Below are 57,671 nucleotides of genomic sequence, written 5' to 3'. Positions count from 1 at the left end.
CATATCGCTGTAGCAACTTCGATGTTTATCGTATTTCTATCAGCCATTGTAAGTTCTGCAACGCACATCTCCCTTGGAAATGTCAGCTGGATTTATGCGTTAATTCTTATTCCTGGTGCATGGATTGGCGGAAAAATCGGGGCTTATATCAATACAAAATTAAGTGGTAAAGCCGTAATTAATTTATTACGTATCACATTAATTATTCTCGGGACTAGATTAATTATTACTTCTTTTTTATAACGTGTTCTTTTTAGAATACGTTTTTTTTTATACACATGAATATAAAAATCCTCCTAAGAGAACAAATAAAATTAAACAAACACATAATAGCATATAATTTGAAATATGTACTTTCTTCAAGTTGACCACTCCTATAACTGCGACTGTTATCTTTATGATAGCGAAAAAATAGTTTACTTGCAGTTACAAAGTGCTAACAATGCAAAATCATTTATTACAAATTTTATCCTTATATTTCATTTCTTTGTATATTCTATCGGTTTAATAAAAAAAGATGTCATATTGACATCTTTTTTAATGAAGAAGTGACCATCCCATAAAATCCTCATGTACTTGGCACGCCCTCTTATCGTTTCGATCATATAATTCGGCATAACTATCGGTTTCTTCATCATAAGCCATCGTATAAATAATTTGGCCATCTACTTCAACGGATAATACGACTCCACCTTTCATCTCTTCTACATGAATGGTAGCATTCGCCGGAATTCTCATATCCGTCATTTTTATCGCATCTAACAATATACTAAACCCCCTACAGCGTATTCATTGCTAGTACTATTACACACTAAATAGTATACTACTGTAATAGCATACATTTCGTCAATGAAATTGCTGTCTAAATAGCATATTGTCTTTATACATATACGCTACAATAAAAGAAATAGAAATGTTTAAATGGGGGGCTAACATTGATTCTACACAAAGGAGATGTACTATTCCGTCAAGGCGAGGACGGTCCTTTATATTTTATAAAAACAGGCTTATTAAAAGTAGTAAGGATCGAAGAAGATGGAACACCATTTTTATTCAACATTATTGTTCCAGGTGAAACGATACCTCACCATTCTTTAATTTCACCGAAGGAGTATCACGGTACAGCAATCGCTTTAATGAAAACAGAAGTTGAACCTATCATTAGTAGTGAATGGTACGATCAACTTCAGGCAAATCCCGCATCATACGCAAATATTGCTATGCAATTACAATCAAAATTAAGAATGATGCAGCAGCGTATCGATCAATTGACAACCGTCTCTCCGAAAGAACGTCTTCATCGTTTACAAGAATGGTTCACACTATATTTAGGTGACATTCCTATATATGAAATCTTAACGCAAACTGAAATCGGCCAACTGATTGGTATACGCCGTGAAACGGTAAATCGACTATTACGAGAACAAATAAAAAACGAGGTAAAATAATACCTCGTTTTTCGCTTATTCAAATCCACCTTATTGTAAGCTTGCTGCTGGACCGAAAAATTCATAATGAATATGCTCTTGTTTCACACCTAAATCAGTTAGTGCAGCATTTATATGTTTCATAAATGGTACGGGACCACAGAAATAAAATTCTGCTTCTGTTGTCGGGATAATAGTTTTTAACCATTCAGCTTCAATGAAGCCTTCTTTATCAAAATTCTTCATTTCCAAATCTTTTTCAGTTGGTGCAGAATAGCAAGTGTATGCTTTAACTTGTTCATATTCATTATCTACTGCCTCAACGTGTTCTTTCATTGCATGTGTATTACTATTTATCGCCGCATGAACAAAACATACATTACGTTTTGAGTCTTGTTCAATTAACGTATTTAGCATACTCATCATCGGAGTAATACCTACTCCACCACTAATTAGTACAACTGGTAAAGTTGAATCCATATTTAATACGAAATCTCCTGCTGGTGCACTTACCGGTAACATATCGCCTTCTTTTACATGATCATGTAAGTAGTTAGATACTTTACCATCCGGTGTATCTACACCTTTTTCTTTCTTTACACTAATACGATAATATTCTTTTCCAGGAGCATCTGATAAGCTATATTGACGATTATGTGTATATGTTTCACCTTCGATATTTATTTGAATCGTTACATATTGTCCTGGGATGAATGCAGAAACTTTCCCGCCATCTTCAGGTTTTAAATAAAATGACGTAATAACATCGCTTTCCTTTACTTTTTTAACAACTACAAAGTTACGGAAATCTTTCCATCCACCTTCTTTATGTGCCGCTTCTTCATACATCTCTGCTTCAATGCTAATGAATGCATCAGCAATGACACCATAAGCTTCTCCCCATGCATTTAAAACTTCATCAGGTGCACCTGCAACCTCTTTAATTGCGCGTAGTAAACATGTACCTACAATCGGGTAATGCTCCGCTTTAATACCTAAACTTCTATGCTTATGACCAATTTGTTTTACAACTGGAATAATAGCTTCTAAATTATCAATGTACGTTGCAGCTGCATAAACAGCATTTGCTAGCGCTTGTTGTTGTCTTCCCTTTTTCTGATTTGTATGATTGAAAATATTCAATAACTCCGGATGTTCCGAAAATAAAATTTCATAAAATCTCGTTGTAATTTCAACGCCTTTTTCTTGTAATAATGGTACTGTTGACTTTACGATTTCAATTGTTTTTGCACTTAACATTGTATCCCACTCCTCTATTTCCTTAACTGTTTTTAGTTTAACTGAATTGTATAGTACATATTGTGATTTTAATCACTATTCACACGGTGTTTTTGTGAAAAATATATGAACATTGCACTTACAAAAGAAAATAAGCCAACTAGAATGCTAGCTAGCTTATTATTATTTGGACTGTATCGCTTGTTCAATTACCCTTATATCTTTCCCATATCCAAACTCTGTATACCCCCAGATATTCGTTTCACCTCTATATTTATTTACGATAATATCCAAGTCATGGTATACACGATGTGCATAAACTACATACTCAATATTTTGAAGTTCCACACCTTTTTTTACAATTTCATAACTTCTATTTACATCGCGTTTTAATTTTCCATTCTTTATTTCCGTATGTATATTTTTTAAAGATGGTTCTTGTTGTTGAAACCATTGTTTCAATTGGTTCCAGTCCCCTTCTGTATAATTCTCTGCTTTACCATAATTTAAGAAATTATTATAACTTTCATGTGTCATACGAATAAAATCCAGTACTTTTGTCTCTTCTTGTACATCTTCTATTTGAGCTATCGTCTTTACCTCAGCAGGCTTATTCGCATAATGTAACAGAACTTTCATAAGACTATAACTCGCAATGATCATCACGATAATAATCCCAAAAATACTTAACAATTTTTTCATATACAGAACCCCTTCTCTACTAGAGATATTACAATGTAGTACTATACTTGTAGCATTCTCTCGTAGAAATCTAATTCCTGTATAAATTCTTCCTATCATTTCGACAATATTTTTCTAGACATTCCTCGTTGGCAAATGTTCTTGTAAAACCATATACCCTTCATAAGCTGTGTAACCGAGTATAGCCATTAATCCGATATAACAAGCAAATACCGTCCATTTCGTTTTCATATCCACTTTATAATAGTTTTCCTGTTGACTCTTTTCTGTATTCCATTCCTGTAATTTTCTTTCTGACATTTCAAATGCTTCTCTTATATGAATTGTATGTGTTTCTTTTTCCTCTTCATATGGAACATAATCAAGTGGCTCAAACTTTGGTAAAAGGTACTCTAACACTTCAATTTTTTGAAGTTCTCCTGTTTTTAATTCTTTCTCTCTTTCTTTTTGTCTTAATACATTTATTTCATGTTGCATCATATATATATTCCGATGCACTGCACCCGTTTCTTTTAACTCCTCTTCAAGCCTTGCAACATATTCTTTCATTCCATCAATTCTATATCCTAATTCCTTAATCGGCTCATCTCGCTTTATTACTCTATATAATTCCATACAGCCGATAATAACAATAAATCCTCCCAAAATACTTTTAAAGTAAATGGAATAACCGAGCAATACAATAAGACCTGCTCCCCAAATCTTTGTACTTACAACTGAGATAATTCGTCCACCATCTAATGGAGAAACTGGGATCAAGTTAAAAAAGTTAATCATACTTCCAAGCAAAATAATTAATGCCCAAAATGGCTCTTTCGTTATTATATAAAGTGGAATTGCAGGTAAAAATGATACCAATCCGAAAAGGGGCCCCATATAGGCGATGTAAGCTTCATCTTTCGCATTTTTCGGCATCTCTTTCATCCCAATAAGAGCACCCATAAATGGAATAAATATTGCTGGTGATGTTGGTATACCTTTTCTTTTCGCAGCCCATAAATGGCCCATTTCATGGATAAACAACAAATAAATGAGCGCTACTCCAAATTTCCAACCATATATAACTGCGTATGCACCAAGTGATAGAAACATACTAAATACTGTTGAAAACTTTGCTAATTTAAAAATTGCAAATACCCACTTTAACTTAGAAAGTAAAAATAAACCTATGGCAACAATAATTCCCCATAATCCTTTTTTATTATTTTTCATATTCCTCTCCTTTATCTCTCATTAATGAATCATATTTATTCATTAAAGCTGGTTCTTTCTCTATTATGACATATTTTTTTCTATCGTTAGAAATAATGTTTATTTAATCCATTTTTAGCCAAAAATATAAATAAAAGGAGGTGTATACAAATGAATTTACAATCTCTCATAATAGGCGCTCTATCGTTTTTAGCTTCAACTCTTATTTTTTATACCGTTAGCTACGTATTATTATTAGATTTGTTGCCAAATCACGTATTTATTGCTTTAATCATCCTCTCCGCTCTTATGATTTCTTTTCTTATTACACGAAAATCAATGAATGAGCCATCTGCAAAAGCAAAGTAATAGAGAGGGGACTCCCCCTCTCTATTATCATTTCCTAGGAAAGGCCGTATAGACTTTACATTCATCCCGTAATTAAAGTTTCACTTTATCTTTGTAAATTCATTTTTTCACCATACTCTTTAACAATTTGAATGATATTTTGAAAAACACCTATTTTCTCTTTTTTACTATTTAATATTTTCAAATCGTAATTTTCATAATATGTTTCTAATGCCTTTAATTGTGATTCTGAAGCATCTTTTACCTGCACAGTAGCATGCAATTCATACTGTTTATACCCTTCCTTTACCTTTTCTCCTAAAATTTTTTCACTCTCTTTTGCTCCAATTAATTTTTGAACTTTTTCTGGGAAAATGACTTGCAAATAATATTCTTGTTCCTTCTCTAACTTGTTGTATAGTGATTGTGAAATCGTATACCGTACCGTATAATTCACTTTTTGATCACCTGCTTTAATATGAAACGCGGTTATCTGCAAATCTTTTTTTGTTACTTCCGTTAAAGTACCTGCCTGCATCTCATCTTCTTTTTGTTCTGAAACATTTGGAAATATAGCTAACAGCTTTTCCGTATCTTGTTTATTTAGCATGTACATAGCGTTCTTATATTGTAGCCATCCTCGTCTATCTTCTCCTCTTAGCCATGCATAATAGATTTCTTTTTTTCCATCTCTACTAATTTGCAGTTCATATTCCGGCTCACCAAAACTACCTGTTACGTCTTGTTTTTCCGCTTTATCTATAATATCTATTACTAACTTAGCTTCTGATTCCTGTAACTTTTTCTCTTTACCTTTTTTTTGTATAACGGTTACCCCTATTGTTTCTCTCACTTCATTCACCGTCTCTTCTACTTTTTTTGTTTCTTTTTTTTGCTCAACTTGACTACAAGATGCTAGTAACATAGCAAACAACAACATTACATATTTCCTTTTCAACTTAATCCTGGTTTAAAATTCTTATAAAAATCTATAAATTGTTGGCGAACCAAGTCAAATGCCAACTACCGAAAAGGAATCTCACCTTTTTCCTGTCCGTAAGCGTTGTGACCTTTTCATCCACCTATTGTGAAAGAATGACGGCAGGTTCCTGTTAGGAACGATCTGTCCTTGCATACTACCATTCATCCAAGTCAGTAGTATGCAAGAGGTTATAAGAAATAAACCAGTACCCCCCTTCTCATTTAAATTTTAAATACGAATTGTTGATTGCTCATATAAACAGTTTTGTGAAGAATGCTCCACAATTTCCAATTGTGATATTCTTTCCACGTTTGAATTGTTTGTAACCATTTTTTATATACTTTTTGCGTATTCTTTTTACTTTCTTCCATGGAAGCAACAAGAATACGCAGTTTTGTTGTAATTTGTTTTTTTAATAATAATATAATCTCTTTTGGTAATTGTTCTTGCAATTCTAATCCACGTCTTGCGATCGTGAAGGCGGCTGCTTCATGAACGCTAATACCGAAATTTTTACTGTATTTTAATTTTCCAATCACACTTGTATAAGCGGGGTTTACTGTTTTAACAGAAAATCCGTTACAAAGAGACATACGAATTAAACTGTTCAACATCTTTTTATACGTAAATTGATGCAAATTACGATTACTGTATTTATCAGTATCATGAGATTGTTGAAACTTTAAATCTTCTAAAACAATTCCACCTACATTGTTTTCCAACAACCATGTTTTAATTTGTTGTACGATTTGTCCAATTATCGTGGCGCGTTTATTTGTTGAAAACGCATTCAGATTGTGTAGATAAAAATTTTTTGACCCTTTAAAATTACCTTGTTTTGTACATAAACTAACTGCAATGCGGTCCGGATTTACATCAATTCCTGCAATTACATCTGATTGTGGTGTTTCCTTGAAATCTAGTACACGACCTATTTCTGTTTCATCAAACGAAATATTTACATAAAATTCATTTTGTTTACGAATGATTTCTACACTATATTTTTGATGCTCTATAATCGGTTTTCCTTTTGGATTTACACCGAGTTGCTTTCCCATAACGACATTTGTGATTTGATGATAAAAATGATATGGAATGATAATCGGAACTTTGATTCGTGGGCTTTTTGTTTTTCCATTTGTTCGTCCTAATGGATTTGCAATTTCTAACCATCCTTGCCCACAGTCATCAACTGTAATGCGCATGTTCAAATTCCCTTTTTTGCTTTTATCTCCACGAGAATATAATTGTCGTGTCCGCAAATCTTTCCATTCTTGATTGGATATCTTGTTTTTCATTCTTTCATAGAAATTTTTCCGCCCACCAAAAATAATAGGAGGTAATGTTTTATTTTTAATATGTTTTGCATACATTTCAATTTTTTGTTCTAATTTTTGTTTTCGTTTTCTTAAGCCAATTAAACAAGTTTCTAATGCAACTTGTTTAGGTCTTTTTTTGCCGCGCTCATAATCATCTATTTTTTGTAACGTCTTTTCTAACTTTTTTTGATTGTTTTCTAGGTAAACAGGAAGAAGTTCTTTTTGAGAGAAAAGGATCGTTTGCGCTTGTAAAATCGCATCTTCACAAAAACGTTTATTTAACAAATATTTAGGTTGTAGTTTTTTTATCAATTCTTTCTCGTTTTCGCCCTCAATCAAACGATTAAAACTATATCGTTTTGCACTTTCGAACGTACGGATCAAAGTAATTAAAGCTTCCGTTTGTTCTTTTGTAATAGAATTGATTTTACAAGTACGTGTTGTTTTCATCCTTTCCCCCCCCTTTTCATCACCTGAAAATATTATAGGTTGAATTCTGTAAAATATAAAACCTGTAATTGTAAATTTTTATAGATTCTTATTTACTGTTATTACCTCCCTTTACAATAAGAAATCCTTATACTCTTCATACAAAAAACAAAAACGTGACACACTATAAAATACGCTATACTAAGCATTGAAAGGAGGTCTTTTTCATGTCCATTAATTTTCACGATGCAAATAATAAATACACATACGCACAGCGAAACGCCCATATTTCTTGGGGTGAAATGATCAAAAGTATTACAAATATACAAAACAAGCAAATAATCGATATCGGCTGTGGTGGCGGTATTTATACGAAAGAACTCGCCTTTATGGGAGCAAAAAGTGTTGTTGGGCTTGATTTTTCAAAAGAAATATTACAGGCAGCAAAAGAAAATTGTAGCGGTTTTCCAAACATTTCTTTCATTCATGGTGATGCACATAGCGTCCCATATCCTAATGAAACATTCGACATTGTGATTTCGCGCGCAGTGATTCATCATTTACAAGACATTCCTACATTTCTAAGTGAAGCTTCTCGTATATTAAAGAAAAACGGTGTACTCATTGTACAAGACCGCACCATTGAAGATTGTACAATTCCAGGAAGCCCCGAACACATTCGTGGGTATTTTTTCTCCATCTTTCCAAAACTTATTGAAATAGAAGCAAAAAGGAGACCAAAAACCACCACGATACAACAAGAATTACAAAAATATTTTCTTCACGTGTTTCCCACTCAAACACAATGGGAAGTACGCAAAATACATGATTCTGTAGAAGCATTGTTACAAGATTTATCACCTCGAACAGGTCGATCCATTCTATACGAATTAACAGATCATGAGCTTTCTCAACTTCTACAACAGGTCCAGACCGCCTTACAAAACACCTCTCCTATCATTGAAAGAGATCGGTGGACAATTTGGAGTGCCATGAAATTGTAAGGAAGGAAGCCTCACAAAATAATGTGAGGCTTCCTTCTTTCATAATCTAATTTTGCAACACTCTTGATACCCTCCACTTCTGGCCTGTGCACTTCCACACTTCGGACATACTAAATATCTAGACTGACTTGTCAACAAACTACCTTTTTGAAAGAGTAAAACTTCTGCTTGTTTAAACGAACGCGAATAATATAACCACATAAAACCAATTATAGCAATAATGCCAAATAATACTCCCATCGCAAGCATTTCAGTCACCTCTTTTGGTTTGTTCTTTCCAGCAAGTGGATTGTTGTATTATTCTCTGTAAATTTAAACAATACCTTCTTTACTCCTATAAATATCAACTTTCTCTACAATTTTTACAATTCTCTACAAATTTTTACTCCCGTTTTACAATCCAACATTCCCTTCACATCAACGAATATCACATTGAATACTTCCGTATGTAAATATGCCTTTCAAAAAATATATTGACTTTCAAAAAAAAACATGCAACAATACTGTCAGAATACTTGAATAAAAATTCATTGACGAGAACGAGTACGTTATAGGACTGTCCCCCAGAGAGTTGGCGAATTGCTGAAAGCCAACGTTCAGTGCGTAGCCGAAAATCATCTCCGAGAAGTAGAACCGAATGTTACAGTAAGTTCTTACCGGCTGTCCACCGTTACAAGGAACACGTATCATGTTGTACGTTGTAAAGCCGTATACATATAGACTCATTTCTACATGTATAAATTAGGGTGGTATCGCGGGTAAATATAACTCGTCCCTTTCTTTAGGGACGAGTTTTTTGTGTTCTTACAAATGAATTTAAAAAAGGAGGAAAAACAATGAACACTGTATCAAAAAAACACATTTTTTTCACGGGTCTTATGCTATTTTCTTTATTTTTTGGGGCAGGTAATTTAATTTTCCCTCCCATGCTTGGACAAAATGCAGGTGAAAATTTTTGGCCGGCAATGATTGGATTTTTACTAACAGGAGTTGGTTTACCCTTATTAACTGTTATTGCAATTTCTTTATCAGGAAACGGTATGCAACAACTCGCAAGTCATGTTCACCCATTATTCGGAATTTTCTTTACTGTAGTTGTATACATCGCAATCGGTCCTTCTATGGGAATTCCACGTGTTGCGAATGTCGCTTATGAAATGGGCGTTAGTTCCTTCTTACCAGAAACAATTCGCTCTAGTAACCTAGCACTATTTTTATATACGGTCGTCTTCTTCGCTATCGTATTTTGGCTTAGTTTAAATCCATCCAAACTTGTCGATCACATCGGAAATATATTAACACCTATTTTATTACTTTCTATTTTCTTATTATTTGTTAAAAGTGTATTTACACCACTCGGGCAATCTGGACCAGCAATGCAAGAGTATCAAACTTCTCCAATCTTCAAAGGCTTTATGGAAGGATACTTAACGATGGATACCATTTCTGCGCTTGCATTTGGAATTATCGTTGTAAATGCCATTCGCTCTAAAGGTGTAAAAGATCGTAAATCCATTGCCATCGCAACAGCGAAAGCAGGATTTATTGCCGCTACTGGTCTCGTACTTGTATATGGTGCACTTGGCTGGCTCGGTGCAACTAGCGTCTCTCTCGGATATGCAAAAAACGGAGGACAATTACTTACTGTTATCGTACAACAATTATTCGGTCCATACGGTTTACTGCTATTATCTCTTATCGTTACACTCGCTTGCTTAACGACATGCGTTGGACTTGTATCTGCATGTAGTCAGTATTTCTCAACCTTATTAACTACATTTTCATACAAAATGTTCGCGAGCATCATTTGTGCATTAGGATTATTAGTTGCCAACTTAGGATTAACAAAAATTATCGCCATCTCTGTTCCAATTCTACTTGTTGTATATCCAATTGCAATTGTTCTTGTTCTACTATCATTACTTCATAAATATTTCGGTGGATATCGCTCTGTTTATGTAGGTGCTTTAATTGGAGCAGCATTCGTAAGCGTATTTGATGGATTAAAACAAGGTGGTATTTCAGTTTCATTTATCACTCCATATTTTGAATTCATCCCTTTATATAATGAAGGAATCGGCTGGCTCATACCAGCATTAGCCGGAGCTCTTATCGGCCTTATAATCGCTAAGTTAAGCGGTGCGAAAAAAGTGCCCTTACTAAACGAATCTCATGAAGTAAAAGCATCCTAAAAAAACTCCCTTTCGGGAGTTTTTTACATTTGAAAAGCAGTATGGTTAAAACTACTTATTTTATAAGCTTTCGTATAATAGTCGATATTTGTATCCACTGTTTCTACTTTGACAACATCGTAGCAATCTTCTTGTTTCACTAAAAATAAATAGTACTCTTCTGTCGCCTCAACAATTGCAATTTTATCTGTTTCCACATTATATTTTTCACAAAGCGCTTGCAATGCGTTCACATAATCCCCTAATTTTTTAGACTTATCCATGCCAAATATAGTTTGAACTAACATATACATTCTCCCCTTTGTATGTACTGTTAACAACTTAATGATAACGCTTACATTAATTAACGTCAATAAAAAGATTTGGCACAAACTAATAAGCAGTGGAGATAACCCCCACTGCCTAAAGTTTCACTTTATCATTTCGTCAATTGATGTCTAAACGCATAAATAACCGCCTGCGTACGATCACTTACATTTAATTTATTTAATATATTACTTACATGTGTCTTTACCGTTTTAAGTGCAATAAATAGCTCATCCGCAATCTCTTGATTACTTTTCCCCTCTGCAATTAATAACAAAATTTCAGACTCTCTTTCTGTTAACTCCTCATGCAAAGGTTGTTCTTTCTTCTGACGCATACGAGACATCATTTTACCAGTAACTTTTGGCTCTAATACCGTTTCTCCATCATAAGTAGCTCGTACAGCGTCTGCTATATCACTCGCTCTTGATGTTTTTAATAAATAACTAGTCGCTCCCGCCTCAATAACAGGATACAATTTCTCATCATCTAAAAAGCTCGTTACAACTACAATTTTCGCTTCTGGCCATTCCTGAATAATAGCACGTGTTGCTTCAACCCCATCCATCTCGTCCATGACAAGGTCCATCAAAATAATATCTGGTCTTAATTGCAAAGCTAACTCTGAACCTTTTCTTCCATTTTCAGCTTCTCCAACTACTTCAATATCTGGTTGCGTTGATAAATATGCTGATACACCCATTCGAACCATTTCATGATCATCAACTAATAATACTTTTATCATGACTCTCCCCCTCTCTCAATCATAATCGGTACTTTCACTTCTATTTGTGTACCTTTATTTGGAAAACTAAGTACTTTTAATGTACCACCAATTTCATGAACTCGCTCTTGCATTGATCTTAAGCCATACGAACCAGCTTTATTAACCCCTACTTTAAAACCGACACCATCATCAATAATTTTCAATATTGCATATTGCTCAATTTTGCGTAGACGTACTTCCGTTTTCTTTGCTTTCGCATGCCTTAAAGTATTAGACAGCGCCTCTTGTACAATACGGAATAAATGATCTTCTACACCCTTTTTTAATTGAATTGGTTCAATTAACCATTCAATTTTCATATGTTGCTTTCTAGACAGTTCTGTTAATAATTCTTCTATACCCTCTGTTAGTTTCTTGCCTTCTAACTGCACTGGGCGTAGATGAAGAAGCAATGCTCTCATTTCTGACTGTGCATTTACAACCATATTTTCAACAAGCTGCAACTGCTTTTTCGTCATTTCTGGAATTTCAGCTACTTGTTCATTAATAGCCGACATCATCATTGACATTGCAAAAAGCTGCTGACTTACAGAATCATGCAGCTCCCTCGCTAATCGATGCCTTTCCTGGGAAATCGCTTCTTGTCTCATCTCTTCATTCCAATGAGCTCGTTCATTCGTTACTTTTTGAAAGAGTCCAGCTTGCTCCTCTAATCGACGAGCCAAAACGATTACTTTTCGTTCCACTTCATGAAATTCATCATCTGCCGTAAACGAAACATCGCTCGGAAAATTCCCTCGCTCTACTTCAAATAGAAACGTATTTAATCCTTGTATACGCTGCTCTATATAGTAACCGATTGCATATCCTACAATTCCCCCAATAAGTAAACTTGTAGTCATAATAAACAAGCCAATTGGAACAGAAGCGATGGATTCCTTCCATAATAAATCATACACTTGTTGCTCGCTTTTCCATACATATACAATTGTACAAATAAGTGCGATACTCACAGAGGACAACATAGAATAACGAATATACATCCACGAAATATTTTTTTGTTTTTTCATTATACTTTCCTCACTTCCGTATCGCCTACGACAAGCGAAGAAATAATTTTAATACGACGAGGAGCCTCTTTATACTGCTCTGTTCTAAATGTAACATTGCGGTTAAATCCTGTTTCTTCATGACCTGGCAGAAGCACACGTCCGACAAGAACAGAATGATTTAAAGACAGTTCAATATCATATGGCACATATAAACGGATATTACCAACGACACCGCGAATAACAATTACCGTCTCCCCTTCTGGGATCATAGCAGTTGTTAAATCTATTTCCACATCACAAGCACCATATTGAACATTAATATCCTCAAGTTCATAAATATGATCCATCATTCGTATATTCCCTACAAACATATTTTTTAAATACGGTTCTGTACGATATATTTGCTTCTCTTCGTCTATAATCCCTTTTTCTTTAATTTCAACCTTCATTGCTTTTTGCTGATGTCCTTGTTGAATCAGTTGATAACCAATTAAAGCTAAACAAGCAAATACGACAAGAACAAATGCTGCTGAAGAAAATAAGAAGAATAAAAATACGATACCACCAACAAATAAAAATACATTTCCCCGTACGTAACGATTCTTTTTACGATAATGCCTTCCAAACATAAGCATAATAAATGCAAAAATGAGACCACCTGGTTCAAAATGTCCAAGTATCATATCAAGAAAAAGACCGAATCCAAATATGATGAGGAGCATCCCCATTAATTGTGTTTTTGAAAAATGCTTCTTCATTTCAGCTCCCCCCTTCTTTTCACATATACATAGAAGAAAAGGCATTGCTTTCCAACACCTTTTCTCCTATCACTATATCATAAGCCTGTTTTATAATATACTACTATTATTTTGTTAACTCTTTCGTTAACGATACATCATTCTTTTCTTTCATTTCACGCTCAAGCTTTGCAATCTTCATATCAAATGTGTCACGTTCATGCTCCTCATTTATACGAGTTTCTAAGTCACGAATATGATCATCAATTTCTTCAAAACGTAAGAACGGATTGTTTTCATCCATTTTATGCATCGCTGTATTCATACGACGATTTGCATGTGCCATATTTTCACGCGCCATTAGTTCCATACGCTTTGCGTGCATTTCTTTTAATTTGTTTTTCATTTCAGAAAGACGACGCTCTAATTCATCGATTTGCTCTACAACACCTGCATACATTTCTTCTAAACGAGTTACTTGCCCTTCATAATAAGCTACTTCTTCTAATGCACGTTCGTGTAACTGTAATTCGCCTGCTTCTTGAGCGATGATAGCCTGTTTTGATCTTTTATTAACGAAATAACGTGCTTGCTCAAGCTCACGAGCGAAATTAGATTTTAATGTTTTATGACGCTGAATTAACTTCTCAATTTTTGTTGTTTCACGCTCACTATCGCGTAAATATTGGTTTAACATAGCGATTGGATTTTTTCTTTCTTTCTCATCTAACACATTATGAAAATCTGCTAAAATTGCATCGCGTACACGTCCGAATAAAGATTGTTTCATTATAATCTTCCTCTCTTCTACTTTATAAATTTAATTTGATTTTTATTATTTTTTTATTAGTTTTTCATTAACTTGTTCCACTCATCTTCAAAGTTGCTATATGGTTTAGAACTTTCTGGTGCAGAATTAACAACTACATTTTTTTCTTTTTTCCACTCACGGTATCCGTAGTATAAAACTACTAATGCTGCGATACCGATTAGTGCTGGGGAATGAGAAAGGGCGATGGACAAGCCGATCAAACCAACAATACCCCAAGCTAACTTTCCAAAAAATGATTGTGCTCGCACAAATGATTTATAGCTCCAGTACACAACTCCTGCTCCAATTGCGAACCCTATAATACCAGCAAGACTGCCAAGAGCAATTAAAGCTAAAATACCAGCCGCGATAAACGCTAGAAATTGTTTCATCTTGTGCTTGCCTCCCTTCGATTTGATACTCTTATCTTAACTATTTTTTCATCTTTCCATAACGAGCTTAAGAACCGTTTTTAACTCAGACTTAAGACCGAGTCGCGTTCAGCCTTTTGTAAAAACTACGATTGGATAAGCTGATTCACTTTTTTATCGCACATAAAAAGCCGTACAGAGAATATTCTCTGTACGGCTTTCGTTACGATTCATAAACTTCATTTTTCATTATGCTGTTTTATGATACTCTTTCTTTCCCGTCACTTTAGAAAACCTCGGGAAACCAATTAATATAGAAATGACTCCACATACTCCAACTAAGATTGGATAAAACGCATATGGTAACAATTCAACCGGAGATAACGCCGCAAATCCTGCTGCTGTTAACATTTGGGCACCATACGGAATTAATCCTTGCACACAACATGAGAAAAGATCTAATACACTCGCTGATTTACGAGGATCAATTTCATATTGATCTGCAATGTTTTTCGCAAGTGGGCCTGTAAAGATAATAGAAATCGTATTATTCGCTGTACACATATTCGTCATCCCCACTAAGCCAGCGATACCGAACTCTGCTCCTTTTTTCGAACGAATGTTACGCGTTAAAATATTCATTAAATATTGAATGCCACCATTATATTGAATCAGTTCGACCATACCGCCAATTAAAATAGCAAGTAATACTAACTCCATCATACCGCCCATTCCAGTCGTTACACTTTTAAAGAAACTCTCTAACGTGTAACTTCCATCTAAAAGACCGATAACGCCGGATAATACAGTCCCACCAGTTAACACAATAAGTACATTCCAACCAAGTAGCGCTGTAATAAGTACTCCTGCATACGGTAAAATCTTTATCCAGTCAAAGCTATGTGCTTTAACCTGCGTATCGCTTCCTAAAGTAATGATTACTAATAATACAATTGTAATAATCGCTGCTGGCAATACAATTAAAAAGTTCGTTTTAAACTTATCTTTCATTTCTGTTCCTTGTGAACGTACAGCTGCGATTGTTGTATCTGAAATAAATGATAAATTATCACCAAACATCGCTCCGCCAACAACTGTCGCCATCGTAAGTGCAATTGAGATATCAGTTTGCCCACTAATACCTACAGCAATTGGTGCTAATGCCGCAATTGTTCCCATTGAAGTTCCCATCGCTAATGAAATAAATGCCCCTATAACAAAAATTCCAGCTACGATAAATCCTTGCGGTAAAATGGATAACGCTAAGTTAACTGTAGAATCAACGCCACCCATCCCTTTTGCTGTTTCAGAAAACGCTCCTGCAAGCACAAAAATTAGAACCATAATCATAATATCTGGGTTCCCTGCACCTTTAGCAAATCGTTCTACTTTTACATTAAAACTTTCTTTACGATTCATTGCTAAAGCGACTCCTACAGCAATTGAAATCGCTACAAGTATCGGCAATTTATAGAAATCACCTGTAATAATTCCAGAACCAATAAATAGCGCCAAAAATATCCCAAGTGGTAATAAAGCCAAACCATTTCCTCTCGTTTCTTTCAAAGTACCATCTCTCCCTAGTTTCAACCTTTTTTTAATGAATAACAAAAGACCTCTTCCAATGAGAAGAGGTCTTATACATCTATAAGAAACGCTCTTCTCATCTTTCAAGCACATGCTTGCTGGATTTGGCACAGCACTCTGAAATCGAGTCCGCTGCCGAGGCATCGTAGGGCCAGTCCCTCCGCCTCTCTTTATAAGAAGGTTTCATATTTATTTTTTAATAATAATTTCTTCCCTAACTTTACTCGCTTACAAAACAAAAGTCAATTATTTTTTGTATAGATTTTTTTGGTAATTATGCAAAAATTTGAATACAATAATCATTTTAACTTTTTGATTTCTTCTTCCAATATTGAAATCCAATAAAATTCACTATTTTTTATTTCATCTATGATCCATTTCGTAGTGTACCAAGCTAACTCATACTCTTCTTTTGTAACATCGCCAATTTGATAAGCATCCTCTAGCTCATCTTCATCCAATATATACATTTTACCGTTTGGTAATAACACTACATCTAAATATAAATCATCAAAATAAGGTAAACCACGATCGTCTATTTCATATTCTTTCGCCACATCAATATAATATTGCACTAATTTTTTCTGATCATCTAACATAGCTGTAATCGCAAAGTTTTTCCCGTCTACGAAATATTGAATCCACGTATACTGATTCCCCGCAATACAAAGTTCTTTACCATCATATTCTTTACAACTAGGTTCTCTCACCTTTTTTATTTCCAGTATTCCTAGCATTCCCTCTTCTATTTGCTTAACTGTATAATCTTTCTCTATTAGTCGCTTCCACGAAGAACCGTCACCATATTTACGTTTCATTACGTCCGCTTCCCTTCTATATAGAAAAGCCCCCACATATTATGTGAGAGCTTGTTCAAATTATAATTAAGCTGCTTGCTTATTAGAAATCTCTTTCAAATAGGCCTGTCCTTTTTCAGCGTCATACTGACCTTCCCACTTAGACATAACTACAGCCGCTAAAGAGTTACCTACAACGTTAACTGCTGTACGAGCCATATCTAAAATACGGTCAATACCAGCGATGAAGGCTAAACCTTCAGCTGGAATACCTACTGTACCAAGTGTCGCTAATAATACAACGAATGATACGCCAGGTACACCCGCAATACCTTTTGATGTAAGCATTAATACAAGTAATAATGTAATTTGTTGTGTAATGGATAAATCAATACCGTACATTTGCGCTAAGAAAATAGCTGCAATTGCTTGATATAAAGTTGATCCATCTAAGTTAAATGAATAACCTGTCGGAATAACGAAAGATGTAATTGCCTTCGGACAACCGAACTTCTCCATTTTCTCCATGATTTTCGGTAAAACTGTTTCTGAACTCGCTGTAGAGTATGCTAAGATCAATTCGTCTTTTAAAATCTTAAAGAATTGGAAAATGTTAATTCCAAATATTTTCGCTGTAATCCCTAATACGACTACAACGAAGAAAATCATTGCTCCGTATACTACAATTAATAATTTCCCTAATGGAATTAATGAAGAAAGACCAAATGTAGAAACTGTGACTCCAATTAGTGCAAACACACCAAATGGTGCAAATTTCATAACTTGGTTTGTTACGTAAAACATTGCATCAGCTACACCTTGGAAAAATTGAAGAACCGGTCTTCCTCTTTCACCAATTGCCGCTACACCTAAACCAAATAATACAGAGAAGAAGATAATAGCAAGCATATCTCCGTCAGCTAATGACTTCATAATGTTCGTTGGAACAATATTTACAAATGTATCTGCAAATGAATGACTTTGTACTTGCTCTGTCGTATGTGTATATTTTGAAATATCTGTCTTTGTTAACTGCTCCATATTTACGCCTTTTCCTGGTTGGAAAATATTCGCAATCAATAGACCGACAATAATTGCAATTGTTGTAATAATTTCAAAGTAAATAATTGTTTTTCCGCCTAGTCGGCCTAATTTTTTAACATCGCCAACACCAGCAACCCCAACAACAATACTTGCTACAACAATCGGTACAACGATCATTTTAATTAATCGGATGAAAATATCACCAATTGGTTGTAAGTAACTCACCACTGCCGGATTGCCAAAGAAAATCGCCCCAACTGCAATACCTAGCGCAAGTCCTATTAATATTTGCCATGCAAGTCCTATTCTTTTCATATTTGTTGTAACCCCCTCTTCGATGTGTCACTCTATCTCTCATTCTATCTCTATAAAACTTGAAATTAAGAGTATTACATATTATTCGACAATTCACTACATTTTGTCCCTGTTAAAAATCATAAATCAAAATTTAAAATCTGACAACAAAATAAGTTTGCCCGAACGCAAATAATTTTCTTGACAAAAACAAAACACATGTCAGAAAACCTCACATGAGAACGATTCCTTATCAGTGTTTTATTGGATTTCTATCTACTAATTAATTATATAAAACAAATATTTTTTCCCTTTATTTTACAACAAAAACCAAAAAATACATCCTTGTTACACGAACAAAAAAGTGCATCCAACATGACAATTATCATTAAAAGATGATAAATTCCGACAAAACTTAGCAATTTTATAAAATTTTCTTTACATTATGATTACAACGATAGACACTCTTCTTCTTATGATATATAACATTCATAGGGAAAGGAGCCAGACAACCATGAAAAAGAAATTTGCAGCGTTTAGTGTTTTAGCAGCAGGAACGATTTTTGTTTCTCCGCTACTTTCACCCGTATACGCTGAAACGAATCAAGATAAATTATCTAATATTCAATCTGAATTAGAAGGAAAACAAAATGACTTACAAAATAAATCAGCTGAGAAAGACCAAATAGAAAAAGAAATTCAAGAATTACAAAAGAAAATTGACGATTTAACTACTTCTATTAATAAAAACGAAGCTGAATTAAACGATACAAAAAAAGAAATTAGTAAAACACAACAAGTAATTGCTGAAAAAAAGAAACATATAGAGCAATTACAAACAAACATAGATACGCGTCAGGAAGTTATTAAGCAACGTTTACAATCTATGCAAGAAAAACCTCGTACAAATATTATTACAGAGGTAATAACAACTTCTACAAATATCGCTGATCTTGTTGATAATATGTACTCTGTAAGCTTAATTTTAAACAACGATACTGATATTGTGAAAAAACAAACAACTGATCAAAATGCTGTAACGAAAGAAAAAGAGGCTGTTGAGAAAAAAGAGCAGCAACTAAAAGAAGCTGAACAAAAATTAGTTCAAAAACAACAAGAGTTGCAAACGAATCAACAACAGCAGCAAACATTTATTAGCGATCTACATACGAAAGTAGCAAAAGTAGATTCAGAGATTGAAGGGTTAGAAGAATCTAAAGGTATTTTAGAAAATCAGCGTCAAGCCGTTCAAAAAGCAATTGAAGAAGAAAAACGTGCGGAAGAAGCTCGTAAGGCTGAAGAGGCACGTAAGGCAGAGGAAGCTCGCAAACAAGCTAATACATCTGCTCAAACAGCTCAAGCAGCTCCAACACCACACGATACAAATATTGGCGGTTTTATTAAACCAGCAGCCGGATCAAAAACTTCTGGATTTGGTGTGCGCTCTATAGATAACCATAAAGGAATCGATATCGCAGCTTCAGGAACTGTTCCAATTATAGCCGCTGCAGATGGCGTCGTTATTCGCTCAGAATTATCATCTAGTTATGGAAATGTTGTGTACTTATCTCACCGTATAAACGGAAAAACATACACAACAGTATATGCTCATATGAGTAGCCGTTCTGTATCAAATGGACAAACTGTAAAACAAGGTACTCAACTCGGATTTATGGGGAACACTGGCCAATCATACGGACAACATTTACACTTCGAGCTTCACCTTGGAGAATGGAATGTCGGCAAAACAAATGCAGTTGATCCATCTCCTTATATCGGATTATAGAAAAAAACTCGGTGCATACCGAGTTTTTTATTTATACTTCACACAATATAGGCTTTCCACATAGACTAAAACTAAATGCCTATAGTTTACGGGGTGATCAACTATGAATACACAATTGCTACAAGAAATAGAAGAAGCTAGAGAGACGTATATCGGCCGGATATTTACGTTTGGCGGTTCAGCGTTATTTTTAATCGGATCATTCTTCGCAGTCGTCACAGCCTACAAAGCATACAATCGCTTATTAAATACACCTCCAACACAATAAAAAGACGGAGAATTCTCCGTCTTTTTTTATGCAAACATTTTAAATACGCCTATCGCATTTAAAAATACAATAATTACAGTTACCGGAATAACATAACGAAGCAAGAAGAACCAAATGTTAAATAATGTTTTCCCTTTCGTTTCCGTAACTTCTAATTCTTTCATTAGCATTTCTTTACTCATTTTATTTGGTACGAATAGCGAGATGGCTAGTACGCCAAGCGGCAGTAATACATTACTTACCGAAAAATCGACGAAATCAAAGAATGTCTTACCAAATATTTTCACATCACTCATAATTCCAAACGATAATGCTGACGGGATTCCAACTGCAAAAATAAGAATACCAATTAATAATGATGCTGACGGACGCTTTTTCTCATTATCTTTCGCAACAGATGCTACTACAATTTCAAGCATAGAAATCGCAGATGTTAACGTTGCAAAGAAGAATAAAACTAAAAACATAATGAAGAAAAATTGTCCAAATGGTATTTTCGCAAATACTGCTGGAAGGACGATAAACAGTAGTCCTGGTCCTTCAGTCGGCTTAACGCCTAATGCGAAAATCGCCGGGAAAATCGCTAATCCTGCAAGCACTGTAATAAAAACAGTTAAACTTACAATAGATGTTGCTGATTTAGCTAAATGTTCTTCTTTCTTTAAATATGAACTATACGTGACCATTACTGAAGCACCTACTGTTAGCGAGAAGAACGATTGTCCCATCGCGTATAAAACCGTATCTGCTGTCAGCTTTGAAAAATCTGGTTTTAAGAAGAACTCTACCCCAGCAAAAGCACCATCAAGTGTTAAAGCACGAACTATAATCGCAATAAACAAAATAAATAATAGCGGCATCATATACTTACTTGCTTTTTCTATCCCTTTCTCGACACCTTTACTTACAACAAAAATAGTGCAAAGCATAAAGATAAATTGCGCTCCAATCGCGCTTACTGGATTTGAAATCGTTTCACCAAATAATTTCCCGTAATCAACAACACCATTCCAGAAGCTTCCTGTAACACTATAATATAAGTACAGTAAAATCCATCCACCTACAACACTATAAAAAGATAGTACACTAAAACAAGTAACAACTCCCATACGACCAATCCAAGGATATAACTTACTATTTGGCACCAATACTTTATATGCTGTCACTGCCTCTTTTTGCGTACTACGTCCAATAACAAATTCAGCTAAAAGAAGCGGCATACCTATAAATAAAGTTAATAGTAAAAATACAAGGAAGAATGCGCCTCCCCCACCATTACCTGCAACATATGGAAATTTCCATATGGCACCAAGACCTACTGCGGCTCCGGCTGCTGCGAGTACAAAGCCTATTTTCGACGTCCATTGCTGTGTTTCTTTCATCATAATTTCTCCTTTTTTGAATATTTAAACTTTTATCAATTATACACTTTCATTTCATACTCGCACACCTCCTTTAGAAAATAAAAAAGTCCCCTACACGCAAATATGCATGTAGAGGACGATATATGTAATGTAAATACCGTGGTACCACCTCAATTGGATTGATAAATCCCACTTGTTCAAGTACAGGAAACATTCCGATACTCTATCCTTTTAACGGCGGAACCCGGGTTGCCTACTACAATGTTCAACATACCTCTCGCAAGCCCATTCTGTATATTTTATCGTACCGGGCTCACACCTTACCCCAGCTCTCTGACCGTATCAAATATACGTACTCTTCTTGCTCATCGATTTTATCTATTGAAGTTACTTGTGATTATAAATTATATTTTTATAGTTGTAAAGTACAATTTCTTCATTATCCTATATGAACTCTTCTCTCTAATTCTTGTAAAAACAATTCTCTTTTTTGTTCATTTTGAACATATACCGACTTTAATACTTCTTGCAACAATATATTTCTCTGCTGTTTCTCTATTTGTAATTCTTTCACTTTAATTCTAACTTCGTATAAAAAATCAAGATATGATTCATACGCCTCATCATATTTATTTGCGATATCATCACGAATTTTTTTTGCAAGTTTCGGACTCGCTCCTCCAGTAGAAACAGCCACATTCAGTAATCCACGATGAATCGCCGCCGGAAAATGAACATTCCCACTTTCCGGGTTCGTAATAACATTTACTAATTGATTCTCTGCACTATCTTCAGCAACTTGTTCATTTAATACAGCATCACCACTCGCTGCAACAACTAAAAAAGCACCTTGAATATCACTTTTTTCATACTCCCTTTGATACCAACGAATTTGCTTTTCTTCCACAAGTTTCACTAAATTCGCATCCAATTCAGGACTTATCACAATTATATCCGCACCTTGTTTTAATAAAGGAATAATTTTGAATCCCGCGACTTTTCCTCCTCCAATGACAACAACACGTTTCTTCTCAACTCGCACTGTAAGTGGATACATATTGATCTCCCTTCAATAATTTCTTCGTTTTCTGAATTAACATATATTGAAACGCTTCATTCTTTCCTAAATACGGACTTATTTTTATCTCATCCGACCCATATTGGCGCACTTCTTTTTCAATATGTTTCATAAGTAAACCGGTAAATAACAAGTAAGGCAGCACAACAATGTTCTTTTCTTTTCGTTCTACAACTTCCTTTAACTTCTCCTCAAATTTCGGCTCGGCAGCTGCTAAATAGCAAACCTCTACTTTTTTAATTTTCTCTTCCGTTTGAAATAAAGAAGCGATCCAGTTTATATCCTTTAATACTTCAGGATCGCTACTCCCTCTTGCAACGAGAAGTAACGTCACTTCATTCGTCTCTTCCTGTTCGATCCCACTTCCGTTATACACTGATTTAACGAGTGTTTCTGATACACCAAACGGATTACCATAGGTCACTTTAACACTTGAAAATTGATTATTTAACTTTCCTAATTCAAACGGGATATCTTTTTTCACGTGACCTGCCGCTAAGAGAAAAACCGGAATAACAATAATCTCTGTAGCACCACGGTTCACACATGTACGGAACCCTTCATCAATAGTTGGACTCGCTAACTCTAAAAAACAAACTTCTTGAATACTTGCCTCTACACGATTCATACATGACGTAATAAATGCAACCGCTTCTTCTTTAGCTGCTTTCAAACGACTTCCATGACATATATATAAGATGGCTTTCATTTTATAACACTCCGCTTACTTGATACGTACTTTCAGTCTGCTTCTCAAACCAATGGATTTTTTCTCTAAAACGGACCACTTCTCCAATTACAATCATGCTCGGATTTTGAATTTGTTCTTTTTTCGCGACATCTACAATTGTTCCTAGCGTCCCGACAACTGTGCGCTGCATAGAAGTCGTTCCCCTCTCAATAATAGCAGCAGGCGTACTTGTATCTTTTCCATGTTTCACCAGTTGTTCACATATGTAGGGCAAATTACTAACCCCCATATATACGGCTAACGTCTCTACACCTTTCGCTAAATGTTCCCACTTCACTTCCTCTTCAGCATCTTCTTTCCTATGCCCCGTCACAATAGCAAAACTTGCACTCGCATCACGATGCGTCACTGGAATACCAGCATAAGCAGGAGCAGCTATTCCAGCTGAAATACCCGGAACAATTTCAAACGGTACACCTTGCTTCGCTAATGCTTCAGCTTCTTCTCCCCCTCTACCAAATACAAATGGATCCCCGCCCTTTAGCCTCGTTACAACTTTTCCTTTTTTCGCGTATTTAATAAGAAACGTGTTAATTGTCTCTTGCTTCATCGTGTGATAATTTGGCAGTTTTCCGCAATAAATTAAATCCGCTTCAGGCTTTGCGTATGAAAGCAACTCTTTATTTACGAGACGGTCGTATAAAATAACGTCTGCTTTCTCAATACATTTCAATCCTTTCACAGTAATTAAATCTGGATCACCAGGACCTGCTCCAACGATATAAACCTTCCCCATCATCTCTCCTCATTTCTACTATTAAAGTGAAACTTCCATCCTTATATACGAATGGAAGTTTTCATCATCTCCTATTACCTGTTCTCTACTCATGAATAACAAATGCCGCACCTTTTCGAATCTTCTTTTTTTCAAATAGAGAAATTTCCTTTACTTCTGGCAGCGGTAAAAAATGCTTTTCAAGCTCCATCTCCGCGAGCTTAAATGCCTGTTCTTCACTTTGAGCAACGACAACAATCGGAACAATACTATTCACTAACACGGCTTCAAATCGATATAAATCCATATTGTCCCTCCTAAGACGCTAGTACTTCTTCTAACACGGTATTTAACGCTATTTGTAGTGTGTCTACACCGATACGACCAACAAAATCATAAAACGTTTCAGCTGGTAATTTATTCTCTTTGAAATAACTTATAAATGATGCAAGTACATCAGGTAGATCCTCGCCATCTATTTTCCCTTTTAACTTTTGATTGTAAGCACCGCCATCTAACAACGTTCCACCTACGTATATTTCAAATGCTTCAACAATCCCTTTTTCCTTCGTTTTCATTTTCACCCCTTGTAATCCAATGTCAGCAATTTGACGTTGACCACATGAATTCGGGCATCCTACCATATGAATACGAACCGGAACATCGAGTGCAATTTGTGTATCTAAGTATTCGGCGATTTTGCGTAATCTTTCTTTCGTTTCTACTAATGCAAGATTGCAATATTCAATACCAGTACAAGAAACCGCATGACCAATAAACGATTTCGGACTTGCTGATATTGCTTCAAACAATGGTTCATTTAATAAACCCGTTACATTTTCTGGCGGAACATTCGGAATAATAAAGTTTTGCGAGTTACATGTGCGAATTTGTCCATTTCCATACTGCTTAGCAATTCTCGCAATTTCAAACATTTCTTCTGCATGTAGACGTCCTACTGGTACATTAAAACCTACATATTTAAGGCCATCTTGTTTTTGATCTTGAACTCCATAAAAGTATCCCGCATTCCAGCCTTTTAGAGCACTTTCCCCTTTACTTTGCAATGGTCCTGTATACTCTATTAGTTTCTCTTTAAATTTCTCTGCTCCCCAGTCTGCAACAAGAAATTTCAAACGAGCTAAATGACGTTTTTCACGGTATCCAAAATCACGGAATATCGTAGCAATCGCAATCGCTACCGCCTTCACTTCTTCTGGTAAAACAAATACATCTAATTCATCAGCTAAATATGGACGAGCTGATAATCCACCGCCTACTTTTATATGAAAACCAACTTTTTTCTCACCATCTATTTCTTTCGTAGCAGGTGTAAATGCCACACAGTTAATCTCTGCGTTCGCAGAATTATAAATGTTAGAACTAATAGACATTTTAAATTTACGTGGCAAGTTAGAAAACTCCTCATTATGTTGGAAATAGTCGTATACCTCTTTCACAATACCAGTTGTATCAAACAGTTCATTTGCATCAATGCCAGCAAGTGGATTCCCTGTAATATTACGCGTTATATCACCACAAGCCCCAGCTGAAGATAACCCAACCCTTGCTAATCTTTTAAAAATATCTGGCATTTGATGGATTTCTAACCAATGAAACTGAATCGCCTGTCTTGTTGTAATATCTATTACGTCACGCCCATAATCCTCAGCGATAGAAGCAAGCACTTCTGCCTGCGCATTCGTAATAATCCCTGAAGGAATATTTACACGCATCATAAAATAACCAGCTTCTTTCGGTCTTTGTAAATACAAACCTGCCCACTTGAATGCGTCCCACTCTTCTTTCGGAATAGATTCGAAGCCATTCTCTGCATAGTAAGGAATATCATTAAAGATTTCCAATCCATCTTTTTTTAATTTATTTTTCTCAGTCTGATTTAATTTTTCATTGTTAGCCCATACTTTTTCATAACTCATTTTTTAATCCCCCTATATAAAACTACGCTCTTGTAAGTACTTCACAATTTGCTCTGCACATTCTTCAATAGAATACTTGTGCGTTTCTACAATTAATTCTGCTTGTTCTGGTTCCTCATACGGCGAATCAACACCAGTAAACTCTTTAATATCGCCTTGTCTTGCTTTTTTATAAAGCCCTTTCGGATCACGCTTCTCACACTCTTCAATTGGACACTTTACAAACACTTCTATAAACTCATCTGCCGCTAATAAATCCCTAACTTGTTTTCGGTCTATTCGAAATGGTGAAATAAACGCTGTAAGAACAACAGTACCTTGATCTACAAATAGCTTCGCCACTTCGCCAATCCGTCTTATATTTTCCATACGATCACTTTCAGAAAAACCTAAGTCTTTATTTAAACCGTGGCGTATATTATCACCATCTAGTACATAGTTTCCAATATTCTTTTCAAATAGTTTACGAGCAACCGCGTTCGCCACCGTAGATTTACCTGAAGCTGATAGACCAGTAAACCAAACTACAAAACTATGATGCCCATTTTTTACTCTTCTCTCATCTTTTGAAACAGATGCTGTATGCCAAGTAATATTTGTATCCATCTCATTCTCTCCCTATTCTGTTACTACTTCTTTTTTCAAACCTTTAATTAGCACTTCCACTACTTCTTTACGACTAAATGTACTCGGCGGAACCTCACCGTTTCTTAATAGTTCTCTTACTTTTGTACCTGATAAAATGACATGATCCTCTTTTCCGTGCGGACATGTTTTCGTCGAAGCCATCGCTTCACATTTCGTACAGTAAAAACTATGTTCAAAAAATAGCGGTGTAATTCCTAATTCTTCCACTGTAAAGTTTGTAAAAATTTCTTGTGCTTCATAAGTCCCGTAATAATCTCCTACCCCAGCGTGGTCGCGCCCTACGATAAAGTGGGTACATCCAAAATTCTTTCTAACTAATGCATGGAATATCGCTTCCCTCGGTCCTGCGTAACGCATTGCTGCAGGAAATACACCTAAAAAGACACGATTTTTCGGATAATAGTTTTGAAGTAATACTTCATAGCTTTCCATCCTTACATCAGCAGGAATATCGTCCGACTTCGTTTCCCCAACGAGTGGATTCAAAAAGAGACCGTCTACAATTTCAAGAGCAGATTTTTGAATATACTCATGAGCACGATGTACCGGATTTCTCGTTTGAAATCCGACTACTGTTTTCCAACCACGTTTTTTAAATTCTTCTCTCGTTTCAATTGGATCTAAATGATAAGAAGGAAACTGATTATTTTCAAATCGTTTCGTAAGAATAATCGCTCCACCGACATAAACGTTCGGTCGTTCATATAATTTTTTCACTCCTGGATGAGCCTCATCCGTCGTTTTATATACAAGTAATGCTTCTTTCTCTTTATCAGGTACAAAAATATCTTCTATTTGAATGACACCATATACATTTCCGCTATTAACAAGCTTTACTTCTTCTCCAGCCTTTAGGCTTTCTGCCACTTCTTCCGTTACCGGTAATGTAATTGGTATACTCCATACGCTTCCGTTTGCTAAGCGAAGCGTTTCTACAACCGAATCATAGTCCTTCTTTCCTAAAAAACCAGTGAGCGGGCTATATCCCCCTGTCGCTAATAGCTCTAAATCACTTAACGCAATGTTGTCTAGTTGAATTTCTTTTTCGATTTGTGATACGTCGTATGTCTCGTCTATAAGGTTTACTAATTCGTTTCTTGTACTCATTTTCTATACCCTCTCTTAGCTTTATTTTCAAATTCATCTTATTGGTAATGAAGACCACATTCTGTTTTCACTTTCCCGGCCCATCTACCATCCCTCGAATCGCCACCCTCTCCTACAGGTAACGTACACTTCTCGCACCCAATACTTGGATATCCAATATCATGCAGCGGGTTATACGGCAAACTATGTTTGTATACATATCGCCATACTTCTTTCCACGTCCAATGAATGAGTGGACAAACTTTAATCGATTGAAAACGATGATCTTGATTTATAAACTTTGTATGCTTACGTGTTTCTGATTGTTCCCTCCTTAAGCCCGATATCCATGCTTTTTCCGCTGCTAATGATTTTTCTAACGGTAAAATTTTCCTGATTTTACAACAAAGGTTCGGATTACTTTCCCATAATTTCTCACCATGCAACTTCGCTTGTTCATCAAGTGTAAGTTCCGGCTGTTTTTCTATAATATTTAATAAAGGAAATCGTTCCCGCACTTTTTGAATTAATTCATACGTTTCGCGAAAATGAACATTTGTATCTAAAAATACAACTTTAGCAGATGGATTTACTTGGTTTATAAGGTGCAGTAATACCATTCCTTCTACCCCAAAGCTACATGCGTATACAATTTCACTTTCATATTCTTTATAAGCCCAACTTAAAACAGATAGCGCGCCTTTTGTTTCATCTTCTTCTGAAAATGAAACATTATTTTCTTCCCACGTTTCATACGTCAACATGTTTTTTCCCCCTGTAAAAGCAAAAAGGCGGTTTTAACCTAATCAAAATAGGTTAAAACCGCCTCTAGTTTTTCTAGTCAGCGCTTTTTACTTTAAACGTACCTTTTCACTTTTCTCTAATTGAATGACTTTTCCATCTTGCACAACAATTGTAATTGAACCATATTTCATATCAGCAAGCATCGCTTCAATTTTCTCAGACACTTCCTCAAAATGTTCCCGTACACTCACGCGAACAGCCCCCCTTTTTATTCATAAAAAAAATCTTTCCCATTTCGAAAAGACTGTTCGGTAATATATTTTACCTTATCTTTCAAAATGGATTCCATTTTGCTGGATTTAGCACCTTGCTTTCTATAAGCAGGTTGCCGAGCTTCTTCGGGCCAGTTCCCTCCGCTTCTCTTGATAAGCTTTGTATTTGTATTTTATCACAATTCTGATTTTTTTCAATCCTAGTTTTCCGATATATTTTATTTATTTTATTTTTATAAAAAAGGAATTGCCCATTCGAACAACTCCTTTTTCCCATTTACACAAGTTCTTTAATACGTATGCGATCGTTCCCAATAATATTTTCATATGTTTCGCGCTCTACAACAATTTGTGATGTACCGCCTTTCGCGAAGACAACAGCTGGCCTACGAATCCGATTATAATTATTTGCCATCGAGTACCCATATGCCCCTGTACAAGAAATTGCTAATAAATCGGCAGAAGCAACTTTCGGTAGAGTAATATCCCAAATTAACATATCTCCACTCTCACAACACTTCCCAGCAATCGAAACGACTTCCTCATTCTCATCATTTCCTCGATTCGCTAACATCGCTTCATAACGAGCGTTATATAAAGCAGGTCTTAAATTATCAGTCATTCCACCATCCACTGATACATATTTCCGAATACCAGGAATATCTTTCACAGATCCAACTGTATAAATTGTCGTTCCAGCATCACCTACAATACTACGGCCTGGTTCAACCCATATTTCCGGCAAGGGATAATTACATACTGTAAACTGTTCCCTCACTGCACTTGTTACAGCTCGCACATATGTCTCAAGAGTTAATGGTGTATCTGACTCTGTGTAGCGTATTCCGAATCCTCCGCCCACATTTAATACTTTTACTACATAGTTCGCTCTCTCTCTCACTTCTTCTAAAAATTGATGAAGAACTTCAATCGCTCGAACAAATCCAGCCGTTTCAAATATTTGCGATCCGATATGTGAATGAATTCCTAACACATCATAATTTGATTTTTGTAAAGCAAGCTCAATTGCTTGCATCGCTTGACCATTTGAAACTCCAAACCCAAATTTCGAATCATCTTGACCTGTTGTAATATATTCATGTGTGTGCGCCTCTACTCCAGGCGTTACACGGATTAATATGTTCACAAATTTCCCATGTTGCACTGCTAAATCATGCAAAATTTCTAACTCTAAGAAATTATCGACAACAAAACAACCAATATTCGCCTGAAGTGCCATCACAATCTCTTCTTCTGTTTTATTATTGCCGTGAAAATGAATACGCGATGCTGGGAATCCCGCTTGAAGCGCAGTATATAATTCCCCTCCAGAAACAACATCTAATGACATATTCTCTTCACGAGCTACTCGGCACATCTCCATGCACAAGAACGCCTTGCTTGCATATGCTACTTGATAAGAGAACCCACTTTCTTTAAAAGCACGATGAAACGCGCGGCACTTTCCTCGAATAGACTCTTCATCGTATACATAAAGTGGTGTTCCATATTGTTTTGCTAGCTGCGTCGTATCGCACCCTCCAATTTCTAAGTGTCCTTGCCCATTGATTCGGCTTGTGCCGTGTAAATACATTTGAATTCCTCCCTTATTTCCTCTAAAACTCATAACCCCAATCTTCTATTCATTGCAGCACGCTTTTAGATAGACAAAAAACGCGCGGAACAATGTTCACACGCGTTTCTTATTAGGAAAAATATATATTGAAAAAATAAACGAGTTGTTATCTCCTCAAAATAAGAAACCGCATCAACATCTCCAAATAGCTCTCCATAAAAGAAATCTTATGACAGTACTACATTTATTCAATGTAGTCCCAATATATGAATAAGATGGTTATTCTTATATTTCGGCAATAGTCCCTTTCAACCTATGATCACAGATTCCATTAAATCTCCCATAGCTTACTCTTTCCTATTGCGGCCTCTACCTTTGAGAGTAGATGAGGTAAGTCTATTTAATTTTCAAACATCTAATTGTTGCTATTAACAATACCAAAGGACCATTTTATTTGTCAAACAATTTTTTATATTGTTTTTTTACAGTTTAATTTCGTATCATTTGGTAAGCGCTTTACTAAAATCTTTGTCACTTCCCATTCGCCTTCTTCATTATTAAAAGTAATTGTTACTTTTTCAAATGGCGGAACAATTTTCCCACCAACCTGTTCATATTTCGTCACTTCAATAACCGCTTGAAATAAATATGTACCGCTATATACTTTTTTTAAACTAATAATTTTAGGACATTGATAAGGCTTTAAGCTCCCATATTGTTTTTCAATGGCTTTATTTATTTTCGGAAACAAAACAGAATAAAGGGCATCTTCCATAAGAGGTGCATCATATTGGGCTACCGACACACTTGGTGAAGCAAAAAGTATAACACTACTGCATACTATAAAATATAATAATTTTCGCATGATAACCTCCGTATTGTTACACGATTCTTTCTGCACACGATAATAATCATACATAGAAACTCCGTTTTATTGTCTCCTACTGCCCTTTTTCTACTCAATTATTATAAAAAAGCCCACAACTCTCTTTTATTTTCGTATAATGATACTCATAGTATAATAAACATAATAATAAAGGACTGTTCGTATATATAAAATGAGGTGCTAATCAAACCAGCTCACAAGAACGGTCATGCTTTTAGGAGAGGAGTATATTATGCTACAACGTCTGTTTCCAAAACTGCGATTTGCACTCGTTGCAGTCGTTTTATTATGGATAAAAACATATATTGTGTACAAGCTAGCATTTGATATTAAAATCGATAATTTCTTTGAAGAATTTATGCTTTTTATTAATCCACTAGCTGCATTACTTTTATTTTTCGGTTTTGCTTTATTTGCATCTAAACACCGAAACCGCATTATAGTTGGAATCAGTTTTATACTGTCCTTTATTTTATTTGGAAATGCAATGTTTTATGGGTTTTATAACGATTTCGTTACATTCCCAGTTTTATTCCAAACAAATAATATGGCTGATTTAGGGACGAGTATAAAAGAACTCTTTACGTACAAAACATTACTTTTATTTGCAGATGCGATTATTTTAATGTTTCTTTCACGTAAATTCCCGGCATTTTGTGACAAGACGCCTCTTTCACGCTCTGAGAAGCGAACTTTCTTTACCGGTGTAACAGCTTTATTAGCACTACAAATTGTTGTTTCCGTTATTTATAAACCACAAATGTTCTCACGCTCATTTGATCGTCAAACAGTCGTGAAAAATTTAGGTTTATACACATATCATCTATTTGATATTACACTTCAATCTAAATCTTCAGCTGAACGTGTATTTGCAAGTGGAGATGGGTTCTCTGAAATTAAAAACTATACAGACTCAAAAGATAAGCAAGTTGATAAAAACTTATTTGGAGCTGCAAAAGGTAAAAATGTTATTTTGATTTCCATGGAATCTACACAAAGTTTTGTTATTAATAAAAAAATAAATGGAAAAGAAATTACTCCATTTTTAAATGAATTTATTAAAGATAGTTTTTATTTCGATAACTTCTATCATCAAACGGGACAAGGTAAAACTTCTGATGCTGAATTTATCGTTGAAAATTCACTTTATCCGTTAGACCGCGGTTCTGTATTCTTTACTCACGCAACAAATGAATATACAGCTACACCAGAGCAATTAAAAAAATACGGATATTCTTCTGCTGTCTTCCATTCAAACGATAAAACATTTTGGAATCGTGATGTAATGTATCCTGCACTTGGATATGATCGTTACTTTAATTTAAATGATTACGTAGGCACAGAACAAATGTCTGTTGGCTGGGGATTAAAAGATAAAGAGTTCTTTGAACAATCGATCCCAAAGCTAAAATCTTTACCACAACCGTTCTATACAAAATTTATTACTTTAACAAACCATTTTCCATTTCTTCTAAATCCCGAAGATCAATATGTTGATGAGTTTAATTCGGAAAGTGGTGTTGTAAACCGCTACTTCCCAACCGTTCGTTACACGGATGAAGCTCTTAAATTATTTATTAAACAATTAAAAGAAGAAGGACTGTATGATAATTCTGTTATTGTCATTTATGGAGATCATTACGGCATTTCAGAAAACCATAATGCAGCTATGGCCCAGTTCCTTGGGAAAGACGCTATTACACCGTTTGATTCTATGCAATTACAACGCGTCCCTCTCATTATTCATGTACCTGGTCAAGAAGGAAAAGTCATTTCTAAAGTATCTGGTCAAATTGATATTAAACCAACGCTACTTCATTTACTTGGTATTAAAACAAATCAATCCGTTGAATTTGGAACTGACTTATTTATTAAAGAAAAAGATCCACTTATGGTAATGCGTGATGGTAGCTTCGTTTCGGAAGAGTATGTGTATACAAAAAACATGTGCTATAAACGAAATACAGGTGAAGAAGCTGACATTTCATTATGCCAACCAAATATTGAAAAAGCAAAAACTGAATTGAAACTCTCCGATAAACTCATTTATGGAGATTTATTACGTTTCGATCCTAACAATCGTTATAAAACTGGAACAATGACAACGAAATTTGAGTAGTACTAGAAGCAACTTTATAAAAGTTGCTTCTTTTTTTACTTATTTTTCAAATCATTCTTCTATGAAATCTTTCACAAATTGGGAATTTCTTTCGTATGAGGAAGAAATTTATGGTATGATAAAATAAGTAAAATTTCATACACTAATTAAGAATTTATTACAGAAAGCAAGGGATCAGATTTTGTATAGAGCAGCTATTCCAAACTTATTTACGCTCGGAAATTTATATAGTGGATTCTTGTCAATCGGCTATGCATCTTTAGGATATTATAAATCAGCTGCTATTTTAGTACTTATCGGGATGATGTTAGATAGTCTTGATGGGCGTGTTGCTCGTTTATTACGCGTTGATTCACAAATGGGAAAAGAGCTTGACTCACTTGCGGATGTCGTGACATTTGGTGCAGCACCTGCTGTTCTTATGTATTACACATCTTTCTCCAATTACGGAATCATCGGACTATACATAGCGGGACTATTCCCTCTTTTCGGAGCATATCGTTTAGCACGATTTAATGTAACACCATCTTCTACTTCAATGAAATATTTCACTGGGGTACCGATTACAGCAGCGGGAGGGCTTGTTGCTTTCTTAACATTATTTTCACATATCATTCCAAAAATCGTTCTTATTACAGTCTTTGTAACGTTCGCATTTTTAATGGTGAGCCGCATTCGTATCCCAAGTTTAAAAGATGTACCACTTCCACGATATAGCATCATTATTACACTATTTTTAGTTGGAAGCATTATCACAATGTACCAAACAGGGATCGGTAACTTTTCTGTTTTCTTATTCATTGCTATTCCACTATATATTTTGTATATGCTATCTCAATTTCTTAGACAAAGACCATCTAAAAGAGCAAATAAAGAAAAATAAGAAACCTTCCGATTTCGGAAGGTTTCTTTTTATTTTGTAACTACTGCTTTTTGATTTACAGGTGTTACAGGCTCTTCACCTTTTAATACGGCTAAAATATTTCTTACTGCCATTTCAGCCATCGCATCACGCGTTTCGAATGTTGCATTTCCTACGTGAGGAGCAAGTACTACATTCTTTAATCCTTTTAGCTCTTCAGTAATTTTCGGTTCAAATTCAAATACGTCAAGAGCCGCTCCTTCAATTTCATTCGTTTTTAATGCTTGAGCAAGTGCCGCTTCATGCATAATTGGTCCACGTGAAGCATTTACAATATACGCTGTTTTCTTCATCATTTTAAACTGTTCTTCATCAATCATATGATGCAATTTTGGATTATACGCACAGTTAATTGTAATAAAGTCTGCTGTTTGTAATAATTCTTCCAATGTTACATATGTTGCTTCCAGTTCACTTTCAGCTTCAGGTTTTCGATTTGGCCCTGTATATAAAATATTCATTCCAAACGCTTTCGCACGCTTTGCAACTGCTTTTCCGATTTCTCCAAGGCCAATAATTCCAATTGTTTTCCCATGCACTTCACGACCTAGGAAAAATAATGGTGCCCATCCGTTAAATCCAGTTGTACGACATAGCGTATCACCTTCCGGAATTCTACGTGCAGCTGCTAAAAGAAGTGCAAATGTTAATTCCGCTGTCGCTTCAGTTGATACTTTCGGTGTATTCGTTACCGCAATCCCTTTTTCTCCGGCATACGAGTAATCAATATTATCGTAACCAGCACCGTAGTTTGCAATAATTTTCAAATTAGGTGCCGCATCGATCACTTCTTTTGTCACCTTTGTAGAAAGTAGGCTTAACAATGCATCTTTATCTTTTGCACGCTCTGTTAATTCATCTAAAGAAATTAAAGCCTCTTTATCGTACATTTCTACATCATGATCCTTTAATAGTTCTAATCCGATTGCTGGAATTTTTCCTGCTACTAATATTTTCGCCACTACTAACACCTCTTCTATAGAAAATAAGATACCTCTTATCTTTCATTGTAAGAAATCCACATATAAAAACCAAGGAATTTGATTATAGTTTTGAAAATCGACACTTTTCCATAAAAAAAGAGGAGATGCAAGTCTCCCCTCTTCTTATGCTTTTTCTTGCGATTCTTTTCCAAGCTTCACATCGATCGTTCCTTCTGCAACTGTATCACTAATTTGTTCCTCAATAACGGATTGAGATGTAGCATTCGTTTCAGAAGTATACGCTTGTTGCTGTGCACTTTGTACATTTTGTTTATTTTGTTGTTTCGCCATTTCTTACCCTCCTTTTTATTCTTTCTTATTTTGAACAAAAAGGAGAGTTTTCATCAAAAAATCGTGATCATTTTGAAATGGATACTTCTTCTTCCAGTAATCTCATCGTTCTTACTCGTTTCGTAAAGGTAGCTAAGTGTGAAATATCATGATTACGTAACGTCTTTATATTCTCTTCCACATATTTTCCTAAATCATGCGGATAATGCGCATCTGAGGAGAGAGTAATCGGAACCTCGTGCTTAGCTAATACTTGTAAATATAGTGGACTCGGACACATTTCGCGCACAGGATAGCGATAGTACAATCCTGCATTTATTTCCGTTGCCGTATTAGTTTCTACTAATGCACGCGCAATGTCCTTATAATACGAAAGTTGTTCATTCTCATCTAACCGATAATTAAATACTTTTATGTTATCAAGATGAGCTATTATATCAAATAACTGAGAGCGAACTGCACACTCAACCGTTTTGAAAAACGTATCATATAAAGCATATAAGTTATGCTCCTTAAAATATTCTTTCGTGTCTGGATTATCAAATCCCCAGCCATTTAAAAAATGGACAGAACCAATTACATAATCAAAGTCTCCTAATGCTAGTAAAGATTGTAATTCTTGTTCACCACCAATAAAATAATCCGCTTCAATTCCAAGTTTAAGCGTCACGCCTCGTTTACTCCAACGTTCTTTCGCTTCTTCTATTGCCTTTGTAAAATCATGTAGTGATGCTACCCTTACTTGATCTAGCCATTCCTTCTGTAAACGACCAAGCTTAGAATCACTAATATCGACATATCTTTCATAGTATTCTTTCGCTTCATAAAAACGGTATAAATGATCGACAATACCAACTTCTTTTATACCTTTTCGCAAAGCTTCTTCTAAATATAAATCAATCCATTTCGTTGTAAATGGCCCTTCTTTCACACGTCTTTGTAGGCGTTCTTGTGTTTTCACAAGCCATTCCATAGAATGTTTTTCTTCTTTAAGCGGTTCATACTGTTGCAATGATTCATTTATTTTAGCTAGCCACCCTATTGAATATGGCCCTTCTTCTAAATGAATGTGATAATCCACCTTCATCTATATTCCCCCTTATAATGTATCTATGTCTCTTCTGTCCCCTACTCGCGAAAACTTCCCATTTCTTTCTGTCACTTCCTCCATAACATCTTCTAATGATATATTTTTTTCGGCTAATAAAACGAAGCAGTGATACAATACATCCACCATTTCCTTCACCAATTCTTCTTTATCATTATTTTTAGATGCGATAATTACTTCCGTGCATTCCTCACCAATTTTCTTTAAAATTTTATCTTCTCCTTTTGAAAACAAGTAATTTGTATACGATTCAGGAACTGGATTTCTCTTTCGTTCTTCAATTGTTTCAAATAGTAATGTAAAGGCGTTTCCCATATGTATCCCCCTATATAATTTTGTAATGAAAACACGTTTTCTCTCCCGTATGACAAGCAGGTCCTACTTGTTTTACGACAACAACGATTGAATCTTGATCACAATCTAAATACAGAGATTGCACATATTGGACATTTCCTGATGTTTCTCCTTTATTCCATAACGCCCTTCTTGAACGAGAATAAAACCAAGTTCTTTTCGTTTCTAGCGTTTTTTCATATGCTTCTTCATTCATATAAGCTAGCATTAAAACCTCATTTGTACCTTCTTCCATTACAACTGCTGGTAGTAATCCTTTTGAAAAGTTTGGTTTCATAACCGCACCTCAACGTTTGCATTTCTTAATTTTCTCTTTACGTCCTGCACTGTCGCCTCACCGTAATGAAAGATTGATGCCGCTAACGCTGCATCAACTGTTGTCTTTTGAAAGACTTCTATAATGTGATCAACATGACCGCACCCGCCTGACGCGATGACTGGTACGGAAACGCTTTTTGAAATTTCTTCTGTTAAACGAAGGTCATATCCATTTTTCGTTCCATCTGCATCCATACTCGTTAACAAAATTTCGCCTGCCCCTAGCTCGGTAACGCGCTTTGCCCACCAGGTTGCATCCATTCCCGTATCAACTCTTCCGCCGTTCACATATACATTCCACTTATCTTCCGCTATTTTTCTAGCATCAATTGCGACGACAATACATTGTGAACCAAAGTGTTCTGCCCCTTCTTTGATTAGCTTTGGATTTCGCACTGCCGCTGAGTTAATTGAAACTTTATCTGCTCCCGCTCTTAGTAAATTGTACATATCTTTAACACTTGAAATCCCCCCGCCAACTGTAAGAGGAATAAATACTTTCGAAGCTGTTTGTTCTACAACATCGATAATTGTTTTTCGTCCTTCATGTGTTGCCGTAATATCTAAAAATACAATTTCATCTGCTCCCGCATCATTGTATAAAGCAGCTATTTCAACAGGATCACCGACGTCTTGTAATCCTATAAAATTTACACCTTTTACGACTCGCCCTTCTTTCACATCTAGACATGGAATAATGCGTTTCGCTAACATAACTTTGTTACCTCTAACACTTCTTCTAAATTAATCGTTTTCTCGTAAAGAGCCTTACCAATTATGACGCCGTATATATTCATATCATTTAATTTTTTCACATCTTGAATAGATGCCACTCCTCCAGAAGCAATAAGACGAATGTCCACACTTTTTTGTAGCAACTCCAATTGCTCTACATTCGGCCCTGCAAGTGTCCCGTCTTTCGAAATGTCTGTAAACACAATCGTTTGAACACCTACATTCTCCATTTGCTTCGCTAAATCAATGTAAGAAATTTCAGACACATCGAGCCAGCCTCTCGTTGCTACGAAACCATTTTTCGCATCAATTCCAACAATGATTTTTTCTTTATATAGACGAACTGCTTCCTCTAAAAATGCCTTATCATAAAGAGCAGCTGTTCCTAAAATCACTTTATCTACACCTCCTGACAATAACTTTTCTACCGCTACAAGTGACCGAATTCCGCCTCCAACTTGCACTGGAATACGTACTGCCTTGCAAATCCTTTCAATGACGAGCAAATTTACTGACTCCCCTGCAATTGCACCGTCTAAATCAACAATATGCAGTGTTTTCGCTCCTGATTTTTCGAATATAATCGCTTGCGCAACCGGGTCTTCATTCATTATTGTTTCTTTACTAAACTCTCCTTGATACAGTCTAACGCATCGTCCCTCTTTTAAATCGATAGCTGGGAAGATTTCCATGCTTCTACCACCCCTTTGAAATTTTTCAACATTTGCATCCCAATGTCTCCACTTTTTTCAGGATGAAACTGTGCGCCATATATATTTCCTTTCGCTACAAAACCAGGTACTTTCAATCCATATTCACTTATTCCATATACAATTTCATTAGGACAATCTGCATAATAAGAATGGACATAATATACGAAAGAACCGTCCTCTACTCCATTCCAAAGCGCTATTTCTCCCTCTTTATTTAACTCATTCCATCCCATATGTGGAATTTTATAAGGAACTTTTAGCTTTCGAATAACACCTGGCAATAAACTTAATCCGTTACAGTCTTGTAGTTCCTCACTATTTTCAAATAAAAGCTGCATTCCTAAGCAAATGCCTAGAAGCGGTTTTCCTGAACGCCCGACTTCTTTTAATACACACACTAAATCTTTTTCTTCCAATACATCCATCGCTTTTGGAAATGCACCTACTCCTGGTAAAATCACTCCATCACTTTTAAAAATTTCTTCTTTATCACTCGTTACGATGTACTCTGCTCCAATATATTTTAATGCTTGTTCTACACTACGAATATTTCCCATTCCATAATCTATAATAGCAATCAATTACAACATCCCTTTCGTTGAATTTACACCAGTAATGTTGGTATTTTTATCAACTGCTTCCCTAAGCGCTCGACCAAATGCTTTAAATAATGCTTCAACTTTGTGATGTGTATTACTTCCATATAAAACGCGAGCATGTAATGTAATATTTGCAGCATGAGCAACTGCTCTAAAGAATTCTTCTGTTAGTTCTGTATCAAAATCCCCTAGCTTCGGATTTGTTAATTCTCCTTGAAATACAATATACGAGCGTCCGCTTATATCAATTGCGACAAAACCTAAAGATTCATCCATTGGTACATAAGCAGAGCCATAACGGTTAATCCCCTCTTTATTTTGCAATGCTTCTTTCAAACAATTTCCGAGCACAATTCCAACATCTTCAACTGTATGATGTGCATCAACGAACACATCGCCTTCCGCCTCCACTTGCAAACCGAATCTTCCATGCCTTGCAAATAAAGTTAGCATATGATCAAAAAATCCAACTCCCGTTTGTACAGAAACATCCTTTCCTTCATCAAGCTGCAAACTTAATTTTATTTTTGTTTCTGTCGTCTCACGTATTTGACTAGACTCACGCATTATTCTTCCTCCTCCTCAAATCTTATTTGAATTGCTCTCGCATGCGCATGTAACCCTTCTTTATTCGCAAGTTCTACAATGTGATGTTGTACATCTCTTAACGCTTCCTCTGTATAAGACAGAAAGCTTGATTTTTTCACGAAATCATCAACTGATAACGGCGAGAAAAACCTTGCCGTTCCACTTGTCGGTAACACGTGATTCGGTCCTGCTACATAATCGCCAAGTGGTTCCGGCGCATATGGTCCAAGAAAGATAGATCCTGCATGTTTCACGTAAGCTAGTGCACTCATCGGTTCTTTTATATGTAACTCTAAATGTTCCGGGGCGATTTCATTTGATAATTGGAGTGCTTCATCTAAAGAGGGAACGATACAAATGGCTCCATTTCTATTTATCGATTCACGTGCAATTTCGCTTCTTGGTAATGTTTCTAACTGTCTTTCTATCTCTTTTTCTACTTCCTTTGCTAACTCTATATTCGTTGTAATACAAATTGCTGTCGCTCTCTCATCATGTTCTGCCTGTGATAGTAAATCAGCAGCAATATATTTTGCATTGCCGGTTTCATCAGCGATAACTACAATTTCTGACGGTCCAGCAATCATATCGATATTTACTATTCCATATACTTCTCGTTTCGCTAGAGCGACGTACAAATTTCCTGGTCCAACTATTTTATCCACTTTCGGAATCGATTCCGTCCCGTATGCTAAGGCAGCAATTGCTTGCGCACCACCTATCATATAAATTTCATCTACCCCTGCAAGACTTGCAGCAACTAAAATATGTGGATCAATTCCTCCTTCTCTCGGCGGTGTTACCATTACAATTTTTTTCACACCTGCGAGTTTCGCTGGTAATACATTCATTAATACTGACGAAGGATAGGAAGCAGTTCCGCCTGGCACGTATACTCCTACATTTTCTAACGGCCGAATGATTTGTCCCCTAATGATGCCTTTACTCTCGCAATCGAATATGGATTGCCTTTTTTGCTTTTCGTGATACGATATAATGTTTTTCTTCGCCTTTTGTAACGCTTCTAAAAATGAATCTTCTACAAACATACTCGCTCGTTCTATTTCTTCTTCACTTACCCGAAACTCTTTCATCTCCACACCATCAAACTTGTTTGTATAAAAAGATAGGGCCTCATCCCTATTCTCCCTTACATTTTGAACGATCTCTCTTACACTTCTTTGAACAGTTTCTTCTATTATATTAGCGTTTTCTCGTAGCAATTTTATTTTCGATAACGCCTTTTGAAAATCTTCACAAACGATCTCCATTTCAATTCCCCCTATTTTCCTGACAAAATTTCTTGCTCCATCATATTTACAATACTGAATATTTCGTCTTTTTTAGTTTTTAATGCAGCCTTATTTACAATCATTCGAGCAGATATAGAATACATTTCCTCAAATACAATGAGTCCATTTTCTTGTAATGTTGTTCCTGTTTCAACAATATCAACAATTGCATCTGCCAATCCAAGAATAGGAGCGATTTCTACAGAACCTTCTATTTTAATAATTTCTACATCCTCTCCTTTATCATGAAAATAGTTAGAAGTAATATGGGGATATTTCGTTGCAATACGTTTCTTCCGGTAGCTCTTCGGATTATAAGTAGGAATAGAAGCTACACAAAACTTACACACGCCTACTCCTAAATCCAACATTTCATAAATATCTTTCTCATTTTCCATTAAAATATCTTTTCCAACGACCCCAATATCCGCTACTCCATGTTCTACATAAGTAGCAACATCTACTGCTTTCACTAAAATAAATGAGATATCTGTATTCTTACTTTGAAAGACAAGCTTTCGCCCTTTATTTTTGAGCTCTGAACAATCAATTCCAATTTGCTCAAAGAGTGGAATCACATGCTTTTCTAATCTCCCTTTCGTTAACGCAATTTGAATGTTACGCATGAGGTCTCTCCTTCTTTCTGGACTACCCATTTCTCTTTCCATACATATTCCACTAATGATTCATTCTTCGCCTCAACGACCGTTACTATTTGATTTTTTCTTGCAAATTGAAAGGTGTCGTTTACATTAGAGAATAAGGATAGCTCTACTTTTTTCCCGTCCTTTTGAAGTAAACTTCTTAATCTTTCCGCTTCTGCTAATCTATTTAACTCATAATGAATGATTATATCTATTCTCTTTCGTTCATATGCTTCTTGCTGCTCTTGCAGCGCCTTCACAATTTGATTGACTTGCACCGCGAGTCCAACAGCCGGCAGCATTTCTCCAAAATTTCCAATTAACTCATCATATCTTCCACCACTAACAATTTCTTCTCCAATTTCATATATATACCCTTTGAAAATAACTCCTGTATAGTAATCTAGATGTTGGATCATACCTAAATCAATTGATATGTAAGATCCATAGCCTAGTTTTTCAATGGCTACATATATTTCTTTCACTCTTGCGATGGCCATTTTCATTTCATTACTTGAGGCGAGTTTTTCCGCTTCCTCAATTACTTCTAAATTCCCAAATAACCTTGGTAATTTCTCAAGTAATCTTACTGTTTCATCACATCGATCTAATTTCTTTTCTCTAATAAAATTTGATAGAGCAGCATAATTTTTACTTTCAATATATGTTCTAAGTACTCTCTCTTCTTCCTCATGAATGGAGAGCTTTTTGACAATACATTTATATAACTGCACTTGCCCAATCTCTATTGTAAAAGATTGCACCTTCACCTTTTGAAGTGATTGAATGACGCTTATAACACATTCAATTTCAGCTCTTACATTATCAATCCCAATAATTTCAATACCACTTTGTATAATTTCATTATATTTACCAGTAAGAGACTCATTCGCCCGAAATACATTCCCGCCATACGTCAGTTTTAGCGGCGTATCCCACCTCTGCGTTCCCATCACTCTCGCTAAAGGAATTGTCATATCTGGACGCAAGACGATAATCCGTCCCTTTTCATCAAAAAATTTATACATCTTTTCTTCATCTATCGGTCTATTTTGAAAGGCAAACACATCATAAAATTCTATTGTTGGTGTCCTTATTTCCTCATAACCTCGCTCTAAAAAAGTACGTCTTAATTTTTGCTCCACTTCTTCAATTAACGTACATTCTTCGAATAAATAATCTCTCGTTCCATTTGGATTTGCACGTTTCCATTTTGTCATCTAAATTCTCACACCTTTCCCTTTCTAATGTATGCCTATTTGATTCACCTAAACCGAAAATAAAAAGAGCCTTGTAGACAAAATACCTACAAGGCTCTTTAGTAGAGTGTAGGTACAACGGGAATAACCCTTGTGCCTACACGTTTTCACGCTAGGTTCAAGGGCTTTATGTATGATGATGTAGTTGTGTAAGCATTTCAATAGGTTGCACGATATTCATAATACTTACTCCCTTTCTCCTCTGATTTTTTACATAGTATATAATACTTAATTCTGAATGTAAATACATTTCGAACATTCCGTTATTTCTTAATATAAAGCTACTTCCCTTTCATATTCTACAATTTTTTGTTCATATTGCATTGTAATACTAATTTCATCTAGACCATTTAATAATTTCTCTTTCCACATTTTCTCGATTGTAAAATGAAACTTGTGCGTACTCGTTGTGATGACTTCATTCTCTAAATCTACTTCTATTTGTTCTCTCGCATCCGTTTTAGCAAGTTGTTTTCGCATTTCTTTATCCATTACAACTGGTAACATACCATTTTTCATACAATTCATATAAAAAATATCTGCAAACCCGCCAGCGATAATAACACGGAAACCATAATCAGCAAGCGCCCATGGAGCATGTTCTCTTGAAGAACCGCAACCAAAATTATCACCTGTAATTAATATACTTGCTCCTTTTCTATCTTGTGCATTAAGTGGAAAATTAGGGTTTTCATGGCGGTTATTATCATAACGCCATTCATCGAATAAATATTTTCCAAATCCCGTCCTTTCAATTCTCTTTAAATATTGCTTCGGAATAATTTGATCTGTATCAATGTTATCATTCATCAGTACTGCGGCAGTACCTTTATGAATACGAAATGGCTCCATCATAACTCTCCTTTCTAGTATCAACAAAATGACCATATAACGCAGCTGCTGCCGCCATTGCTGGGCTAACCAAATGTGTTCGCGCTCCTTTTCCTTGTCTTCCTTCAAAATTTCGGTTTGAAGTGGAAGCACAATGTTCTCCTTCAGGTACTTGATCTGGATTCATTCCAAGACACATTGAACATCCAGGCTCTCTCCATTCAAATCCTGCTTCTTCAAAGATGTGATGTAGCCCTTTTTGCATCGCAGCTTCTCTTACTCTTTTCGATCCAGGCACAACGAGTGCTCGCACACCTTCCTTTACCTTTCTCCCTTTCACAACAGAAGCAGCAATTTCTAAATCAGAGAGCCTGGAATTTGTACAAGATCCAATAAAAACATGCTGAACTGGAATGTCATACGTACTTTGTCCTGGGCTTAATCCCATATAAGAAAATGCTCTTTCATCATTTGCATCATGCTTTTCTGGCAATTTTTCATCAATACGAACACCCATACTCGGGTTTGTTCCCCACGTAACGTACGGTGCTAAATCCGCCACATCAATTGAAATATGTAAATCATAAATCGCATCTGAATCTGTATACAGTTCAGACCATTTTTTCTCGAAAGTTTCATAGTCTTTCGGTGCATATTGACGTCCTTTTACATAAGTAAATGTTTTTTCATCTGGTGCTATAATACCAGCTTTCGCTCCTCCTTCAATTGCCATATTACAAAGCGTCATTCTCTCTTCCATCTCCATAACTCCAATTGTCTCTCCGTAAAACTCCATTACGTATCCGGTTCCAACTGCTACACCGTACTTCGAAAGGAGATGCAAAATAATATCTTTTGCGTAAACACCTTTCTGTAATTTCCCTTTTAACTCAATGCCCATCGCTTTCGGTTTACGTTGCCATAACGTTTGTGTCGCCAATACATGTTCCACTTCACTCGTGCCAATGCCAAATGCTAGCGCGCCAAACGCACCGTGTGTTGCTGTATGACTATCACCACAAACAATTGTTTTTCCTGGCTGCGTGAGCCCAAGTTCTGGTCCGATAACATGAACAATCCCTTGCTCTTCATCTCCAATATCCGCTAACGGTACCTGAAATTGTTTACAATTTTCACGAAGTGTATCTAGTTGCTGTTTCGCAATGCGATCGGTAATATTCCAAACATCTTTCGTTGGAATATTATGATCCATCGTTGCGAATGTTAAATCTGGTCTACGGACCGTTCGATTTGTAAGCCGCAAGCCTTCAAAGGCTTGCGGTGACGTTACTTCATGGACAAGATGAAGATCGATATATAATAAATCCAACCCATTTTCATTTGTCGTAACTATATGTCTTTCCCATAGTTTATCTAGCAACCTTTTCTCCATTATCTCCCTCTCCCTACTAACGCTTGCTCTTCCATTTCTTGCATAACCGCCTTCGTAAATGAAGTTGTCGTTTCAGTCCCACCGATATCTGCTGTACATTTCCCTGATGTAAGGACTGCAGAAATTGCTTCTTCAATTGCACACCCTTCTCTCGTTAATCCGAACGATTGCCCAAGCATCATTGCAACAGAGCGCATCATTGCAATTGGATTCGCCTTATTTTTCCCGGCAATATCCGGTGCTGATCCGTGAATAGGCTCGTATAATGAAGGTCCCTTTTCCGCGTGACTTGCTGATGGAAGCATCCCTAATGATCCAGCTAATACAGAAGCCTCGTCACTCAAAATATCTCCAAATAAATTTTCCGTTACAATTACATCAAACCGTCCTGGATTTCGAATTAATTCCATCGCAGCGGCATCTACTAAAATATGTTCTAGTTCAACGCCTGGATAACGAAGTGATACTTCTTCTGTCACAGTTCGCCATAGTTTACTAGACTCTAAAACATTTGCCTTATCAATCGATGTTACTTTCTTCTTCCGCTTGCTCGCTAATTGAAAAGCATACGAAACGATACGTTCAATTTCATGACGATGATACGTAAGTGTATCGGTTGCTACTTCGTCCGTTCGTTCTTTCGGATAAGAAAAATAAATCCCGCCTGTTAATTCACGAACGACAACGAAATCAATTTCATCAGCCTTTTTTAATGGCGATAAATGTGCCGTTGCACTTTCTACCGTTACAGGGCGAACATTCGCAAATACGCCGAGTCCTTTTCTTAAAGCTAATAACCCTTTCTCTGGTCTTTCTTTCGCACTATCCCACCTTGGTCCACCAACTGCTCCGAGTAAAACTGCATCACTTGCTAAACAGGCGGCAAGCGTTCGTTGTGGTAATGGTTGCCCATTTAAATCGATAGCACTCCCACCAAAGTACTCGTCTTGCAAATAAAAACGATGTCCATATAATCTCTCTACCATATGCAATACTTCCTTCGCACTTTCCATAACTTCCGGGCCAACACCATCACCAGCTAAACAAACGATACGTTTTTCCAATTTCAACACTCCTTTTAACTGAATTTTCAGAACTTTAATTTGATAGGTGAGGAAAGCTTCTCTCACCTATCAACCACTTATTTCACAAGCTGGATAAAAGATTTTAATTTCCCCGCCGCATGGACATATGCTCTCGCCGACGCTTCCAATACGTCTTGCGCGACACCAAAACCTGATACTTGATGTGTTCCTTCTTTTAATTCAACATGAACATGAGCTAGTGCGTCTTGACCTTGTGTAATAGATTGTATGCGATAATCCGCCAATTCACATTCTAATCCTAGAATTCTTTGGATTGCATTATAAATCGCTTCAATACTACCAGAGCCAGTAGCTGCATCTTCGTATACATTTCCTTCTTCATCTTTTAATACAACTGTCGCACATTGTGCACTATTTGATACGAAATGTACTTGCAGTTGCGTAATGGTATATTGCTGAGCCGCAAATGCTGCTTCACCAAGCATAAGTGCACGTAAATCTTCCTCCGTAATTTCCTTCTTACGATCAGCTAATTTTTTAAACGCTTCAAACACCGCATCTCGTTCTTCCTTTGTAAATTCATAGCCAAGCTCTTTCATTTTTTCTGTAAACGCGTGACGTCCAGAATGTTTTCCAAGTACAAATAGATTTTGAGACTCGCCTACTAGCTCTGGTTCAATAATCTCATACGTTGTCACTTCTTTTAATACACCATCTTGATGAATTCCTGATTCATGAGCGAATGCATTTGCTCCAACGATTGCTTTATTTTTCGGTACAACCATACCTGTTAATCTACTTACTAATGTACTCGTCGCTTTAATTTCTTTTAGCGTCATAGAAGACTCCGCTTTATAGAAATCTTTTCTAATATGAAGAGCAACTGCGACCTCCTCTAACGCCGCATTCCCTGCTCTTTCTCCAATCCCATTAATTGTTCCTTCTACTTGCAATGCTCCACCTTCAACCGCAGCTAATGAATTGGCTACAGCCATCCCAAGATCATCGTGACAATGACAAGAGAAAATTGCTTTTTCATATGAAGGAACGGATTCTTGTAAGTATTTAAAAAGAGAATAATATTCTTCTGGATTCGTATATCCAACTGTATCTGGAATATTAATTACATTTGCTCCTGCACGAATCGCAACTTCTACTGCCTCAGCTAAAAAATCTCTTGCTGTTCTTGTCGCATCTTCTGCAGAAAATTGTACTGTCGGAAATAACGATTTCCCAAGTGTAACCGAGCGATGAATACTATCTAATACATCTTCCTTTGACATACAAAGTTTATACTTCATATGAATATCACTCGTAGCTAAAAATACGTGTAGACGAGGAGATACAGCACCTTTCACCGCTTCATATGCTCTTCGAATATCACTTTCTTTCGCTCTAGCTAAACTCATAACTGTAGCATTTTGAATCGTATTTGCGATGCGTTTTACCGATTGAAAATCCCCTTCGGAAGCTGCTGCAAAGCCAGCCTCCATGACATTAATACCCAATCTCTCTAATTGCCTTGCAATTTGCAATTTCTCTTGTTCATTTAAATTCACTCCTGGTGATTGTTCGCCATCACGTAGCGTCGTATCCATGAACAAAATCTGCTTCATATTATTTGACCCCTGCCTTTACTCGTGGCTGTACGAAAGGCATCATTTCACGTAATTTACGTCCAACTACTTCGATTTCATGTTCATTCTCTTTCTCATTTGTCGCATGGAAATTTGGTTTTCCTGCTTTATGCTCTGCAATCCAACCTCTAGCAAATGTACCATCTTGAATTTCGGCTAGCACTGCACCCATCGCTTTCTTCGTATCTTCCGTTACAACGCGTGGTCCTGATACGAAGTCGCCCCACTGCGCTGTATCTGAAACTGAATATCTCATATTTTCAAGTCCACCTTCATACATAAGGTCAACGATTAGTTTTAATTCATGTAAACATTCAAAATAGGCAAGTTCAGGCTGGTATCCTGCATCAACTAGCGTTTCAAATCCAGCTTTTACTAGCGCAGTTACTCCGCCACAAAGTACAGCTTGCTCTCCAAATAAATCTGTTTCTGTTTCTTCTTTAAACGTCGTTTCTAATACGCCAGCTCTCGTCGCTCCAATTCCATCAGCATAAGAAAGTGCCTTTTCAGTCGCAACTCCTGTCGCATCTTGGTATACGGCAAATAATGCAGGAACAGCTCCGCCTTCAGCAAACGTACGGCGTACAAGATGCCCTGGACCTTTAGGCGCTACTAGAAATACATCTACATTAGCTGGTGGTTTCACTTGATCAAAGTGAACATTAAATCCGTGTGCAAAAACGAGAGAATTTCCTGCCTGTAAATTTGGTGCAATTTCCGCTTCATATACTTCTGGCTGCAGTTCATCCGGTAGTAAAATCATTACTAAATCAGCCTGCTCCGCTGCTTCTGCTACTGTATATACAGAAAATCCATCTTCTTTCGCTTTATCCCAAGACTTACCTTTTCTTAAACCTACTACTACATCAAATCCGTTATCACGCAAATTTTGCGCATGCGCATGACCTTGTGAGCCATATCCGATGATTGCTACTTTCTTTTCTTTTAATACATTTACCGTTACATCTTTCTCATAATAAACTTTTGTCATTTTCATTTCCCCCTATATTTAAATGATTATTGAATTAACATAACTTGCTTATCTTGTTTTTTCATACTACGCGTAAATGCTGTTACACCTGTTCTAGCAATTTCTTTCAAACCGTATGGACGAAGTAATTCAATTAATGCTTCTACTTTCTCCTGCGTACCGGTTACTTGCACAACTATGGAATCCTTCCCAACATCTATTACAGCGGCTCGAAACGGTTCAATTAAACTATATAATTCTGCTCTTGCTACTGATGTTGCGACTTTAATAAGTGCAAGTTCTCTTGCGATCATCGCTTCTTCCGTAATATCTGATACTTTCAGAACATCAATTTGCTTATGAAGTTGTTTAATTAACTGCTCAACTTGCTGTTCATTTTCCACGTGTACAACAATCGTCATCCGTGATATGTCCGATGATTCTGTATGACCTACTGAAATACTTTCAATATTAAAATGCCTTCGTGTCATAACACCTGTAATTCGGTTTAACACACCACTTTGATTTCGAACTGTCGCTGTAACAATTCTCTTCACCTTTTTTCCACTCCCTCCATTTGGTGAACACCTTTCCCTGGCGCAACCATCGGCATTACCTTTTCTGATTGAAGTACACGGCAATCAATTACGACCGGTTCTTGTAATTCAATCGCATGCTGTATTTGCTTCTTTGCAAGAAGTGGATCATCTATGCGAACTCCTTTTATGCCATACGCATTCGCAAGAGCGACGAAATCTGGTTGACACGATAGTAAAGAGTGCGAATATCTTTTGTTATAAAATTCATCTTGCCATTGTCTTACCATTCCTAAAGCTTCATTATTTAAAATAAACACTTTAACTGGTAAGGAGTGTTCTTTTAACACACTTAATTCTTGCAGCGTCATTTGAAATCCAGCGTCACCGACAATTGCAATAACTAGTTCATCAGGCTTTGCAATTTGTGCCCCAATTGCTGCTGGAAATCCGAAGCCCATCGTTCCTAATCCTCCAGAAGTTACCCATTTATCTGGGTTTTTCAGCGGATAATATTGTGCGGCCCACATTTGATGTTGACCAACATCTGTTGTTACAATCGCTTCTCCTTTCGTAAGTTCATATAATATATCAATTGCGTATTGAGGCTTAATACTTTCCGAATTCCGTTTATAAGATAGTGGATATTTTTCTTTTCTACTCTTTAATAAGAAAAGCCAATTATGATGATTTTCTTTCCTTCCTTCCGGTTGAAGTAATACTTCCAACGCTAGCTTAGCACTTGCAACAATAGGAATTTCAGTCGGCACATTTTTTCCGATTTCTGCTGGATCAATATCGATATGCGCAACAGTCGCCTCTTTAGCAAAATAAACTAAATTTCCAGTAAGCCGATCATCGAATCTTGCACCTATATTAATAAGTAAGTCGCATTCATATAACGCCATATTGGCTGTGTATGAGCCATGCATTCCTCCCATTCCCAGAAAAAGTTCATCATCTGGCGGAAAGCCTCCAAGACCAAGTAAAGTATGCACAACTGGGATTTCATATTTACGAGCAAAACTTGTTAACTCTTTTGATGCTTTCGCATGCAATACACCTGCTCCAGCTAAAATTAACGGCTTACTTGCAGCACTAATTGCTTGTAATAATTTGTTTATTTGGAGTAGATTCGGTTCATAATTCGGGTTGTATCCTGGTAAATCCATTTGTACGTCATTACATCGTTCCCCTTGCTCTACCACCATATCTTTTGGAAGGTCAATAACGACTGGGCCTGGTCTTCCTGTTCTAGCAATATGAAATGCTTCTTTAATAATTCGAGGTAAATCTGAAGCTTTTCGCACTTGATAGTTATGCTTTGTCACCGGCATCGTAAGCCCCATAATATCCGCTTCTTGGAAAGCATCACTTCCAATTAACGTTGTTGCTACTTGCCCTGTAAATACAACAAGTGGTAACGAATCAATCATGGCATCTGCAAGACCTGTAATAACATTTGTAGCACCTGGTCCACTCGTTGCAATAACAACCCCTGGATTACCAGTAATTCTGGCATACCCTTCAGCGGCGTGAATAGCACCTTGCTCATGCCTTGTTAAAATATGCGGAATTTCACAGTCATAAAGTGCATCATAAAGAGGTAAAACAGCACCACCAGGATAACCGAAAATCACTTCTACTCCTTCCTTTTCTAGCGCTTCTAACAATAGCTGTGCACCAGTTGCCAGTTTCTCTTCCGTTTTTGAAGACATTGTTTTTATAAGCCCCCTTTTTGAAAACTTTTATCAATAAAAAAAATCCTACGTCCACACTCCAGCTATGTGCTGAAGGGACGAAAGATTTCGCGGTACCACCCTTCTTCGCAAGAATACTCTTGCCTCAGTGACCCATTAATGAGTCTAGCTAATAACGGAGCTACCGTCTAAGCCTAGACAAATGCTTCAGCTTAGCACTCAAGGGCGATGTTCGTCGACGTGAACCATCGGTTTTCAGCAACCACCGACTCTCTGTGAGGCTTCACAATCAACTACTCCTCCCTCTCAACGCTTTCTTATGTTATAAAAAGTTGTTATCCAACTTTATTTTCTTCGTAAATTTTCTCTCCATCTTCTATAACTAACTTTCGGAATTCTTCTAATAAACGATTCGTATGTGGACCTGTTTGCCCTAAACCAATCGTTCTACCATCTACTGTCGTAACAGCAATTACTTCAGCAGCCGTTCCTGTTAAAAATACTTCATCAGCTACATATACATCATGTCTTGTAAATAATTCTTCTCTAACGTCATATCCAAGTTTTTCACCGATTTCTAAAATAGCGTTTCGTGTAATACCTTCTAACGCTCCAGCAGAACTTGGTGGTGTAATTAATTTATTTCCTTTTACAATAAACACGTTATCTCCTGAGCCTTCAGCTACGTATCCTTGATCATTTAACATAAGTGCTTCTTGTACTCCAGCTAATTTCGCTTCAATACGAACTAAAATATTGTTTAAGTAATTTAGTGATTTTACTTGAGGCGACAAAACATCTGGACGGTTTCGGCGCGTTGCAACTGTTACAACCGGAATCCCTTTTTCATAATATTCTTGTGGGAATAAAGATAGTTGTTCTGCAATTACGACTACATTCGGTTTCTTACAAGAATCAGGATCTAATCCAAGATTTCCTGCACCTCTCGATACAACAAGGCGAATGTATCCATTAGATAATTTATTTTGTCGAATCGTCTCAACAACAATATTCGTTACTTCATCTAAAGAATATGGAATTTCTAACATGATGGATTTTGCTGATTCATATAACCGGACAAGATGCTCTCTCAAACGGAAAACATTACCGCTATAAACTCTAATTCCTTCAAATACTCCATCTCCATATAAATAACCATGATCATATACTGAAACTTTTGCTTCGTCTTTTGGAACAAATTCTCCATTTAAGAAAATCCATTGCTCATTCACTGGAAAGCGCCTCCTATGTTCTATGAATTTTTTATTGTTTCCTAGTTTACTCTCCTTTCTAAATAAATCAAGTGAATTTTTAGAAAATTTATAATTTTTAATCGTACGTACATCTTTGATTATATTGATTTGACAGCATTGTTAACGTTTACAAAAAGTCAAAAAATTTTTTTCGCCAAATTCCACTAAAAAAAATATTTGTTTAAAAGAAGGATTTTCATCAATTGATACGAATCTATTGTATTCAATAAACGGACGTCCGTTTTTATAAATTCGGGAATATACAACGACTTTTGCTGAAAAAGGGGGAAAATAAGAAAAATAACGCTGTCTAAAAATAACATTCATATTTTTCATCTCGCAATCATAATCCTATTTTTAAAAAACAATTTGTCAAAATGAAGGAGGAAATCAATATGGCGTGTGTACAAATTAAAGGAACGAGACAAGAAGTAGTAGAAATGCTTCAACTATTTGATCTAATGGATACGAAAGGTTTTTGTAAATTCGATAATTATGTAGAGGTAGAACCAAATAATAAAGAACATAATAATTTTATTGCTTCAATCGACATTCATTCAAATACTTCTTCCGCCCAAGATACTTTAAACGATCAATTCGTAAGTCAAATGCTTACTGGTGTATATAACGACTAAATAAAGTGAAACTTTAATCAGCCCTCACCAATCGGACTTTAATGGGCAACCCGATCCCCACCTAACTTCTTTGCTTTCGCTGAATTTTGAGGTAGGGGTCTTACTGCCCATTAAAGCGGGATAAAGTGATACGTTAATTAAGCTATCCTTCAATAACAGAATAAATATAGGCTTCCTACCGTCTTTGCATAAATATATGCGATGTACTTGAGCATACTAGCAACTAGATGGTAGGAGGTGAGAATTATGGCTAGAATTGGCGTTGAAAACTCATTAACAGATGTTCAACAAGCTCTTAAGCAACAGGGACATGAGGTCGTTACCCTTCACTCCGAACATGATGCACAAGGGTGCGATTGTTGTGTTGTAACTGGGCAAGATTCCAATATGATGGGTATTGCAGATACATCTATTAAGGGATCGGTAATTACAGCTCATGGTTTAACAACAGATGAAATTTGTCAGCAAGTTGAGAGTCGCACTTAAAAAAGAAAGAGGACTCCTTTTGAAAAGGAGTCCTCTTTTTTATATTCACCTAACGGGAAAGTAACATATACTGGATGAAAGCCCTACCTCTCTCTCATCATCACGGTTCCAATGACCGCTCCTTGATTCACTAGTATACCTATAAAGCCTACAATTATAATTTATAGGGTTTGTTCACAAAAGTTGTTGGTAAGACTACCCGATCTTTCGCAAACTTTTCGTATTATATTTATAAGATTTATTTACTTTACACTAGCTGTAACCGAGACACGAATTAAAATTTTAACACCAATACAATAACTTGTCAACATTTTTTACAAATTAAAAACAGACGGTAACGGTTTGTCTGTTTTAGAATGGAGCTTTTTCTTTTATTACATATACAACAAAACCGCTTACTAACATACATAAGCCAACTACTAAGTTTTTGATATTAATCATAAATTCCTCTCCCTTATTCCACACATCATATATATTTAAAGTTCAATTATTCCGATCATCCTAAAGCGCACTTTTTCTAATATATCATAATTCCTAAAAAATGCAAGTTCACTTTTGGCGACCATTTACAAATTTATCTACAGTGCTTGGTACAGTATTTAAAGCCTTTTCAATTAAATGCGTACTACTATTGAGGTGCAATACTTGCACACCGTTAGCACCAACTACTAAAAAAGCAACTGGACTAATAGAAACCCCAGCCCCGCTTCCGCCTCCAAATGGATGACTTTGCTTGTTCTCTTTATGTTGCCCTTGTCCGTTATTATGTTTTTCAGAAATAAAATCACCTTTAAAATCACTTCCGCCGGCACCAAAACCAAAAGCCACTTGAGATACTGTTAATACTACATTTCCATCAGCCGTTGAAACTGGGCTTCCGACAATTGTATTTACATCTACCATCTCTTTTAAATTTGTCATTGCTGTTTTCATTAAATTTTCAATTGGATGTTCCATTATGTATTGCACCCTTTCCTTCTTATTCTTTTTTATACTTTCCAAAATAGAGGAAGTCATACTAACTTTTCCTATTTCAAAAAAACAATTTCTTCCTTCTAAATGGATATTACTTCCTGTACATACTCGGATAAAGTGAAACTTTAATCAATGGGGGGTTTCTTCATCCCCCACTGATTATTAGCCCTCACCAATCGGACTTTTATGGATAATTGATCCCCCACCTAACTTCTTTGCTTTCGCTGAATTTTGAGGTGGGGGGCTTACTGCCCATTAAAGTGGGATAAAAAAGAAAAAGAGAAACATACTACTATTGAACCTTGTTATGAAAGGAGTTATGACTTTGACTGAGAAATTTGATGAGTATAAAAAAAGAGATAGAATAGATAGTGATTATAGTGACTATAACGAAGAATATGCAGCTGAGGTTGCACCACAGCGCATTGATTATGATTACGATGAGAAAGATCATAAAGATGATGTAAGATCGTCAGCCGCTGGATCAACTGCTGGCTTTATCGCTCTTGCTTTATCTATATTATCACTCTTTACCTTCCCAACATTATTTGGTCTTGTTTCTGTATTACTAGGGATTTACGCTTATAATCGCGGAGCTACTGTAACTGGTGGTATCGCTGCGATTGTCGGTGGAATTGCAGCACTCATTGCAATTTTATTCCGAGTAGCACTTGTCGGATTATTGTTCTCCCTTTTTTAAAATGAAAAAGGTATCTCGCTTATGCGGGATACCTTATCCTGTAAATACATCTTCCGATGGATATTTAATTTTTTGTTTTGCTGGTCGCGCTAAAGAAAACACAAGTGTTAACGGTCCAATTAATCCGCAAAACATAACAAACATAATAATGCATTTTCCAAACGCTGATAGCTTTGCAGTAATCCCCATCGTTAACCCTACTGTACCGAACGCTGAAATTGTTTCAAATAGTAACTGAATAAAGCTGAAGTTTTCTGTAAGCATTAATACAAATACAGCTGCAAAAATGAGGATTTGACTGGCAACAGCAATAGCTAACGCTCTCGTTACTGTCGACATTTTTATTGTGCGCTGAAATAATACGATTTCCTCTTTCTTTCTAAAGAAAGAAAGGACAGATGTAACTAAAATAACAAACGTTGTTAATTTAATCCCTCCACCCGTTGATACACTTCCTGCACCAATAAACATTAAAACCATCGTAAATAATATAGATGATTCTTCCATACCCCCGTAGTCAACTGTATTAAATCCAGCAGTACGAGGAGTAATACCTTGGAAAAAAGAAGCCCATAACTTTTCATTTAAAGGTAAATTCCCTAACGTCTTCACATTATTATATTCCAATACAAAAATCACAATCATCGCTATAACATTTAACGCTACTGTTCCAACAATCATAATTTTGGAATGAAGCGATAGTTTTCGAAAACTACGGCTATACCATATATCAATTAATACAGTAAAACCGAGACCACCTATTACGATTAAAGAGCAAATCCCTATATTAATAATAGGATCTCCTACATACCTTGTTAAGTTATCCGGCCATAGAGCAAATCCAGCATTATTATAAGATGCAATCACGTGAAAAATGCTATAGTATACACCTTTTCCAAAACCAAACTCTGGAATAAAGCGAAATGATAAAAAGATGACTCCAATCAACTCAATACAAATTGAAAATATAAAGACACGTTTTACTAATTTTACAAGACCACCTATATTTGTCTGATTAAATGCCTCTCCAATTAATAATCGATGGCGTAATCCGATTTTTTTACCTAATACCCAAACAATTAAAATGGCAATTGTCATAAGACCTAAACCGCCTGTTTGAATTAAAAACATAATAACAATCTCGCCAAACATCGTAAACGTACTTGCAGTATCTACTACTCCCAATCCCGTTACAGTTGCTGCTGACGTTGCCGTAAAGAAAGCATCTACCCAACTAATATGTACTTTCGTTGCGAATGGTAACTTTAATAACAAACCGCCAACCACAATTAAGCAGAAAAAACCTAATGCTAATATTTGTGGTGGATTTAATCGTATAAAACGATTATACAACCCTTGTCTTTTCGTTACTTCCATATTCACTAACTCCCTTTTTCTCCTCATAACTAAAAGCTTATAACAAACCTTACATAGCGGGATAAACCTTATATTCTCATAATATAGTTGAGCATAATCCTTTTTTTCATAGTTTTCAACTTTTATTTCATTTTATGAAGAGACACTTTCTATTCTATTTATTCTCACTCTATAACTCTCGCAACAATCATGTTATATGTATCATTTCTCAAATCCTCATACCTTTCACTCTATGTTCACGCCAAGGTCACATCTATCTTTTATAGTATATGTATCGAAGTTGTTCCTCCCTAATTTATAAGACATTCCCCAGTGTCTTGAACAACTTCCATCCCTAATTAAATTGACATAAATTGTCCCCTTCCTTGACCATCTCTTATGTGATGGTCTTATTTTTTTGTCTTTATCCTTTATGTAAAACTCCCTCTCTCTTTCACTCTATGTTCACACCCCGGTCACATCCATCTTTTATAGTATATGTATCGAAGCTGTTCCTCCCTAATTTATAAGACATTCCCCAGTGTCTTTGAATAG

At 36.1% G+C, this 57,671-nt stretch carries 64 protein-coding genes, 3 riboswitches and 3 other annotated features (1 of these 70 running past the window's edge); of the genes, 12 read left to right on the top strand and 52 right to left on the bottom strand.

Going from position 1 to position 57,671, the window contains the following annotated elements:
- Window positions 1–243, top strand: the 3' end of a protein-coding gene (locus BAQ44_RS16125; RefSeq protein ID WP_000455763.1) for a sulfite exporter TauE/SafE family protein. The gene continues 558 nt to the left of window position 1, outside the view; only the last 243 of its 801 coding nucleotides appear in the window; the start codon falls outside the window, past its left edge; its stop codon occupies window positions 241–243.
- Window positions 244–537: 294 nt separating this feature from the next.
- On the opposite strand, the gene BAQ44_RS16120 is transcribed toward BAQ44_RS16125, so the two are convergent.
- Window positions 538–765: a hypothetical protein gene (locus BAQ44_RS16120; protein ID WP_061680307.1), complete on the bottom strand. Its 228-nt coding sequence runs from the start codon at window positions 763–765 to the stop codon at window positions 538–540.
- Window positions 766–935: 170 nt separating this feature from the next.
- Between BAQ44_RS16120 and BAQ44_RS16115 the strand changes: the two genes are divergently transcribed.
- Window positions 936–1,448 (top strand): Crp/Fnr family transcriptional regulator, encoded by a 513-nt coding sequence (locus BAQ44_RS16115; RefSeq protein WP_000600576.1) that lies wholly within the window; start codon window positions 936–938, stop codon window positions 1,446–1,448.
- A 30-nt stretch (window positions 1,449–1,478) separates the two neighbouring features.
- Here BAQ44_RS16115 and hmpA read toward each other — a convergent pair whose 3' ends face one another.
- The 3 genes from hmpA to BAQ44_RS16100 all read right to left on the bottom strand — a co-directional run bounded on the left by hmpA (window position 1,479) and on the right by BAQ44_RS16100 (window position 4,580).
- Entirely contained in the window at window positions 1,479–2,687 is a 1,209-nt protein-coding gene (hmpA, locus tag BAQ44_RS16110) for an NO-inducible flavohemoprotein (protein ID WP_071722388.1), read from the bottom strand.
- A gap of 162 nt (window positions 2,688–2,849) precedes the next feature.
- On the bottom strand, window positions 2,850–3,368 hold the full coding sequence (locus tag BAQ44_RS16105) for a hypothetical protein (RefSeq protein ID WP_071722386.1): 519 nt from the start codon (window positions 3,366–3,368) through the stop codon (window positions 2,850–2,852).
- A gap of 114 nt (window positions 3,369–3,482) precedes the next feature.
- On the bottom strand, window positions 3,483–4,580 hold the full coding sequence (locus tag BAQ44_RS16100; RefSeq protein ID WP_071722383.1) for a site-2 protease family protein: 1,098 nt from the start codon (window positions 4,578–4,580) through the stop codon (window positions 3,483–3,485).
- Between the two features lie 150 nt (window positions 4,581–4,730).
- Here BAQ44_RS16100 and BAQ44_RS16095 point away from each other — a divergent pair, with 150 nt between their 5' ends.
- The gene (locus BAQ44_RS16095; RefSeq protein ID WP_001053353.1) at window positions 4,731–4,928 is read left to right on the top strand and encodes a hypothetical protein; all 198 of its coding nucleotides are present in this window, start codon (window positions 4,731–4,733) and stop codon (window positions 4,926–4,928) included.
- A gap of 85 nt (window positions 4,929–5,013) precedes the next feature.
- Here the strand turns inward: BAQ44_RS16095 and BAQ44_RS16090 are convergent, their stop codons facing one another.
- Window positions 5,014–5,865 (bottom strand): YhfM domain-containing protein, encoded by an 852-nt coding sequence (locus BAQ44_RS16090; RefSeq protein ID WP_063261786.1) that lies wholly within the window; start codon window positions 5,863–5,865, stop codon window positions 5,014–5,016.
- Window positions 5,866–6,110: 245 nt separating this feature from the next.
- Window positions 6,111–7,658, bottom strand: coding sequence for an SSO2105 N-terminal domain-containing protein (locus tag BAQ44_RS16085; protein WP_071722381.1), 1,548 nt, complete (start codon window positions 7,656–7,658; stop codon window positions 6,111–6,113).
- Between the two features lie 206 nt (window positions 7,659–7,864).
- Here BAQ44_RS16085 and BAQ44_RS16080 point away from each other — a divergent pair, with 206 nt between their 5' ends.
- Window positions 7,865–8,641 (top strand): class I SAM-dependent methyltransferase, encoded by a 777-nt coding sequence (locus BAQ44_RS16080; protein ID WP_071722378.1) that lies wholly within the window; start codon window positions 7,865–7,867, stop codon window positions 8,639–8,641.
- Window positions 8,642–8,680: 39 nt separating this feature from the next.
- Here the strand turns inward: BAQ44_RS16080 and BAQ44_RS16075 are convergent, their stop codons facing one another.
- On the bottom strand, window positions 8,681–8,890 hold the full coding sequence (locus tag BAQ44_RS16075) for a hypothetical protein (RefSeq protein ID WP_061678630.1): 210 nt from the start codon (window positions 8,888–8,890) through the stop codon (window positions 8,681–8,683).
- Between the two features lie 272 nt (window positions 8,891–9,162).
- Window positions 9,163–9,421, top strand: a binding site (T-box leader).
- Window positions 9,422–9,477: 56 nt separating this feature from the next.
- Between BAQ44_RS16075 and brnQ3 the strand changes: the two genes are divergently transcribed.
- Entirely contained in the window at window positions 9,478–10,833 is a 1,356-nt protein-coding gene (brnQ3, locus tag BAQ44_RS16070) for a branched-chain amino acid transport system II carrier protein BrnQ3 (RefSeq protein ID WP_071722376.1), read from the top strand.
- Between the two features lie 23 nt (window positions 10,834–10,856).
- Here brnQ3 and BAQ44_RS16065 read toward each other — a convergent pair whose 3' ends face one another.
- The 9 genes from BAQ44_RS16065 to gltP form a co-directional block, all read right to left on the bottom strand.
- Window positions 10,857–11,195: a DUF3922 domain-containing protein gene (locus BAQ44_RS16065; protein ID WP_116758376.1), complete on the bottom strand. Its 339-nt coding sequence runs from the start codon at window positions 11,193–11,195 to the stop codon at window positions 10,857–10,859.
- Between the two features lie 56 nt (window positions 11,196–11,251).
- Window positions 11,252–11,884 (bottom strand): response regulator, encoded by a 633-nt coding sequence (locus BAQ44_RS16060; RefSeq protein WP_000598709.1) that lies wholly within the window; start codon window positions 11,882–11,884, stop codon window positions 11,252–11,254.
- Window positions 11,881–12,936, bottom strand: coding sequence for a sensor histidine kinase (locus tag BAQ44_RS16055; RefSeq protein WP_000744332.1), 1,056 nt, complete (start codon window positions 12,934–12,936; stop codon window positions 11,881–11,883). The genes BAQ44_RS16060 and BAQ44_RS16055 overlap by 4 nt, the downstream gene beginning before the upstream one ends.
- Window positions 12,936–13,676 (bottom strand): cell wall-active antibiotics response protein LiaF, encoded by a 741-nt coding sequence (liaF, locus tag BAQ44_RS16050; RefSeq protein WP_000716092.1) that lies wholly within the window; start codon window positions 13,674–13,676, stop codon window positions 12,936–12,938. Before liaF ends, BAQ44_RS16055 begins: the two co-directional genes overlap by 1 nt.
- A gap of 106 nt (window positions 13,677–13,782) precedes the next feature.
- Window positions 13,783–14,445 carry a PspA/IM30 family protein gene (locus BAQ44_RS16045; protein ID WP_061678633.1) on the bottom strand — a complete coding sequence of 221 codons (663 nt, stop codon included), beginning with the start codon at window positions 14,443–14,445 and terminating at the stop codon, window positions 13,783–13,785.
- A gap of 56 nt (window positions 14,446–14,501) precedes the next feature.
- A complete protein-coding gene (locus BAQ44_RS16040; protein ID WP_071722374.1) occupies window positions 14,502–14,858 on the bottom strand; it encodes a lmo0954 family membrane protein in 357 nt (118 codons plus the stop codon).
- A gap of 228 nt (window positions 14,859–15,086) precedes the next feature.
- Window positions 15,087–16,403 (bottom strand): Na+/H+ antiporter NhaC family protein, encoded by a 1,317-nt coding sequence (locus BAQ44_RS16035; RefSeq protein ID WP_061678634.1) that lies wholly within the window; start codon window positions 16,401–16,403, stop codon window positions 15,087–15,089.
- 94 nt (window positions 16,404–16,497) lie between these two features.
- A riboswitch (SAM riboswitch) is annotated at window positions 16,498–16,603 on the bottom strand.
- Between the two features lie 120 nt (window positions 16,604–16,723).
- The gene (locus BAQ44_RS16030) at window positions 16,724–17,242 is read right to left on the bottom strand and encodes a ribonuclease FAU-1 family protein (RefSeq protein ID WP_071722372.1); all 519 of its coding nucleotides are present in this window, start codon (window positions 17,240–17,242) and stop codon (window positions 16,724–16,726) included.
- Window positions 17,243–17,308: 66 nt separating this feature from the next.
- Window positions 17,309–18,580, bottom strand: coding sequence for a glutamate/aspartate:proton symporter GltP (gene gltP, locus BAQ44_RS16025; RefSeq protein ID WP_000821135.1), 1,272 nt, complete (start codon window positions 18,578–18,580; stop codon window positions 17,309–17,311).
- 493 nt (window positions 18,581–19,073) lie between these two features.
- On the opposite strand from gltP, the gene BAQ44_RS16020 reads away from it, so the two are divergent.
- Window positions 19,074–20,345: a murein hydrolase activator EnvC family protein gene (locus tag BAQ44_RS16020; RefSeq protein WP_063261958.1), complete on the top strand. Its 1,272-nt coding sequence runs from the start codon at window positions 19,074–19,076 to the stop codon at window positions 20,343–20,345.
- 103 nt (window positions 20,346–20,448) lie between these two features.
- The gene (locus BAQ44_RS31080; RefSeq protein WP_169833828.1) at window positions 20,449–20,613 is read left to right on the top strand and encodes a hypothetical protein; all 165 of its coding nucleotides are present in this window, start codon (window positions 20,449–20,451) and stop codon (window positions 20,611–20,613) included.
- Between the two features lie 26 nt (window positions 20,614–20,639).
- Here the strand turns inward: BAQ44_RS31080 and BAQ44_RS16015 are convergent, their stop codons facing one another.
- The 12 genes from BAQ44_RS16015 to BAQ44_RS15955 form a co-directional block, all read right to left on the bottom strand.
- Window positions 20,640–21,995 (bottom strand): sodium-dependent transporter, encoded by a 1,356-nt coding sequence (locus BAQ44_RS16015; protein WP_063261957.1) that lies wholly within the window; start codon window positions 21,993–21,995, stop codon window positions 20,640–20,642.
- A gap of 111 nt (window positions 21,996–22,106) precedes the next feature.
- Window positions 22,107–22,355 (bottom strand) — a binding site (T-box leader).
- Window positions 22,356–22,416: 61 nt separating this feature from the next.
- Window positions 22,417–23,034 (bottom strand): NAD(P)-binding protein, encoded by a 618-nt coding sequence (locus BAQ44_RS16005; RefSeq protein WP_001973399.1) that lies wholly within the window; start codon window positions 23,032–23,034, stop codon window positions 22,417–22,419.
- Window positions 23,009–23,764 carry a sirohydrochlorin chelatase gene (locus BAQ44_RS16000; RefSeq protein ID WP_071722366.1) on the bottom strand — a complete coding sequence of 252 codons (756 nt, stop codon included), beginning with the start codon at window positions 23,762–23,764 and terminating at the stop codon, window positions 23,009–23,011. Before BAQ44_RS16000 ends, BAQ44_RS16005 begins: the two co-directional genes overlap by 26 nt.
- 1 nt (window position 23,765) lies before the next feature.
- The gene (gene cobA / locus BAQ44_RS15995; protein WP_071722363.1) at window positions 23,766–24,542 is read right to left on the bottom strand and encodes a uroporphyrinogen-III C-methyltransferase; all 777 of its coding nucleotides are present in this window, start codon (window positions 24,540–24,542) and stop codon (window positions 23,766–23,768) included.
- Between the two features lie 85 nt (window positions 24,543–24,627).
- On the bottom strand, window positions 24,628–24,828 hold the full coding sequence (locus tag BAQ44_RS15990; protein ID WP_000366917.1) for a DUF3906 family protein: 201 nt from the start codon (window positions 24,826–24,828) through the stop codon (window positions 24,628–24,630).
- 10 nt (window positions 24,829–24,838) lie between these two features.
- The gene (locus BAQ44_RS15985) at window positions 24,839–26,461 is read right to left on the bottom strand and encodes a nitrite/sulfite reductase (RefSeq protein WP_071722361.1); all 1,623 of its coding nucleotides are present in this window, start codon (window positions 26,459–26,461) and stop codon (window positions 24,839–24,841) included.
- A gap of 12 nt (window positions 26,462–26,473) precedes the next feature.
- Window positions 26,474–27,067 (bottom strand): adenylyl-sulfate kinase, encoded by a 594-nt coding sequence (gene cysC / locus BAQ44_RS15980; protein WP_071722358.1) that lies wholly within the window; start codon window positions 27,065–27,067, stop codon window positions 26,474–26,476.
- Between the two features lie 12 nt (window positions 27,068–27,079).
- The gene (gene sat, locus BAQ44_RS15975) at window positions 27,080–28,216 is read right to left on the bottom strand and encodes a sulfate adenylyltransferase (protein WP_071722357.1); all 1,137 of its coding nucleotides are present in this window, start codon (window positions 28,214–28,216) and stop codon (window positions 27,080–27,082) included.
- Between the two features lie 38 nt (window positions 28,217–28,254).
- The gene (locus BAQ44_RS15970; protein WP_063261952.1) at window positions 28,255–28,959 is read right to left on the bottom strand and encodes a phosphoadenylyl-sulfate reductase; all 705 of its coding nucleotides are present in this window, start codon (window positions 28,957–28,959) and stop codon (window positions 28,255–28,257) included.
- A gap of 87 nt (window positions 28,960–29,046) precedes the next feature.
- Window positions 29,047–29,190 carry a YezD family protein gene (locus BAQ44_RS15965; protein ID WP_000116161.1) on the bottom strand — a complete coding sequence of 48 codons (144 nt, stop codon included), beginning with the start codon at window positions 29,188–29,190 and terminating at the stop codon, window positions 29,047–29,049.
- Between the two features lie 72 nt (window positions 29,191–29,262).
- Window positions 29,263–29,371, bottom strand: a riboswitch (SAM riboswitch).
- A gap of 117 nt (window positions 29,372–29,488) precedes the next feature.
- On the bottom strand, window positions 29,489–30,805 hold the full coding sequence (gene lysA / locus BAQ44_RS15960) for a diaminopimelate decarboxylase (protein WP_071722356.1): 1,317 nt from the start codon (window positions 30,803–30,805) through the stop codon (window positions 29,489–29,491).
- Window positions 30,806–30,985: 180 nt separating this feature from the next.
- Window positions 30,986–31,167: riboswitch (Lysine riboswitch) on the bottom strand.
- 89 nt (window positions 31,168–31,256) lie between these two features.
- Window positions 31,257–31,652: a DUF3888 domain-containing protein gene (locus BAQ44_RS15955; protein ID WP_001228835.1), complete on the bottom strand. Its 396-nt coding sequence runs from the start codon at window positions 31,650–31,652 to the stop codon at window positions 31,257–31,259.
- 253 nt (window positions 31,653–31,905) lie between these two features.
- Here BAQ44_RS15955 and BAQ44_RS15950 point away from each other — a divergent pair, with 253 nt between their 5' ends.
- A complete protein-coding gene (locus tag BAQ44_RS15950; RefSeq protein ID WP_071722354.1) occupies window positions 31,906–33,792 on the top strand; it encodes an LTA synthase family protein in 1,887 nt (628 codons plus the stop codon).
- Between the two features lie 181 nt (window positions 33,793–33,973).
- Window positions 33,974–34,675: a CDP-diacylglycerol--serine O-phosphatidyltransferase gene (gene pssA / locus BAQ44_RS15945; protein ID WP_000285414.1), complete on the top strand. Its 702-nt coding sequence runs from the start codon at window positions 33,974–33,976 to the stop codon at window positions 34,673–34,675.
- A 29-nt stretch (window positions 34,676–34,704) separates the two neighbouring features.
- Here the strand turns inward: pssA and BAQ44_RS15940 are convergent, their stop codons facing one another.
- The 21 genes from BAQ44_RS15940 to BAQ44_RS31680 all read right to left on the bottom strand — a co-directional run bounded on the left by BAQ44_RS15940 (window position 34,705) and on the right by BAQ44_RS31680 (window position 53,300).
- On the bottom strand, window positions 34,705–35,676 hold the full coding sequence (locus BAQ44_RS15940; RefSeq protein WP_071722352.1) for an NAD(P)-dependent oxidoreductase: 972 nt from the start codon (window positions 35,674–35,676) through the stop codon (window positions 34,705–34,707).
- Window positions 35,677–35,820: 144 nt separating this feature from the next.
- Window positions 35,821–35,988, bottom strand: a complete 168-nt coding sequence (locus BAQ44_RS15935; protein WP_001118891.1) for a DUF4025 domain-containing protein — start codon at window positions 35,986–35,988, stop codon at window positions 35,821–35,823.
- Between the two features lie 67 nt (window positions 35,989–36,055).
- Window positions 36,056–37,075: a histidinol phosphate phosphatase domain-containing protein gene (locus BAQ44_RS15930; protein ID WP_071722349.1), complete on the bottom strand. Its 1,020-nt coding sequence runs from the start codon at window positions 37,073–37,075 to the stop codon at window positions 36,056–36,058.
- Between the two features lie 12 nt (window positions 37,076–37,087).
- A complete protein-coding gene (gene hisE, locus BAQ44_RS15925) occupies window positions 37,088–37,411 on the bottom strand; it encodes a phosphoribosyl-ATP diphosphatase (RefSeq protein WP_071722347.1) in 324 nt (107 codons plus the stop codon).
- Between the two features lie 10 nt (window positions 37,412–37,421).
- On the bottom strand, window positions 37,422–37,727 hold the full coding sequence (gene hisI / locus BAQ44_RS15920) for a phosphoribosyl-AMP cyclohydrolase (protein ID WP_063261945.1): 306 nt from the start codon (window positions 37,725–37,727) through the stop codon (window positions 37,422–37,424).
- On the bottom strand, window positions 37,724–38,482 hold the full coding sequence (gene hisF, locus BAQ44_RS15915; RefSeq protein WP_063261944.1) for an imidazoleglycerol phosphate synthase cyclase subunit: 759 nt from the start codon (window positions 38,480–38,482) through the stop codon (window positions 37,724–37,726). Before hisF ends, hisI begins: the two co-directional genes overlap by 4 nt.
- Window positions 38,476–39,195 carry a 1-(5-phosphoribosyl)-5-[(5-phosphoribosylamino)methylideneamino]imidazole-4-carboxamide isomerase gene (gene hisA / locus BAQ44_RS15910; RefSeq protein WP_071722345.1) on the bottom strand — a complete coding sequence of 240 codons (720 nt, stop codon included), beginning with the start codon at window positions 39,193–39,195 and terminating at the stop codon, window positions 38,476–38,478. Before hisA ends, hisF begins: the two co-directional genes overlap by 7 nt.
- Window positions 39,168–39,797 carry an imidazole glycerol phosphate synthase subunit HisH gene (gene hisH, locus BAQ44_RS15905; RefSeq protein WP_071722343.1) on the bottom strand — a complete coding sequence of 210 codons (630 nt, stop codon included), beginning with the start codon at window positions 39,795–39,797 and terminating at the stop codon, window positions 39,168–39,170. The genes hisA and hisH overlap by 28 nt, the downstream gene beginning before the upstream one ends.
- Window positions 39,798–40,382 (bottom strand): imidazoleglycerol-phosphate dehydratase HisB, encoded by a 585-nt coding sequence (hisB, locus tag BAQ44_RS15900; RefSeq protein WP_063261941.1) that lies wholly within the window; start codon window positions 40,380–40,382, stop codon window positions 39,798–39,800.
- Window positions 40,382–41,674, bottom strand: coding sequence for a histidinol dehydrogenase (hisD, locus tag BAQ44_RS15895; protein WP_071722341.1), 1,293 nt, complete (start codon window positions 41,672–41,674; stop codon window positions 40,382–40,384). The genes hisB and hisD overlap by 1 nt, the downstream gene beginning before the upstream one ends.
- An 11-nt stretch (window positions 41,675–41,685) precedes the next feature.
- Window positions 41,686–42,321 carry an ATP phosphoribosyltransferase gene (hisG, locus tag BAQ44_RS15890; RefSeq protein ID WP_063261939.1) on the bottom strand — a complete coding sequence of 212 codons (636 nt, stop codon included), beginning with the start codon at window positions 42,319–42,321 and terminating at the stop codon, window positions 41,686–41,688.
- On the bottom strand, window positions 42,297–43,559 hold the full coding sequence (gene hisZ, locus BAQ44_RS15885) for an ATP phosphoribosyltransferase regulatory subunit (RefSeq protein WP_063261938.1): 1,263 nt from the start codon (window positions 43,557–43,559) through the stop codon (window positions 42,297–42,299). Before hisZ ends, hisG begins: the two co-directional genes overlap by 25 nt.
- Before the next feature lie 309 nt (window positions 43,560–43,868).
- A complete protein-coding gene (leuD, locus tag BAQ44_RS15880) occupies window positions 43,869–44,450 on the bottom strand; it encodes a 3-isopropylmalate dehydratase small subunit (protein ID WP_071722339.1) in 582 nt (193 codons plus the stop codon).
- Window positions 44,428–45,822 (bottom strand): 3-isopropylmalate dehydratase large subunit, encoded by a 1,395-nt coding sequence (leuC, locus tag BAQ44_RS15875; RefSeq protein ID WP_071722337.1) that lies wholly within the window; start codon window positions 45,820–45,822, stop codon window positions 44,428–44,430. The genes leuD and leuC overlap by 23 nt, the downstream gene beginning before the upstream one ends.
- Window positions 45,822–46,886 carry a 3-isopropylmalate dehydrogenase gene (leuB, locus tag BAQ44_RS15870; protein WP_071722335.1) on the bottom strand — a complete coding sequence of 355 codons (1,065 nt, stop codon included), beginning with the start codon at window positions 46,884–46,886 and terminating at the stop codon, window positions 45,822–45,824. The genes leuC and leuB overlap by 1 nt, the downstream gene beginning before the upstream one ends.
- 77 nt (window positions 46,887–46,963) lie before the next feature.
- Window positions 46,964–48,484 carry a 2-isopropylmalate synthase gene (gene leuA / locus BAQ44_RS15865; RefSeq protein WP_063261934.1) on the bottom strand — a complete coding sequence of 507 codons (1,521 nt, stop codon included), beginning with the start codon at window positions 48,482–48,484 and terminating at the stop codon, window positions 46,964–46,966.
- 1 nt (window position 48,485) lies between these two features.
- Window positions 48,486–49,496 carry a ketol-acid reductoisomerase gene (gene ilvC / locus BAQ44_RS15860; RefSeq protein ID WP_063261933.1) on the bottom strand — a complete coding sequence of 337 codons (1,011 nt, stop codon included), beginning with the start codon at window positions 49,494–49,496 and terminating at the stop codon, window positions 48,486–48,488.
- A 26-nt stretch (window positions 49,497–49,522) separates the two neighbouring features.
- Window positions 49,523–50,032, bottom strand: a complete 510-nt coding sequence (ilvN, locus tag BAQ44_RS15855) for an acetolactate synthase small subunit (protein ID WP_000822948.1) — start codon at window positions 50,030–50,032, stop codon at window positions 49,523–49,525.
- A complete protein-coding gene (gene ilvB, locus BAQ44_RS15850; RefSeq protein ID WP_071722333.1) occupies window positions 50,029–51,729 on the bottom strand; it encodes an acetolactate synthase large subunit in 1,701 nt (566 codons plus the stop codon). The genes ilvN and ilvB overlap by 4 nt, the downstream gene beginning before the upstream one ends.
- Before the next feature lie 73 nt (window positions 51,730–51,802).
- Window positions 51,803–52,030: a binding site (T-box leader), on the bottom strand.
- Between the two features lie 16 nt (window positions 52,031–52,046).
- Window positions 52,047–52,943: a branched-chain-amino-acid transaminase gene (gene ilvE / locus BAQ44_RS15845; protein ID WP_001005497.1), complete on the bottom strand. Its 897-nt coding sequence runs from the start codon at window positions 52,941–52,943 to the stop codon at window positions 52,047–52,049.
- Between the two features lie 141 nt (window positions 52,944–53,084).
- Window positions 53,085–53,300, bottom strand: coding sequence for a hypothetical protein (locus BAQ44_RS31680; RefSeq protein WP_071722330.1), 216 nt, complete (start codon window positions 53,298–53,300; stop codon window positions 53,085–53,087).
- Between the two features lie 59 nt (window positions 53,301–53,359).
- Between BAQ44_RS31680 and BAQ44_RS15835 the strand changes: the two genes are divergently transcribed.
- Together BAQ44_RS15835 and BAQ44_RS15830 are read left to right on the top strand one after the other, a co-directional pair.
- On the top strand, window positions 53,360–53,599 hold the full coding sequence (locus BAQ44_RS15835) for a DUF3911 family protein (RefSeq protein WP_000752504.1): 240 nt from the start codon (window positions 53,360–53,362) through the stop codon (window positions 53,597–53,599).
- 246 nt (window positions 53,600–53,845) lie between these two features.
- Window positions 53,846–54,085: a YkuS family protein gene (locus BAQ44_RS15830; protein ID WP_061678665.1), complete on the top strand. Its 240-nt coding sequence runs from the start codon at window positions 53,846–53,848 to the stop codon at window positions 54,083–54,085.
- A 351-nt stretch (window positions 54,086–54,436) separates the two neighbouring features.
- On the opposite strand, the gene BAQ44_RS15825 is transcribed toward BAQ44_RS15830, so the two are convergent.
- Window positions 54,437–54,526 carry a hypothetical protein gene (locus tag BAQ44_RS15825; RefSeq protein WP_000608225.1) on the bottom strand — a complete coding sequence of 30 codons (90 nt, stop codon included), beginning with the start codon at window positions 54,524–54,526 and terminating at the stop codon, window positions 54,437–54,439.
- Window positions 54,527–54,634: 108 nt separating this feature from the next.
- Window positions 54,635–55,102, bottom strand: a complete 468-nt coding sequence (gene ytfJ / locus BAQ44_RS15820) for a GerW family sporulation protein (protein WP_063261930.1) — start codon at window positions 55,100–55,102, stop codon at window positions 54,635–54,637.
- Window positions 55,103–55,367: 265 nt separating this feature from the next.
- On the opposite strand from ytfJ, the gene BAQ44_RS15815 reads away from it, so the two are divergent.
- Window positions 55,368–55,760 carry an imidazole glycerol phosphate synthase gene (locus BAQ44_RS15815; protein ID WP_116758375.1) on the top strand — a complete coding sequence of 131 codons (393 nt, stop codon included), beginning with the start codon at window positions 55,368–55,370 and terminating at the stop codon, window positions 55,758–55,760.
- 33 nt (window positions 55,761–55,793) lie between these two features.
- Here the strand turns inward: BAQ44_RS15815 and BAQ44_RS15810 are convergent, their stop codons facing one another.
- Complete coding sequence (locus BAQ44_RS15810) at window positions 55,794–57,137, bottom strand: TrkH family potassium uptake protein (protein ID WP_000454120.1); 1,344 nt, start codon at window positions 57,135–57,137, stop codon at window positions 55,794–55,796.
- Between the last annotated feature and the right edge of the window lie 534 nt (window positions 57,138–57,671).

Source organism: Bacillus mobilis (assembly GCF_001884045.1).
Lineage (GTDB): Bacteria > Bacillota > Bacilli > Bacillales > Bacillaceae_G > Bacillus_A > Bacillus_A mobilis.
This window is presented reverse-complemented; position numbering and strand designations above follow the sequence as displayed.

Bases quoted from the DNA above. Each gene is read 5' to 3' on its own strand.
- hisI (WP_063261945.1), bottom strand. From the start codon at position 37,727: ATGAAACCAAACTTTTCAAAAGGATTACTACCAGCAGTTGTAATGGAA.
- BAQ44_RS15830 (WP_061678665.1), top strand. From the start codon at position 53,846: ATGGCTAGAATTGGCGTTGAAAACTCATTAACAGATGTTCAACAAGCT.
- BAQ44_RS16080 (WP_071722378.1), top strand. From the start codon at position 7,865: ATGTCCATTAATTTTCACGATGCAAATAATAAATACACATACGCACAG.
- BAQ44_RS15955 (WP_001228835.1), bottom strand. From the start codon at position 31,652: ATGCGAAAATTATTATATTTTATAGTATGCAGTAGTGTTATACTTTTT.
- BAQ44_RS15970 (WP_063261952.1), bottom strand. From the start codon at position 28,959: ATGTTGACGTATGAAACGTGGGAAGAAAATAATGTTTCATTTTCAGAA.
- BAQ44_RS15990 (WP_000366917.1), bottom strand. From the start codon at position 24,828: ATGGATTTATATCGATTTGAAGCCGTGTTAGTGAATAGTATTGTTCCG.
- cobA (WP_071722363.1), bottom strand. From the start codon at position 24,542: ATGGGGAAGGTTTATATCGTTGGAGCAGGTCCTGGTGATCCAGATTTA.
- gltP (WP_000821135.1), bottom strand. From the start codon at position 18,580: ATGAAAAGAATAGGACTTGCATGGCAAATATTAATAGGACTTGCGCTA.
- hisF (WP_063261944.1), bottom strand. From the start codon at position 38,482: ATGTTAGCGAAACGCATTATTCCATGTCTAGATGTGAAAGAAGGGCGA.
- BAQ44_RS16005 (WP_001973399.1), bottom strand. From the start codon at position 23,034: ATGTATCCACTTACAGTGCGAGTTGAGAAGAAACGTGTTGTTGTCATT.
- hisA (WP_071722345.1), bottom strand. From the start codon at position 39,195: ATGGAAATCTTCCCAGCTATCGATTTAAAAGAGGGACGATGCGTTAGA.
- BAQ44_RS15815 (WP_116758375.1), top strand. From the start codon at position 55,368: ATGAAAGGAGTTATGACTTTGACTGAGAAATTTGATGAGTATAAAAAA.
- BAQ44_RS16000 (WP_071722366.1), bottom strand. From the start codon at position 23,764: ATGAAAGCCATCTTATATATATGTCATGGAAGTCGTTTGAAAGCAGCT.
- ilvB (WP_071722333.1), bottom strand. From the start codon at position 51,729: ATGTCTTCAAAAACGGAAGAGAAACTGGCAACTGGTGCACAGCTATTG.
- brnQ3 (WP_071722376.1), top strand. From the start codon at position 9,478: ATGAACACTGTATCAAAAAAACACATTTTTTTCACGGGTCTTATGCTA.
- BAQ44_RS16045 (WP_061678633.1), bottom strand. From the start codon at position 14,445: ATGAAACAATCTTTATTCGGACGTGTACGCGATGCAATTTTAGCAGAT.
- BAQ44_RS16105 (WP_071722386.1), bottom strand. From the start codon at position 3,368: ATGAAAAAATTGTTAAGTATTTTTGGGATTATTATCGTGATGATCATT.
- lysA (WP_071722356.1), bottom strand. From the start codon at position 30,805: ATGTATTTACACGGCACAAGCCGAATCAATGGGCAAGGACACTTAGAA.
- liaF (WP_000716092.1), bottom strand. From the start codon at position 13,676: ATGAAGAAGCATTTTTCAAAAACACAATTAATGGGGATGCTCCTCATC.
- BAQ44_RS16055 (WP_000744332.1), bottom strand. From the start codon at position 12,936: ATGAAAAAACAAAAAAATATTTCGTGGATGTATATTCGTTATTCTATG.
- BAQ44_RS16015 (WP_063261957.1), bottom strand. From the start codon at position 21,995: ATGAAAGAAACACAGCAATGGACGTCGAAAATAGGCTTTGTACTCGCA.
- BAQ44_RS15930 (WP_071722349.1), bottom strand. From the start codon at position 37,075: ATGAAGGTGGATTATCACATTCATTTAGAAGAAGGGCCATATTCAATA.
- BAQ44_RS16040 (WP_071722374.1), bottom strand. From the start codon at position 14,858: ATGAAACAATTTCTAGCGTTTATCGCGGCTGGTATTTTAGCTTTAATT.
- leuD (WP_071722339.1), bottom strand. From the start codon at position 44,450: ATGGAGCCATTTCGTATTCATAAAGGTACTGCCGCAGTACTGATGAAT.
- BAQ44_RS31080 (WP_169833828.1), top strand. From the start codon at position 20,449: ATGAATACACAATTGCTACAAGAAATAGAAGAAGCTAGAGAGACGTAT.
- BAQ44_RS16085 (WP_071722381.1), bottom strand. From the start codon at position 7,658: ATGAAAACAACACGTACTTGTAAAATCAATTCTATTACAAAAGAACAA.
- hisD (WP_071722341.1), bottom strand. From the start codon at position 41,674: ATGGAGATCGTTTGTGAAGATTTTCAAAAGGCGTTATCGAAAATAAAA.
- hisB (WP_063261941.1), bottom strand. From the start codon at position 40,382: ATGCGTGAGTCTAGTCAAATACGTGAGACGACAGAAACAAAAATAAAA.
- sat (WP_071722357.1), bottom strand. From the start codon at position 28,216: ATGAGTACAAGAAACGAATTAGTAAACCTTATAGACGAGACATACGAC.
- leuA (WP_063261934.1), bottom strand. From the start codon at position 48,484: ATGAAGCAGATTTTGTTCATGGATACGACGCTACGTGATGGCGAACAA.
- BAQ44_RS15825 (WP_000608225.1), bottom strand. From the start codon at position 54,526: ATGATTAATATCAAAAACTTAGTAGTTGGCTTATGTATGTTAGTAAGC.
- BAQ44_RS16100 (WP_071722383.1), bottom strand. From the start codon at position 4,580: ATGAAAAATAATAAAAAAGGATTATGGGGAATTATTGTTGCCATAGGT.
- hisE (WP_071722347.1), bottom strand. From the start codon at position 37,411: ATGGGAAACGCCTTTACATTACTATTTGAAACAATTGAAGAACGAAAG.
- BAQ44_RS15810 (WP_000454120.1), bottom strand. From the start codon at position 57,137: ATGGAAGTAACGAAAAGACAAGGGTTGTATAATCGTTTTATACGATTA.
- BAQ44_RS16060 (WP_000598709.1), bottom strand. From the start codon at position 11,884: ATGATAAAAGTATTATTAGTTGATGATCATGAAATGGTTCGAATGGGT.
- BAQ44_RS16095 (WP_001053353.1), top strand. From the start codon at position 4,731: ATGAATTTACAATCTCTCATAATAGGCGCTCTATCGTTTTTAGCTTCA.
- cysC (WP_071722358.1), bottom strand. From the start codon at position 27,067: ATGGATACAAATATTACTTGGCATACAGCATCTGTTTCAAAAGATGAG.
- ilvC (WP_063261933.1), bottom strand. From the start codon at position 49,496: ATGACAAAAGTTTATTATGAGAAAGATGTAACGGTAAATGTATTAAAA.
- BAQ44_RS31680 (WP_071722330.1), bottom strand. From the start codon at position 53,300: ATGAAAAATATGAATGTTATTTTTAGACAGCGTTATTTTTCTTATTTT.
- hmpA (WP_071722388.1), bottom strand. From the start codon at position 2,687: ATGTTAAGTGCAAAAACAATTGAAATCGTAAAGTCAACAGTACCATTA.
- BAQ44_RS15835 (WP_000752504.1), top strand. From the start codon at position 53,360: ATGGCGTGTGTACAAATTAAAGGAACGAGACAAGAAGTAGTAGAAATG.
- hisZ (WP_063261938.1), bottom strand. From the start codon at position 43,559: ATGACAAAATGGAAACGTGCAAATCCAAATGGAACGAGAGATTATTTA.
- BAQ44_RS15935 (WP_001118891.1), bottom strand. From the start codon at position 35,988: ATGGCGAAACAACAAAATAAACAAAATGTACAAAGTGCACAGCAACAA.
- BAQ44_RS16075 (WP_061678630.1), bottom strand. From the start codon at position 8,890: ATGCTTGCGATGGGAGTATTATTTGGCATTATTGCTATAATTGGTTTT.
- BAQ44_RS15985 (WP_071722361.1), bottom strand. From the start codon at position 26,461: ATGAGTTATGAAAAAGTATGGGCTAACAATGAAAAATTAAATCAGACT.
- ytfJ (WP_063261930.1), bottom strand. From the start codon at position 55,102: ATGACTTCCTCTATTTTGGAAAGTATAAAAAAGAATAAGAAGGAAAGG.
- BAQ44_RS16020 (WP_063261958.1), top strand. From the start codon at position 19,074: ATGAAAAAGAAATTTGCAGCGTTTAGTGTTTTAGCAGCAGGAACGATT.
- hisG (WP_063261939.1), bottom strand. From the start codon at position 42,321: ATGCGTAACATTCAAATTGCGTTAACGAAAGGGAGATTAGAAAAGCAT.
- BAQ44_RS16030 (WP_071722372.1), bottom strand. From the start codon at position 17,242: ATGAAACGTAAATATGGTGACGGTTCTTCGTGGAAGCGACTAATAGAG.
- BAQ44_RS15950 (WP_071722354.1), top strand. From the start codon at position 31,906: ATGCTACAACGTCTGTTTCCAAAACTGCGATTTGCACTCGTTGCAGTC.
- leuC (WP_071722337.1), bottom strand. From the start codon at position 45,822: ATGGAGAAAAGGTTGCTAGATAAACTATGGGAAAGACATATAGTTACG.